The organism is Paramagnetospirillum sp. (assembly GCF_058402745.1).
On sequence record NZ_JBZVFI010000018.1, the window covers coordinates 1 to 55,473 of the forward strand.

Below are 55,473 nucleotides of genomic sequence, written 5' to 3' on the forward strand. Positions count from 1 at the left end.
GTGGGCTTCATGGCGCTGGAGAACGGGCTGATCCTGGCCGCCGTCTCGGCCAAGGGCATGCCGCTGGTGGTGGAGATTTCCGTGGCGTTCTCGGTGCTGGTGGCCATGACCCTGTTCGGCATCTTCTTCTTCCGTATCCGCGAGCGCTTCGACACCCTGGATCTGGTCGAGCTGGAAACCCACCGGGGAGACCGCCAATGATCGGAGGCTTCACCCTGCTGCCCGGCCTGGACAATCCGCTGCTGTGGATTCTGGGGGTGCCGCTGGGCTCGGCCGGCTTCCTGGCGGTGCTGAGGGACTGGCGGGTGGCCACCTGGACCAACGTGCTGGCCTCGGCCGCTACCTTCGCCTCGTCGCTGTTGCTGATCACCGTGCGGCCCGAGCCGACCCGGCTGCTGTTCATCGACGATTTCAACGTCTATCTGGTGGCGCTGACCGCCTTCGTCGGCCTGACCACCTCCATCTTCTCGGCCGCCTACATCGCGCGTGAATCCGAGGCACAGCGGCTTTCCGACCTGCATCTGCGCTTCTACCACTCCATGTACCAGGCCTTCCTGTTCACCACGCTGCTGGCGCTCACCGCCAACAACACCGGGGTGATGTGGGTTGCGGTGGAGGCGGCGACCCTGACCACCGTGCTGATGGTCAGCCTCTACCGCACGCGCGAGGCCATCGAGGCGGCTTGGAAGTACTTCATCCTGTGCTCGGTGGGCATCGGGCTGGCGCTGTTCGGCACCACCCTGGTCTACCTCGCCGCCCAGCCGGTGATGGGCGACGGCGCCGACGCCATGGCCTGGACCCTGATGATCAAGCAGGCCCACCGGTTCCAGCCCGACCTGCTCAATCTGGCCTTCGTCTTCGTGCTGGTGGGCTATGGCACCAAGGTGGGCCTGGCGCCGCTGCACGCCTGGCTGCCCGACGCCCATGCCGAGGGTCCCACCCCCATCTCGGCGGTGCTCTCGGGCCTGCTGCTCAACGTGGCGCTCTACGCCCTGCTGCGCTTCAAGATGGTGATCGCCGCCAACGGCCAGACCCTGACGCTGGGGCCGCTGCTGATCGTCATGGGGCTGTCGAGCCTGTTCCTGTCGGCCTTCATGCTGTACCGCCGGGGCGACATCAAGCGGCTGTTCGCCTATTCCTCCATCGAGCACATGGGGGCGATCACCTTCGCCTTCGGCATGGGCGGCGCGGGTGGCCAATTTCGCCGGCCTGCTGCACATGACCATGCATTCGCTGACCAAGTCCGCCATCTTCTTCGCCGTCGGCATCATCAGCCAGAACCTGGGCACCAAGCGCATCGCCGCCATCGGGGCCACCTCCTCCACCGTGCCGTGGGCGTGGGCGTGGGGCGGCGGCTCGCCGAAGGCCATGCTTTGCAGCCGCGCCACCAGGGCGCCGAAGGCCAGCAGCAGGCCGATGGCCAGCGGAATGGCCAGCAGCGGCTGGCGGGCGAAGGTGGAGCTCAGCACCAGGAACTCGCTCATGAACACCCCCATGGGGGGCAGGCCGGCGATGGCGAGGACCGCCAGCACGAAGCCCCAGCCCAGCACGGGATGGGAGGAGGTGAGGCCCCGGATGGCGGCGATGCGCTTGGTGCCCAGGTTCTGGCTGATGATGCCGACGGCGAAGAAGATGGCGGACTTGGTCAGCGAATGCATGGTCATGTGCAGCAGGCCGGCGAAATTGGCCACCGCGCCGCCCATGCCGAAGGCGAAGGTGATCACCCCCATGTGCTCGATGGAGGAATAGGCGAACAGCCGCTTGATGTCGCCCCGGCGGTACAGCATGAAGGCCGACAGGAACAGGCTCGACAGCCCCATGACGATCAGCAGCGGCCCCGGCGTCAGGGTCTGGCCGTTGGCGGCGATCACCATCTTGAAGCGCAGCAGGGCGTAGAGCGCCACGTTGAGCAGCAGGCCCGAGAGCACCGCCGAGATGGGGGTGGGACCCTCGGCATGGGCGTCGGGCAGCCAGGCGTGCAGCGGCGCCAGGCCCACCTTGGTGCCATAGCCCACCAGCACGAAGACGAAGGCCAGATTGAGCAGGTCGGGCTGGAACCGGTGGGCCTGCTTGATCATCAGGGTCCAGGCCATGGCGTCGGCGCCGTCGCCCATCACCGGCTGGGCGGCGAGGTAGACCAGGGTGGTGCCGAACAGCGCCAGCCCGATGCCCACCGAGCACAGGATGAAGTACTTCCAAGCCGCCTCGATGGCCTCGCGCGTGCGGTAGAGGCTGACCATCAGCACGGTGGTCAGGGTCGCCGCCTCCACCGCAACCCACATCACCCCGGTGTTGTTGGCGGTGAGCGCCAGCAGCATGGTGAACAGGAAGGCCTGGTACATGGAGTGGTAGAAGCGCAGATGCAGGTCGGAAAGCCGCTGTGCCTCGGATTCACGCGCGATGTAGGCGGCCGAGAAGATGGAGGTGGTCAGGCCGACGAAGGCGGTCAGCACCACCAGATAGACGTTGAAATCGTCGATGAACAGCAGCCGGGTCGGCTCGGGCCGCACGGTGATCAGCAACAGCGACGAGGCGAAGGTGGCGGCCGAGGCCAGCACGTTGATCCAGGTGGCCACCCGCCAGTCCCTCAGCACCGCCAGGAAGCCGGCCGAGCCCAGCGGCACCCCCAGAATCCACAGCAGCGGATTGTCCAGGCCGGGCAGCAGGGTGAAGCCTCCGATCATTGGCGGTCTCCCCGGTGGGTTTCCAGCTCGACCAGATCCAGGGTGTCGAAGCGCTCGCGGATACGGAAGAAGAAGATGCCGAACAGGGTCATGGCCACCAGCACCGAGAACGCCACGGAAATCTCCACCACCAGCGGCATGCCCTTGGCCGAGACGGCGGCCAGGATCAGCCCGTTCTCCAGCGCCATGAAGCCCACCACCTGGGTCACCGCGTTGCGCCTTGTGATCATCATCAGCAGGCCCAGCAGCACCACGCTCATGGCCAGCGCCAGGCTTTCGCGGGTCAGCGCCGTGGCGTTGGCGGTGACGGGCAGCACCAGCAGGATGGACAGCGCCACCAGCGCCACCCCGGCGATCATGGTCCAGCCGATGGACATGGCGGTCTCGACGTTCCGGTGGATGCCCAGCTGCTCCACCAGCCAGTGAAGCGCGATGGGCACGATCACCGCCTTGAAGATCAGGGCGATGGCGGCGGTGACGTAGAGGTGGGGGGCGTGCTGGATGTGGGCCTGCCACGCCGCCGCCGCCGCCAGGGCCAGGGCCTGGAAGGCGAAGGTGTTCAACACCGCGAACAGGCGGCGCTGATAGAGCAGCGAGAAGCCGGCCATCAGCACGGTGGCGCCGATCAGGTGGGCGATGTCGTAGGAAAGCTGCGCCCCCATCACACCGCCTCCGAGACGTAGAGGAAGATGGTGGCCAGCAGGCCGAGCAGCAGGGCGCCGCCGAGGAAGTCGGCGTAGCGGAACACCCGCATCTTGGCGATGGAGGTCTCGAACACCCCCAAGGCCGTGGCCAGGATGAAGCACTTGGCGAGGAAGGCCCCCAGCCCGACCATCACGGCCAGCGCGCCGTCGCCCGGCTGGGCCATGCCCCAGGGCGCGAACAGGCCGCCGATCAGCGCCATGAACAGGGTGAGGCGCACCATGCCCGCCCCTTCCATCAGGGCCAGATGGCGGCCGGAATATTCCAGCACCATGGCCTCGTGCACCATGGTCAGTTCCAGATGGGTGGCGGGGTTGTCGATGGGGATGCGGCCGTTCTCGGCGATGGCGACCATCACCAGGGCGGCCAGCGCCAGACCCAGCGACACCTCGATGCCGACGCCGCCTCCCAGGATGAAGGCGATGATCTGGGCCGGCGCCGTGGTGCCCGAGATCAGCGACAGCGAGAAGGTGACCATCAGCATGGCGGGCTCGGCCAGCGACGCGATCATCATCTCGCGCGACGCGCCCAGGCCGCCGAAGCTGGTGCCGATATCCATGCCGGCCAGCGCCGTCCAGAACCGCGCCACGCCCAGCAGCGCCACCAGGGCGATCAGATCGGCCGCCTGGGCCAGGAACAGGTTGGTGGTGAAGGCCGGCACGATCGACGCGGCCAGCCACACCGCGCCGAAGGTGACGTAGGGCGCGGCGCGGAACACCCAGGAGGCGGAATGGGCGACCACCGCCTCCTTCTGCAACAGGCGGTAGACGTCGCGATAGGGCTGGAAGGGCGAGGCGCCGATGCGGCCGTTGAGGCGCGACTTGACCAGACGCACCCAGCCGGTGATCAGCGGGCTGATGGCCACCACCAGGACGATCTGCAGCGCCTGCCAGAGAACGGCGGTCATGGGGCGCCCCTCCTCGCCTTGTCACCCTGAGCCTTTGGCGAAGGGTCTTTCAGGCAAAGCCGGGACCTGAAAGATCCTTCACTTCGTTCAGGATGACAGCTGGGTTCGCTCGCCCCGATCATGGCCGCTCGCGCGCTCATTGGTTCTGCCTCACCGCGACCACCAGCAGCATCAGCACCAGGGTGGTGAACATCATCAGCAGGTAGCGCCGCACCGTCATGTACTGGATGCGGTTGACCAGATCGGCGATGAAATCCACCACTCGGCCGATGCCGGCGTAAAGGCCTACCCAGATGGGATCGATCACCCGCACCTTCAGTTCCGCCGGGCGGTTGTCGCCGGGATCGGGCATGTCCACGCTTTCCCTGGCGGCGAAGATGGAGGCGCAGAACACCCGGCGCAGCGGCTGCGAGAAGCTTTGGCCGGTATACTGGCTTTCGGGGATGTTCTCGCGGTGGCCGCAATCCCAGGCATCGGCGCGGCGCAGGCGCGAGGTGCCGAGCAGGCGGGCCAGCAGCAGGGTGACGGCGCACAAGGCCAATCCGGTCATCACCAGCACCGTGCCGGAATAGGAGCCCCGCGTCGAACTGACGGGCGACAGCCACGGCCAGCCCAGATCGGCCGAGACGGCGAACTGCACCCCGGTCAGCGGCGTCACCACGTGGGACAGCGCGTCGGTGACGGTTACCGGGATGGCACCGAGCACCACGCACATCACCGCCAGGAAGGCCACGGTAAGCCGCATGGAGGCCGGCACCTGATGAGCCTTGGCGGCGGCTTCCGAGCGGGGGCGCCCCAGGAAGGCGATGCCGTAGGCGCGCACGAAGCAGGCGGCGGCCAAAGCGGCGGCCAGGGCCAGCATGGCCCCCACCACGGGCACGCCGAACTTCATGGCCCAATGGGGCAGGCTCGGCCCCTTGAACAGCGACTGGAAGATCAGCCATTCCGACACGAAGCCGTTCAAGGGCGGCAGGGCCGAGATGGCGATGGCGCCCACCAGGGCGGCGACGCCGTTCCACGGCATGCGCTTGGCGAGCCCCCCCAGCTTGCCCAGGTCGCGCTCTCCCGTCGCGGTGATCACCGCGCCCGCCGACAGGAACCACAGGGTCTTGAAGATGGAATGGTTGACGATGTGATAAAGCCCGGCCACCAGGGCCAGGGCGGCCAGGGTCTTCTCGCCGCTGCCCTTGAAGGCGATGGCGAGGCCCAGGCCGATCACCACCACCCCGATGTTCTCCACCGTGGAATAGGCCAGCAGCTTCTTCAGGTCGTCCTGCAGGATGGCGTAAAGCACGCCCAGCACGGCGGTGACGCCGCCCACCACCATCAGCACCGCGCCCCAGGCCCAGTTCACCTCGCCGTGCAGGTCGAACAGGATGCGGATCAGGCCGTACAGCGCCACCTTGGTCATCACGCCGCTCATCAGGGCGGAGACGTGGCTGGGCGCCGCCGGATGGGCGAGCGGCAGCCAGGCGTGCAGCGGCACCAGACCGGCCTTGGACCCCGCCCCCAGCAGGGCCAGCAGCACCACCAGGAAGCCGGAAACGCCGTCCAGCCTGGCGGCGCGCATGGCGGGGAAGGAATAGGCCCCCTCGCCCCCGGCCATCAGGCCGAAGCAGGTCAAGAGGCAGAAGGTGCCGAAGCAGGCCATCACCAGATAGACGAAGGCGGCCCGGCGGTTCTCGGCGTTCCTGTGGTCGGCCAGCACCAGAAGCCAGGACGACAGCGACATGAACTCCCAGGCCACCAGGAACATGAAGGCGTCGTCGGCGATCAGCACGGCGTTCATGCCGAACAGGAACAGGGGATAGAACGGCGTCACCCGCCGGGGTTCGGGCAGATGGGAGCAATAGCCGATGCCGTAGGCCGAAGCGGCGGCCGAGGCCAGGCTGACCACCACCATGAACAGGGCGGACAGGTTGTCGAGGCGGAAATGGGCGGACATCCACGGCAGGCCGATGGGCAGCACGATGGCCGGGCCGGTGCCCGGCGTCTGTCCCAGATGCTTGAGCCCGCCGGCCAGCAGGGCCAGCGAGGCAATCATGCAGCAAAAATAGACCAATCGATGCCGCCACATTTCCGCGCCGGCCAGCACGCCGAGCACGGCGAGGGCCAAAAAAGCGGAGAGGGCGGCCGCGATCAGCATAGGCTGCGCGACCCCGCCAATACTCTGTCGCAGGACATGACAAGCGTCTCCCGTGAATCCCCTGACAGCGGGGCCGGTTGTTCCGACCCTCTTCATCTCGTCTTATGGCGAGGAGACGGGAATCATACCCACCCGTGGGGGCGGGCGCAAGGCCCCCCGACACCGTCTTTCCGCAAGTGAGCTAAACGTCCAGCCGACCCTGGGGATCTTCGGGAGGAAGAGGCAAGCTCCAGCTATTAATGACCTCGATCCCCGCAGCCTTCGCCAGCCGGGCAACATCCATGTCATCGGCAAAAATAGTAGTGGCGCGCTCCATAACTCCGATAGCCGTAATCTGACGATCAATCTTTACCTTTTGCCACGGAGATAAAATTCCTGATTTCTTATCTCCTGTCGCAATAGCAGCTGCAGACATTGCAGCAACTTCAATGGCTGCGCGGAGGTCGAATGGCAGAATACGGAACTTACTGCTATTACCGATAACAGCCAGATAGGCCTGGCCTGCCGCCCCCGCATGCACGAGCACTTCGGCAATGACCGGGGTGGGAATTCCAATAGTTTCTCGCTGTTGAGAAAGGATGGAAATCAGATGCTCAACGCGGTCCTTCGCTCTGGTCAGCGGTTGTCCCGATACCGGGTCCGTTGGGATATCCACGTCGGGGTCAAGGAGCAGAAGCAGGAAATTTGCGTCGAAAATAACCATCAGTGGACACTGTCCTCGCCGTTGCGAAGGTCTTTTAGTGTCGCTAGCGGATGCTCAATCTCGCTCCACTGACTGCCCCTGATCTGCCTCAAACGAGCGACCACTGTGTCCAAGGGGGTATCGTCCAACACTTCAAAATCATTGATGACAAAACGTAAGAGCATCCATGTGCCTGTGGCCTCTCTCCGCCATCGCCCTGCACCATGGACCCGGATTGGAGTATCAAAAAGGTGGGCTGCGATGGCACGGGCAATCTCCCGACTGCCGACGCAATTATGGACTAATGCGGTGGGGCCTAATTCCTGCAAATGAATCGGAACCATGTCGGCTAGGCCGCCAATCTTGACGGGAACACCGTCAAAGCTTCCCTGCTGCGTGAATGCACCATAATCAACAGGTTTTTGGCGCGTTCTTCCCGGAAACTGAATGATGACGGCTTCACGCCCTAGCAACAATGCGCCTGTTGCATTGTCGCTAGCGAGCATGTCATCAAGGCGTTTGTATGCCTTAATCGCGTCAGCGGGACCATCCCCATTGCGAAGTGCGCCAAGGCGAGCATCGACCTTTGGCTGATCCTCGACATCAACACTGTGAACGACTTCGACACTGCCGGGGTCCAGGCGCAGAAAATGAACGCTTCTCTCGTTGCCGAGCAGCGATGCCAATTGCGCCATGTATTCAGCCAAACGGGCCATGGGGATGGTGCTTGGCTGGAACGCATCGATCTTAAACCGAAGTTCGTCCACGTCTGCCTCCAGTCCTAAATGATTATATGGGAGGCTGCTGTACGTCTACCATGAACTGCAAGCCGACTCGCGGCTTAAGTGTACTTGTGCAGCCTACCCCCTCGCCAGGGCCCGCCAGGCGATGTCGCGGCGGCAGAAGCCGCCCGGCCAGTCCAGGGCGTCCACGGCCTTGTAGGCGCGCTCGCGCGCCTCGGCGACGGTCTTGCCCTTGGCGGTGATTCCCAGCACACGGCCGCCGGTGGCGACCACGTGGCCGTCCTTCATGGCGGTGCCGGCGTGCAGCACGGTGACGCCGTCCACCTTGGCGGCGCTTTCCAGCCCACCGATGACGGTGTTCTTCTCGTAAGCGCCGGGATAGCCCTTGGCGGCCATCACCACCACCAGGGCGACGTCGTCGGACCATTTCAGCTCGACGCCCGCCAGCTTGCCCTCGGCGCCGGCCATCAGCACCGGCAGCAGGTCGGAGTCGAGGCGCGCCATCAGGACCTGACACTCGGGATCGCCGAAGCGGACGTTGTATTCCAGCAGCTTCGGGCCGGACTTGGTGACCATGATCCCGGCGAACAGCACGCCGGTATAGGGCTTGCCCATCTCGGCCATGGTCTTGACCAGCGGCAGGATGGAACGCTCCATGATCTCGGCCTGGACCGCATCGGTGACCACCGGGGCGGGGGAATAGGCGCCCATGCCGCCGGTGTTGGGGCCGGTGTCGCCGTCGCCCACCCGCTTGTGGTCCTGGGCGGCCACCAGGGGCAAGGCGGTCTTGCCGTCGCACAGCGCGAAGAACGAGCATTCCTCGCCGTCGAGGAATTCCTCGATCACCAGCTCGTTGCCGGCGTCGCCGAAAACCTTGTCGCCCATCATCATATCGACGGCGCCAAGCGCTTCCTCGAGCGTCATGGCCACCACCACGCCCTTGCCGGCGGCCAGCCCATCGGTCTTGACCACGATGGGGGCGCCCTTCTCGCGGATGAAGGCCTTGGCCTTCTCCATGTCGGTGAAGCGGCCGTACCAGGCGGTGGGGATGCCGGCCTTGGCGGCCACGTCCTTCATGAAGCCCTTGGAGCCCTCAAGCTCGGCCGCCGCCGCCGAGGGGCCGAACACCCTGATGCCGGCGTCGCGGCACTTGTCGGCGAGGCCGAGGACCAGCGGCGCCTCGGGCCCCACCACCACCAGATCGACGGCGTTGGACCTGGCGAAGTCCACCAGCTCATCCACCTTCTCGGCTCCGATGGCGACGCATTCGGCGGAATCGGCGATCCCCGCGTTGCCCGGCGCGCACCACAGCCTGGTGAGCAGGGGCGAGGATTTCAGCTTCCAGCACAGCGCATGCTCGCGCCCGCCCGAACCGACCACCAGAACCTTCATGTCCGCCTCCCGGAGTTCCACCTGTCATCCCGAGCGCAAGCGAGGGATCTCCGCTTGGCGCAGCGGTGCCGATGCTGGTCCGACGGAGCAGGATGAGATCCCTCCTCCCGTCGGTCGTCGGGATGACAAAGGGTCGTTTATCACTTCCGTCCGCGTTTGCAAATCACCGGCTCTTGCGCCACCATCCGCCCATGAACGACGAAGCCCGCCCCACCCCCTCCAACGTCCCGGAATATTCGGTCTCGGAACTGTCCGCCGGTCTGCGGCGCACGGTGGAGGACGCCTTTTCCTTCGTCCGCGTCCGGGGCGAGATATCGGGCTTCAAGCGTCATTCCTCGGGCCACCTCTATTTCGCCCTGAAAGACGCCGAGGCGGTGCTGGACGCGGTGTGCTGGCGGGGTTCGGCGTCCAAGCTGGCCATCGGGCCGGAGGACGGCATGGAGGTGGTGGCCACCGGGCGGCTGACCACCTATCCCGGGCGTTCCAAGTACCAGATGGTGGTCGAGCGCATGGAGCTGGCCGGCCAGGGCGCGCTCTTGAAGATGCTGGAGGACCGCAAGAAGCGGCTGATGGCCGAGGGACTGTTCGACCCCAGCCGCAAGCGCCCCATTCCCTTCCTGCCGGACGTCATCGGCGTGGTGACCTCGCCCACCGGGGCGGTGATCCGGGACATCCTGCACCGTCTGGCCGAGCGCTTCCCCCGCCGGGTGCTGCTGTGGCCGGTCGCCGTCCAGGGCGAAGGCGCGGCGGCTCAGGTGGCGGCGGCCATCCGGGGCTTCAACGCCTTGGAGCCGGGCGGCCGGGTGCCGCGCCCCGACGTGCTGATCGTGGCCAGGGGCGGCGGCTCGCTGGAAGACCTGATGGCCTTCAACGAGGAAATCGTGGTCCGGGCAGCGGCCGAATCCGAGATTCCGCTGATCTCGGCGGTGGGGCACGAGACCGACACCACGCTGATCGACTTCGCCTCCGATTTGCGCGCCCCCACCCCCACGGCGGCGGCCGAGAAGGCGGTGCCGGTGCGCGCCGAGCTGATCGCCACCATGGCCGACATGGGCGCGCGCATGGTGGGCGCCATGCAGCGCGGGCTGGAGGAGCGGCGCAACCGCCTTTCCCACACCTTCCGCGCCCTGCCCCATCCCCGCCGGGTGATGGAGGATTGCGCAAGGCGTCTGGACGAGCGGGCCGAGCGCCTTGCCAACGCGCCGCGCATCCTGCTGGAACGCCGCCGGGCCGAACTGGACCGCCTGGGCGCCCGCCTGCGCCACCCGCGCGAACAGCTGGCCGAGGCCGGGCACCGGCTGGCGGCGCTTTCCACCCGCCTCGACCACGCCATCAGGACGGCGAGCGCGACCGAGCGCGCCGCCAACGAGCGCCGCGCCCTCCAGCTGGAGCAATCGGCCGCCCGCCTGATCCAGGTCCTGCCCCGCCTGCTCGACGAAAAGGCCCGGCGGGTCGCCCATGCCGGCCAGCTGCTGGAAAGTTTCTCCTACCGCAAGGTGCTGGAGCGCGGCTTCGCCGTGGTCAGGGACGAGCACGGCACGCCCGTCACCTCGGTCGCCGGCGCCGGCCCCGGTGCCGTCCTGGCGGTGGAGTTCGCCGACGGCAAGGCGGGGGTACGGGTCGAGGGAGCCGCCGCCCCGCCCGTGCCCAAGCCCCATCGCAAGCCGATCACGCCCGATGGGCGGCAGGGATCGCTGCTGTAACCTCCGGCTGTCCCGGCACTATCACCCGCCGCAGGTGCCGCAGCAGGTGTCGCTGTCGTAGGTCAGCCGCGCCACCAGATGCCGCTGGCCGTCGCGGGCCGGGAAGAACTGCAGGAACACCATGGTCAGCCCCTTGGGCAGCGCCGCCTTCAGCCCGGTCATGCGGGCCGAGCGCGAGGTGTTGTACTGATAGTCGTCGGATTCGTCGCACAGGCTGAACGCGGCGGGCAAGAGGTCGGCGCAGCGGGCCAGCGGCATCTCGCGGCTCGCCACCACCGTGCCGGTGGCCAGGACCTCGACCACCGCCAACTCGCCGGCGACGCGCACCTGCACCACGTTGGCATGGGCGGCGACGGCGTGTTCCAGCAGGGTCAGCATCTCGGCCTGGGGCTCAGGGGCGATCATGTTCATGGGGCGGGCTCCGATTGAGAAGCCTCACAAAAACAGCATCGGCGCGCCGACCTCCTTGAGCCCGGTCAAGCATCCCCCTTCCGAGCGGGGCGAGGCCGTGGTTATATATTCCCATGGAGGGCCGAGAGATGACGGGCGAGGTCACCGTTCGCGTGCTGATCGAAGGCCGGGTCCAGGGCGTCTGGTTCCGCGGCTGGACGGTGGAGCAGGCCCTGGCCCGCAAGCTGTCGGGCTGGGTGCGCAATCTGGTGGACGGACGGGTCGAGGCCCTGTTCCACGGCCCCTCCCACATGGTCCGCGACATGGTCGAGGCCTGCCACCGGGGACCCACCGCCGCCCTGGTCACAAGGGTGGAGACCGAGAATTCGTCCGAGGTGCCGCCCTCGGGCTTCCACCAGCGCCCCACGGCCTGATCATGAAATTCACCCGCCGCCAAATCCTAGCCGGAGCCGCCGCCATGACCGTCGCCAAAGCCGCCGAATCCGCCCCTCAGGGAGCGCGCCAGTTCCCCAAGGATTTCTTCTGGGGGGCATCGACCGCCGCCTACCAGATCGAGGGCGCCTACGACACCGACGGGCGCGGCATGACCATCTGGGACAAGTTCACCGCCGACGGCAGGATCATGGACGGCAGCAGCGCCAAGGTGGCCTGCGACCACTATCACCGCTATCCCGAGGACATCGCCCTGATGAAGGCGGCGGGCTTCCAGGCCTACCGCTTCTCGCTGGCCTGGCCGCGCATCGTTCCGGCCGGCACCGGCGCCATCAACGAGAAGGGCCTCGATTTCTACGACCGGCTGGTGGACAAGATCCTGGAAGCCGGCATCAAGCCCATGGCCTGTCTCTACCACTGGGACCTGCCCCAGCCGCTGGAGGACAAGGGCGGCTGGCAGGGGCGCGACATCGTCGGCCCCTTCGCCGAATACGCCCGCATCGCGACGGCGCGCCTGGGCGACCGGGTCAAGGACTGGTACATGCTGAACGAGCCGAACGTGGTGGCCATCATCGGCTACGGCATCGGCGAGCACGCGCCCGGCTACAAGCTGGGCGAGGACGGCATCCTCAAGGCGCTGCACCACCAGAACCTGGCCCAGGGCACCGCGCTGCGCGCCATCCGGGCCGAGCATTCCGACGCGGTGCTGGGCACGGTGATCAACCTGCAGCCCTGCCGCTCCCAGGATGACGATCCGAAGAACCGCGCCGCCGCCATCCGCTGGGACGCGGTGTGGAACCGGGTGCCGCTGGACGGCGTCATGCGCGGCGCCATTCCCGACGTGCTGGCCGAGAAAATGGCCCATATCGTCAAGCCCGGCGACCTGGAGACCATCAAGTTCCCCATCGACATGCTGGGCATCAACTACTATTCCCGCATGACCATGAAGCACGAGGAGGGGCATCCCTTCGACGTGTTCTGGGGCGACGCCCATTGCGACCGCTGGACCGCCATGGCCTGGCCGGTGCAGCCCGACGGGCTCTACGACCTGCTGCGCGAGTTCAAGGAGCTGTACGGCAACCCCGCCGTCTTCATCGCCGAGAACGGCGCCGCCTATGACGACGTGGTCACCCCCGACGGCCAGATCCACGATGCCGAGCGCGTCGCCTTCCTCAAGGACCACGTCTCCGAGGTGGCCCGCGCGGTGGCGGACGGCTGCAACGTCAAGGGCTACCTGGTGTGGTCGTTGCTGGACAATTTCGAGTGGGCCTACGGCCTGTCCAAGCGCTTCGGCATCATCCGGGTGGATTACGACACGCTCAAGCGCACCCCCAAGGACAGCTACAAGTGGTTCGCCGAGGTGATCCGGACCGGTCGGGTGGGGTAAGCCGGCCGTCATTTGTATTGACGTGTCATCCCGACGACCGCAGGGAGGAAGGATCTTTCAGCCTGAGGCAGCCGCCGCAATCGCCTGAAAGATCCTTCGCCAAGGCTCAGGATGACGCGGAACGTCGGTTCACTCCCCCCGCCTCACGCCGGGGCGTATTCGGCCATGCAATTGGGGGTTTCCCATACCCTGACCGCCACCAGGCGGGCGGTGGCGTCCGAGCGCTTGCGCACGGGGGCCACCAGCACCTCGAACCAGTGCTTGGCCAGGCATTCGGCGGTGGGCTGGAAGGGCACCACGTAGAGCTTGGTGCCCATGCGCGTGTCGGTGGTCAGCGCCGCGCCCTGGGCGGCGACCGTGTCGCGGATGGCCTGGACCCAGGCCTCGCCGCCGCCGGCGGGGGCGAACAGGGCCAGCAATTCGGAATCGGCAGAAGCGGCGATGAAGCCGTGATCGCAAGGCGCGTCGATCAGGCGCATCATCTCGTCCTTGAGAAAGCCGAAATCCACCACCATGTCGGTCTGCTCGCCGCTGGGATGCAGGTGGCTGGCCTCGCACTCCACCTCGACCACATAGCGGTGGCCGTGCAGGTTCCGGCACTTGGAGCCGTGGGTCATGATGCGGTGGCCGGCATCGATCTCGATGCGGCGGCGGACGCGGAAGGTGGACATCAGGGAATTCCCAGCAATTTGTGGGTCTGCAAGCTGAGCCGCCAGCGCGGATGAGTCAAGCAATGCCGGATGGCGGCTTGCGTATTGGCCTCGCGGTCCGGCCCGTCCATGGGCTGCAGCAGGACATGGTCGAAGTCCAGGGACTCGAAATCCTTTGGCGCCGCGCCCTCTTGCGGGAAAACCAGCTTCAGCTCGTCGCCCCTTGTGACCTTGAGCCGGGTTCCGGCCTTGGGGCTGACGCACACCCAGTCGATGCCGTCGGGCAGGTCCACCGTGCCGTTGGTCTCGATGGCGATCTCGAATCCCCTGGCGTGCAGCGCCCGGATCAGCGCCGTATCCAGCTGCAATCCAGGCTCGCCGCCGGTCACCACCACGTAGCGGGTGTCGCCGCCCGCCGCCAGCACCGCGTCGGCCAAGGTGCCGGCATCGGCGTATTTCTCGCCGCCGATGAAATCCGTGTCGCAGAAGCGGCACACCGCCTGGGCGCGGTCGGCCTCGCGTCCGCTCCACAGATTGCAGCCGGCAAAGCGCAGGAAGACCGCCGGGCGGCCCGCCTGTACGCCTTCCCCCTGCAGGGTATGGAAGATTTCGCGGACGGCGTAGCTCATGGCGTCATCAGTGATCCGAACCGTGCAGGATCTGGTCGGTGATGCCGGTCTCGTAGTCCAGGCCGGCGGGGGTGAGCGTCACCGCCATGGGGAAACTGGCGCGGATCAGGCCCTTGCGTTCCAGCGCCACCCACACCGCGCCGTTGGAAAGGCCGCTGGCGTCCTTGCTCATCACCACCTTGCGGCCCACGTGGAAGTGGTTGCCGTGGGGATGGGGCAGCGCCGACAGGAACACCTCGCCGCTGTCCATGCGCGTCGAGGTCTCGGGGTGGCGGGCCAGTTCCTGGAACAGCACCAGGGTCTTCAATTGCAGCGGATTGAGCTTCAAGGGATTGGCGCGGGGCGGCATGGGCGTCGGAACCTCAAGGAAACGGGGCGGCATCATGGCACCAGCCGCCCCCGGATTCCAAGACTCATGCCGACGATTGAGGCTGGACGGACCGCCGGTCCGGCCTTATCCGTAGACGGGTGGAGAACACGGCGGATGAGAGGTGGGCATTTCCCATGGATGTGAGCCAGACCATCAAGGGGCTGTTCCATAGTGCGGTCGATGCCATCTGCGCCCATCGCGACGGCACCATCGTCGTGGCCAATCCCGCCTTCGCCCGCCTGTTCGGCTATGAGTCCGCCGAGGATATGGCCGGCACCCGGGTCCTCGACACCCTGGCCCCGGAGGAACGCGAGCGGATCAGCGAGTTCATCCGCCGCCGCTCCACCGGGATCGACGCACCCTCCATCTACGTCGCCACCGGCCAGCGCCGCGACGGCAGCCGGTTCGAGATGGAAGTCGGCGCCTCCATGTTCCAGGGCGATGGGGAAAGCGTCTGCGTCGCGGTGCTGCGCGACATCTCCGACGCGGTGGCCGCCAAGCGCCACCTGGTGGAGAGCGAGGAGCGCTTCCGCAATCTGTTCAAGCTGTCGCCCGACCCCACCTGGATCATCCAGGACAACCGCTTCGTGGAGTGCAACCGGGCGGCGGTCAGCATGCTGGGCTATCCCGACGAGGACTCGCTGAAGAACGTCCACCCGTCGGAGCTGTCGCCCGAGTTCCAGCCCGACGGAGAATCCTCATTCACCAAGGCCGAGCGCATGATGGGCCTGGCCATGGCCAACGGGCTGCACCGCTTCGAATGGACGCACAGGCGCCGCGACGGCAGCGTCTTTCCCGCCGAGGTCACCCTGTCGGCCACCCTGCTGCTGGGCAAGCCCTCCATCTATTGCTCCTGGCGCGACATCAGCGAACGCCATCAGGCCGAGGCGCAGATGCGGCTTGCCGCCGGCGTGTTCGATTCCACCCAGGAAGGAATCGTCGTCACCGACATCGACGGCACCATTCTGTCGGTGAACCCCGCCTTCACCCGCATCACCGGCTATGCCGGCTGCGAGGTGATCGGCAAGACCCCGGCCATCCTCAAATCCCATCACCAGGACCAGAATTTCTATCGCGCCATGTGGGCCGACCTGCGGGCCAAGGGGGAGTGGCGGGGCGAATTGTGGAACCGGCGCAAGGACGGCGAGGCCTATCTGGAATGGCTGACCATCAGCGCCGTGAACGGCCCCGACGGCAAGCCGGCCCGCTTCGTGGCGGTGTTCTCCGACGTCACCGAATTGCGGCGCAAGGACGACCAGATCCGCCATCAGGCCTATCACGACGCCCTGACCGGCCTGCCAAACCGCTTCCTGCTGGGCGACCGCCTGGACCACGCCCTGGAGATGGCGCGGCGCACCCAGGCCCAGGTGGCGGTGCTGTTCCTCGACCTCGACCGCTTCAAGGTGATCAACGACAGCCTGGGCCACCACGAGGGTGACAAGCTGCTGGTGGAGGTGGCCCGGCGCATCGGCCAGACGGTGCGCAAGAGCGACACGGTCTCGCGCCTGGGCGGCGACGAGTTCGTGGTGGTGCTGGGCACCTTCAGCGACAGCACCGAGGTGGCCCTGGTGGCCGAGAAGATCATCGCCACCCTGAGCAAGCCCCTGCGGCTGGCCGGCAAGGCGGTGCATACCGGCACCAGCATCGGCATCGCCGTCTTTCCCCAGGACGGCGAGGACGCCACCTCGCTGCTGAAGAACGCCGACACCGCCATGTATCAGGCCAAGGCGGCGGGCCGCAGCTGCTTCCGCTTCTTCGACCGCTCCATGAACGAGCTGGCGGTGCGCCGCCTGGAACTGGAAGCCCAGCTGCGCCAGGCCATGGAAACGGGCCAGCTGGAACTGCACTACCAGCCCAAGGTGATGGTGAAGACCGGCGCCCTGGCCGGGCTCGAGGCGCTGTTGCGCTGGAACCATCCCGAGCAGGGCCGCATCCCTCCCATGGAGTTCATCCCCCTGGCCGAGGAAACCGGCCTGATCATCCCTCTCAGCTATTGGGTGATCGAGGAGGCGTGCCGCCATCTGGCCCAGTGGCGCGAGGCGGGACTCGAGGTCAAGGTCGCCATCAACCTGTCGGCGCGGCAATTCCTCGACGACAAGCTGCCCCAGCGGATCGAGGCCATCCTCCAGCGCTGCGCAATCCCGGGCGACGCCATCGAAATCGAGCTGACGGAAGGGGCGGTGATGGACGAGCCCCGCCGGGCCATCGTCATCCTGCAGCGGCTGCGCGCGCTGGGCCTGCGCATCTCGCTCGACGATTTCGGCACCGGCTATTCCAGCCTGGCCTATCTGAAGCGCTTCCCCATCAGCACCGTGAAGATCGACCGCTCGTTCGTCATGGACCTGCCCGACGATTCCGAGGACGCCGCCATCGTCCGGGCCATCCTCGACCTGGCCCGCGGCCTCAACCTGGACGTGGTGGCCGAAGGGGTGGAAACCGCCGAGCAGTTGGAGTTCCTGCGCCAGGCCGGCTGCGGACAGATTCAGGGGTTCTACTTCAGCCCGCCGCTGCCGGCCGTGGAGCTGGGCGAGTGGCTCAGGAAAGCGCCCGAGGCGGACACGCCCAGTCGCCGCTGAGGGCCTGCACCACCGCCAGGGCGGCGATGGCCGCCGTCTCGGCCCGCAGAATGCGCGGCCCCAGCCCCACGGCGCGGGCGAAGGGCCTGGCGGCGATCATCCGGCGTTCCTCCGCGTCGAAGCCGCCTTCCGGCCCCACCAGCAGGGCCAGCGGCCCCGGCGGCAGGCCGTTCAGCACCTGGGCCAGGGGCGGACCGCCGCCGCCCTCGTCCAGGAACAGCAGCACCCGATCGGCGGGCCACGACGCCAGCACCTTGTCCAGCGGCGCGGGCTCGGCCAGTTGGGGGATCGTGAGGCGCTCGCACTGCTCGGCGGCCTCCACCAGATGGGCGCGCAGCCGCTCGGCGTTGACACGGCCCGCATTGGTGCGCCGGGTAAACACCGGCCAAAGGCGCGAGACGCCCAGCTCGGCCGCCTTCTCCACCACCAGATCGGTGCGGTCCTTCTTCAGGGGCGCGGCCAGCAGCCACAAATCGGGCTCGGGCGCCTGGGGCCGGGTCTGGCGCTCCGGCACCAGGGCGGCCCCAGCCTTGGCCAGCGCGGCGATGCGGGCCAGCCACTCGCCGTCACGGCCGTTGAACAGCAGCGCCGTCTCGCCCACTTCGGCCCGCATCACCGAGGCCAGGTAATGGGTCTGGTCGCGGGAAAGCGCCACGGCGGTACCCGCCACAAGGGGGGCATCCACGAACAGGCGGAAACGGGGGCGGGGGGCGGTCTCGGTCATGGTTTCCTTCTACGCCGGATGACGCTCGCGGGGAAGCGTGCTTGACCTCGCCCGCGACCGGGCCTATGTCGGACGGAAGAGAGTCCATCGAAGGTTCCACCATGGCCGTGCTGCCCATCCTGACCGCGCCCGATCCGGTGCTGAAGTCCAAGTCCAAGCCTGTCGCCGCCGTGGACGACCGCGTCCGCGCCCTGATGGACGACATGCTGGAGACCATGTACCACGCGCCGGGAATCGGGCTGGCGGCGCCGCAGATCGGCGTGCTGGAACGGGTCATCGTCATGGATATCGGCCGCAAGGAGGAGGACCGCGCCCCCATCCGCATGGCCAATCCCGAGATCGTCTGGGCCTCGGACGAGGACAACACCTACGAGGAGGGCTGCCTGTCGGTGCCCGAGCACTATTCCAACGTGGTGCGCCCGGCCTCGGTCAAGGTCCGCTATCTCGACGAGACCGGCGCCAGGCAGGAGATCCTCGCCGACGGCCTGCTGGCCACCGTGGTGCAGCACGAGATGGACCATCTGGACGGCATCCTGTTCATCGACCACCTGTCGTCGCTCAAGCGCAACATGATCCTGCGCAAGCTGCTCAAGGCGCGGAAGGACGCGCAATGAAGCTGGTGTTCATGGGGACTCCGGACTTCTCGGTCCCCATCCTCGACTCGCTGATCGAGGCCGGGCATCAGGTGGTCTGCGTCTATTCCCAGCCGCCCCGCCCCGCCGGACGCGGCCACAAGGAGCAGCCCACCCCGGTCCACGCCTTCGCCCGGGAACGGGGCATTCCGGTGCGTACCCCCAAGAGCCTGAAATCCCCCGAGGCCCAGGCCGAGTTCGCCGCGCTGGAGGCCGACGTGGCGGTGGTAGCCGCCTATGGCCTGATCCTGCCCCAGGCGGTGCTGGACGCGCCGCGCCTGGGGTGCCTCAACGTCCACGCCTCGCTGCTGCCGCGCTGGCGCGGCGCCGCCCCCATCCAGCGGGCCATCCTGGCCGGCGATGCCGAAACGGGCGTCACCATCATGCAGATGGATGCGGGACTGGATACCGGGGCCATGCTGGCCAAGGAAAGCATCCTGCTGCTGCCCGACGCCACGGCCTCCTGGCTGCACGACATGCTGGCCGCCATGGGGGCGCGCATGATCGTCGACGTGCTGGGCAAGATGGAGGACGAGGAGCCCCTGCCCGCCACGCCGCAGCCGGCCGATGGCGTCACCTACGCCCACAAGCTGGCCAAGGAGGAAGGCCTGCTGGACTGGAGCCGCCCGGCGGTGGAACTGGACCGCAAGGTCCGCGCCCTCAACCCTTGGCCCGGCGTGTGGTTCGAGATGGCGGGCGAGCGGGTCAAGGTCATGGAGGCGGCGGTGGCGCCCGGTTCCGGCGCGCCCGGCACGGTGCTCGACGACCAGCTGACCATCGCCTGCGGCAAGTTCGCGCTGCGTCCCCTCAAGGTGCAGCGGGCCGGCAAGGCGGCCATGAGCGCCGCCGAAATGCTGCGCGGCCATGCCATCCCCAAGGGCACGGTGCTGGGCTGACCGCAAATCCATTGTCATCCCGAATGCAGTGAGGGATCTTTCAGGCACCTTCGGCGGATGAAAGATCCTTCGCTGCCGCTCAGGATGACACCGAACGTCGAGACCCCCCATGCCCCGTTACCGCCTGCTCATCGAATACGACGGCGCGCCCTTCGTCGGCTGGCAGCGCCAGGACCGGGGTATGTCGGTGCAGGGCGTGCTGGAAGCGGCGGCGGCGAAGCTCTGCGGCGAGCCCTGCATCCTGCACGCCGCCGGGCGCACCGACGCCGGGGTGCACGCCAGCGGCCAGGTGGCCCATGTGGACCTGCCCCGCGACTATCCCGCCGACACGGTCCGGGACGCGCTGAACTACCACATGAAGCCCAAGCCGGTGGCGGTGGTCGCCGCCGAGCAGGTCGGCGAAGATTTCCACGCCCGCTTTTCGGCGGTGGGCCGCGCCTATCTCTACCGCATCGTCAACCGCCGCGCGCCTTTGGCGCTGGACCAGAACCGCGCCTGGTGGGTGCCCGTCCCCCTGGACGCCGAGGCCATGGCCGAAGGCGCGCGCCGCCTGCTGGGCCATCACGACTTCACCACCTTCCGCGCCAGCGAGTGCCAGGCCAAGAGCCCCATGAAGACGCTGGACGTGCTGGACGTGACCCGCCATGGCGAGGAGATCCGCATCGTCGCCGAGGCCCGCTCCTTCCTGCACCATCAGGTGCGCAACATGGTCGGCACGCTGAAGCTGGTGGGCGAGGGCAAGTGGAGCCCCGACGACATGGCAAAGGCGCTGGAGGCCAGGGACCGCGCCAAGGGCGGCCCCACCGCGCCGGCCGCCGGGCTGGTGCTGACCGGAGTCAGCTATGACCTTTCGGCCGATAGAAGCGGCCCGACAGGCTGACCCGGTCCAGCACGTATTCCTCGCGCAGCACCGTGAACACCTCGTCCTGGAAATCCATCCAGCGGGGCGGCGGCACCAGGGCGCCCGGGTTGTCGTCTTCCGTGTGCTTGGGCGGGTCGAGGATTTCCACCACGGCGATCTCGTGGCGCTTCAGCATGCCGGTCAGGGTGTCGGCGGGCAGGCGGCCCATGGTCATGGCCTGCAACATGTTGATGGGGTCGTAGAAGGCCGGCTTTCCCGCCCTGAGGCACAGCAGGTGCGACTGGCACAGCGCAGGGCCGTCGATAGCCTTCAGATAGGCCACGTCGTCGCGGAACAGTTCCGTGCGATGGGCCAGTTCCCCCAGCAGCTCGACTCCCATGCGTCCCAGCGCCGCCGGAGCATAGGCCAGGACGCCCGCGTTGATCACCAGGGCCAGGACCGGACGAAACTTGGGGAACGGCGCGAGATGCATGACCAGCCCCGCACCGATGGACAAGGCGACGAAGGCGCCGAAAAACACGTTGAGGTCGGTGCCGGCGCCGCCCAGGAAGAAGGCGCCGACCGCCATGGACAGCAGGAGATAGGCCAGGATCAGGCTGGCCGGGCGCGTGCGCCGCACCACCACCAGGCCCAGTCCCACCAGAATCAGCGGAGCCTGGAACTGGCCCATGATCTCCACCGTGAACAGGAAGGCCCGCGTGATGTCCCAGGTGCGCGACGCCAGCAATTGCTGGAAGAAGATGGGGCCGGCCAGCCACAGGATCACTCCTCCGGACAGGGCCGCCATGAGGGTGCCGGTGGCGAAATAGGCGATGCGGGCACCCATCTCGCCACGGCGCAGGACATCGACGGCGATCACCAGCGGCAAGGCGATCAGGCTGTGCTTGACCAGGATACCCGCCGAGAACAGCAGGGCGGTGAGAACGGCGCGCCGGGTCGGCCGGCCATGGCCGAGATAGGTGGCGAGGCCTGCGGCCATCAGGGCCTGGGCCAGCATCTGGGGATTGTTCTTGCCCACGTGGTCTGTCAGCAGGCAGGCGAAGAACAGGGCGCAGGTGGTGGCGGCGAACAGCGAATCCAGGCGCGAGCCGCCGCTGGACCGCACGATGGCCGCCACCGAGGCGCACAGGGAGAGGGTGGCGGTAAACGAGATCAGGCGTCCCGCCAGATTGACGTCGCCCACCAGCTTGGACAGGGCTCCGACCAGATAGAACGACAGCGGCGGATAGTTGTTGAAGAAATAGGGGGAGCCGGTGTCGTAGAGGGGCAGGCCGCCGATGGCGCGCAATTGCAGGAAGGCGTTCCAGCCCTCGGTGTTGTCGATCTCGAAATCCCAGAACAGCCGCGCCAGGGGATAGGCCAGCAGCACCAGGGCAAGCCCCGTCAAGGCCCATACAGTCAACCTGTAGGGACGCCTGGAATCACCCGTCAGAAACCTGACCCGCTGCAAACCGCTCCTCCGCTCCCGACGGATTCGCCCTCGGGAGCGGAAGTGCCATAGAAGCTTCGCCCATGCAAGCGGGATGCGGGCGGGACGCCCGCGCTCCGAATCACGGGGCGTGGAGCGCGGGCGTCCCGCCCGCATCCCGTCATCCGCCCAATACCACCAGCAGATCCTTGGCCTCCACCTGGGTGCCGGGGGTGACGGCGACCGAGGCGATGGTGCCCGCCCGTTCGGCGCGCACCGCCGTCTCCATCTTCATGGCCTCGATGGACACCAGCAGGTCACCCTTTTCCACCGCCTGCCCGGCATGGATCGCGACGGAAACCACCAGGCCGGGCATGGGCGCGCCCACGTGGTCGGCATTGCCGGCCTCCGCCTTGGGCCGTGCCATGCGGGCGGGCGCCACCTTGCGGTCGAAGACGCGCACGGTGCGCGGCTGGCCGTTCAGCTCGAAGAACACCTTGCGCGAGCCGTCCTCCTCGGCCTCCGCCGTGGCGAGGTAGCGGACGATCAGGCTCTTGCCCTTTTCCAGGTCGATGCTGATCTCCTGGCCGGGCGACATGCCCCAGAAGAACACCTCGGTGGGCAGCGCCGAGACGTCGCCGAACTGCCGCTGGTGGGCGGCGAACTCGGCGAAGACCTTGGGATACATCAGCCACGAGGCCAGTTCGGCGTCCGACAGCTTGCGCCCCGCCTTCTTTTCCGCCTCCTCGCGCACCGCGTCGAGATCGGCCGGCGGCAGCACCGCGCCGGGACGGACCGAAATGGGCTTGGCCGAGCCCAGCACCTTCTTCTGCAAGGCCGCCGGGAAGCCGCCGGCGGGCTGGCCCAGATCGCCCTTGAAGAACGACACCACGGATTCGGGGAAGGCGATCTCCTTGTCGGGGTCCAGCACGTCGTCGGGGGTCAGGTTGCTGGTCACCATCATCAGGGCCATGTCGCCCACCACCTTGCTGGTGGGGGTGACCTTGACCACGTCGCCGAACATGGAATTGACGTCGGCATAGGCCTTGGCCACCCAGTCCCAGTGCTGCTCGACGCCCAGCGACCTCGCCTGAGCCCGCAGGTTGGTGTACTGGCCGCCCGGCATCTCGTGGAGGTAGACCTCGGCGGTGCCGGACTTGATGTCGGCCTCGAAGGGGGCGTAGAGGGTGCGCACGCCTTCCCAGTAGCGCGACAGGCCGTTGAGCGCGCCCTGATCCAGGCCGGGGTCGCGTTCATGGCCCTTGAGCGCGGCGCAGATGGAGCCCAGGGGCGGCTGGCTGGTCAGCCCGCTCATGGAATCCATGGCCGCATCCACCGCGTCCACCCCGGCTTCCACCGCCGCCAGAACGCTGGCCGCCGACAGGCCGGAGGTGTCGTGGGTGTGGAAGTGGATGGGCAGGCCCACCTCCTGCTTCAGCGCGCTGACCAGGGCCGCGATGGCGCGCGGCCGGGCCAGGCCCGCCATGTCCTTGATGCCGAGGATGTGGGCGCCGGCCTTCTCCAGCGCCTTGGCCATGGTCACGTAGTATTTGAGGTCGTATTTGGGCCGGGCGGCGTCGAAGATGTCGCCGGTGTAGCAGATGGCCGCCTCGCACACCTTGCCCGAATCCCGCACCGCCTCGATGGCCACGTGCATGTTGTCGACCCAGTTCAGCGAGTCGAAGACGCGGAAGACATCGACGCCGTTCTCCGCCGCCTGGGCGACGAAGTGACGAACCACGTTGTCGGGATAGTTGGTGTAGCCCACCGCGTTGGCCGAGCGCAGCAGCATCTGCAACAGCAGGTTGGGCATGGTGGCGCGGAAGGCCCTGAGACGCTCCCACGGGTCTTCGCGCAGGAAGCGCATGGCGACGTCGAAGGTGGCCCCCCCCCAGCATTCCACCGAGAACAGGCCGGGCAGCAGCCGGGCATAGGCCGGGGCCGCCGCCAGCATGTCGTGGGTGCGCATGCGGGTGGCGAACAGCGACTGGTGGGCGTCGCGCATGGTGGTGTCGGTGACCAGCACCCTCTTCTGCCCAAGCATCCACTTGGCCAGCCCCTCGGCCCCCAGCCGGTCGAGCAGCTGCCTGGTGCCCTCGGGCGGCTCGCCCGCCGGAACGGGCGGCAGGTCGGGACGGTGGCCGAGAACCGGGCGCTTCATGCCCGCCACGTCCGGGTTGCCGTTGACCATGACGTCGCCGACGAAGGACAGCACCTTGGTGGCGCGGTCGCGGCGGTCCTGGCGGGCGAACAGCTCCGGCGTCTCGTCGATGAAACGGGTGGTATAGGCGCAGCCCACGAACTTGGGATGCTCGATCACCGCTTCCAGGAAGGTCAGGTTGGTGGCCACGCCCCGGATGCGGAACTCGCGCAGCGCCCGGTCCATCCGCGCGATGGCTTCCTCGGGGGTCGGCGCCCAGGCGGTGACCTTCTCCAGGAGCGAATCATAGAACCGGGTGATCAGCGCGCCGGAAAAGGCGGTGCCGCCGTCCAGACGGATGCCGAAGCCGTTGGCGCCGCGATAGGCGGTGATGCGGCCGTAATCGGGGATGAAGTTGTTGGCCGGGTCCTCGGTGGTGATGCGGCACTGGATGGCGTGGCCGTTGAGCGGAATGTCCGCCTGCCGGGGCACGTCCGAACCCGGGGCGCCGATGGGCGCGCCGCCGGCGATCCTGATCTGCGCCTTGACGATGTCGATGCCGGTGACCACCTCGGTGACCGTGTGCTCCACCTGGACGCGCGGATTGACCTCGATGAAGTAGAAAGAGCCCGTCTCCATGTCCATCAGGAACTCGACGGTGCCGGCATTCTCGTACCCCGCCGCCCGGGCCAGACGCACCGCCGTCTCGCACAATTCGGCCCGCTGGCGGCCGTCGAGATAGGGGGCGGGGGCACGCTCGACCACCTTCTGGTTGCGGCGCTGCACCGAGCAGTCGCGCTCGTAGAGATGCACCAGATTGCCGTGGGAATCGCCCAGGATCTGCACCTCCACGTGCCGCGCCCGCCGCACCAGCTTCTCCAGGTAGACCTCGTCGTTGCCGAAGGCGGCCTTGGCCTCGCGCCGCGCCACCGCCAGCAAGTCCTCCAACTCGCTCTCGGCCTCGATCACCCGCATGCCGCGCCCGCCGCCGCCCCAGCTGGCCTTCAGCATCAGGGGATAGCCGACGGCGGCCGCCAGCCGCTTGCACTCAGGCAGATCAACCGGCAGCGGCCCCGTCGCCGGCATCACCGGTACCCCGGCCTTCTCCGCCAGGGCGCGCGCCGCCACCTTGTTGCCCAGCAGGCGCATGACGTCGGACGAGGGGCCGACGAAGGCCATGCCCGCCGCCCGCACCGCGTCGGCGAAATCCGGATTCTCAGACAGGAAGCCATACCCGGGGTGCACGGCGTCGCAGCCCGCCTCCTTGCCCACCCGAATCATCTCGTCGATGGAAAGATAGGCCTCGATGGGCCCGCTTCCCTTGCCGATCAGATAGCTCTCATCCGCCTTGAAGCGGTGCAGGGCGAAGCGGTCCTCGGTGGAGTAGACCGCCACCGTGCCCAGCCCCAATTCGGTGGCGGCGCGGCAGATGCGGATGGCGATCTCGCCGCGATTGGCGACCAGAAGCTTGCGAAAGGGAGGCTTGCCCGAGGCGGAGGGGATCATGGTTCACCCTGTTGATCGTTGACGAGGCGCTGGATAAATCTTTTTACCAGCCTTGTAAACAGGAGCTTTGAGCTTACCATTAATCAGAGGCGGCTTTACATGAGCGGAAGGTGAAGGTAGACAAAACCATCACACAGAGGGCAGCACATGACGGAACCGATCAGGCCGGCCAAGCTGGCCGATACCATCGCCGACCATTTGGAACAGCTTATCCTCGAAGGCAGCCTGCGGCCAGGGGAACGCCTGCTGGCCGAACGCGAGCTGGCCCAGCGCTTCGACGTGTCGCGCCCCAGCTTGCGCGAGGCGCTGGAGAAGCTGGAAAAGCGCGGCCTGCTGAAATCGGGACGCGGCGGCGCCACCTACGTCGCCCCCCTGCTGGGCGAGGGCTTCACCGAGCCTTTGTATTCCGCCCTGGCGTCCAGGCCGGAGACCACCTTCGACTATCTGGAATTCCGCCGCTTCGTCGAGGGCTCGGCCGCCTATTTCGCGGCGCTGCGCGGCACCGACGTGGACCGCGACCTGCTCCGCGAGTGCTTCGAGAAGATGGAGGCCGCCCACGGCCAGGACGATTCCACCGACGAGGCCGAGGCCGACGCCGACTTCCACCTGGCGGTCTACGAGGCGTCGCACAATCTGGTGATGCTGCACATCATGCGCTCGCTGTCGGACATGCTGCGCAAGGACGTGTTCTACAACCGCGCCAAGCTGTACCAGCGCCAGGGCGTGCGGGAATTGCTGCTGGAACAGCACCGCGCCGTCTACCTGACGGTGATGGCCGGCGACCCCGACGCCGCCAAGGCGGCCGCCGAGGCCCATATCGACTTCACCCGCGACGCCCTGATGGAGATCGCCAAGGCCGACGCCCGGCTGGAAGTGTCCCTGCGCCGCATCGCCAAGACCGATCTGGTGGCGGCCAAGCGCTGATGGCCGGGTTCATGGCCCTGGCCCTGGCCGAGGCCGAAGCCGCCGGCGAGCGCGGCGAGGTGCCGGTGGGCGCGGTGGTGGTCCGGGACGGAACCGTGATCGCCCGGGCCGGCAACCGGGTCGAGGAACTGGGCGATCCCACCGCCCACGCCGAGATGCTGGCGCTGCGCGCCGCCACCGCCTTCCTGGGGGAAAAGCGCCTGGAGGAGTGCGACCTCTACGTCACCCTGGAGCCCTGCCCCATGTGCGCGGCGGCCATTTCCCTGGCCCGGGTGCGGCGGCTGTATTTCGGCGCCTACGACCCCAAGAGCGGCGGAGTGGAGCACGGCGCCAAGGTCTTCGACCACGCCACCTGCCACCACCGCCCGGAGGTCTATGGCGGGCTGGAGGAAAGCCGCTCGGCGGAGTTGCTCAAGGGCTTCTTCGCCGAGCGACGCTGAACGAGAGTCTGGACGAGTTAAATTGAAGCGCCTCTTTATCTCGTCATGGCCGGGCTTGACCCGGCCATCCATGGGCCCCCGGGTCAAGCCCGGGGGTGATGGGAACGGAGAACCGATTCCACTTAAATCCGACAGACCCTATCCGCAGGACGGCCGCCCCGCCTCGATCCGCTCGATCGTCCCGTCGGCCAGCAATTCGGCGGCGGTGACCGTGGTGCGGAATTGCGGCGCGCCACCCTTCTGGTCGAACCACGGCGCCGCCTTGCCCGACCAGGCCACCAGAGGCCTGACCACGCGATAGCTGGCATAGGGCGCGGCGGAACAGACATAGGGCAGCGCCCGCGACGCATAGGCGACGCCCTGCGGGCTGAACTGCTTTCCCGTGTCGCAGCCGAAGCGGTCGATCACCATGCCCGGCGGCAGAATCACCGTGACGGTGATCTCGGTGCTCCATTCCTGGGTGGGCCAGCGCAGGTTGCCCTGGCCGTCCTTCCAGCGGCTGGAAATGTCGGGGCGAATGGCCCCCTCGCTACACTCGGCATGGGCCGAGCCGGCAGAAAGCGGCTGCCCCAGCATGACGAGTCCGGCCGCCGCCAGAAGTAACCGCACGCGCATGGCACATCTCTCCCCCCGGCCCATTCCCGGGAGGAACTATGACCTGAATGGCGATCGGCGTCACCGCGCATACAACCATATAATGTAGCGACTTGTCAGAACTTGTGTCGCCACGCCCAACCGGCGACGGGGGCTATTTGCCGCAAGCCGGCCGGGCGGCGGCAACCGTCTCGATCACCCCGTCGGCCAGAAGCTGCGCCACGCTGGCGTCGGTCTGGAACTGGGTGGCGCCGCCCTTCTGGTCGAACCATGGCGCCGCCTTGGCGGTCCAGGCCAGCAGCGGACGCGCCACCCGGTAGGTGAAGTAAGGTGCGGTGGCGCAGACATAGGGCAGCGCGCGGGCGGCGAAGGCGGCGCCCCTGGGGCTGAAGTAATTGCCGCCCTCGCAGCCGAAGCGGTCGATGACCATGCCGGGGGCCAGCACCACGGGCGTGATGGCTCCGGCCGCCCCGTCATTGGGCGGCCATACCAGATTGCCGTTGCCGTCCTTCCACTTGGCGGCGATATCGGAACGGACTTCCGGCGAGGTGCAATCGGCCCAGGCCGGGCCGGCCAGCAGCACAAAAGCGGCGAACACCGCCAGGAACGACAGACGACGCATGAAACCATTCTCCCCTGTTGACGGGAGACATCATGAATCAAATGGCGATATGTGTCACGCACTTACAACCAATTCACATTATGCGCGAAAAGAAACTCACCGCCAGATAGGCTTCCCGCTGCCCGGCAGGCCGTACTCCGCCCAGCGCCGGCTGACCCGCTCCACCACCTCGGACTCCATGTGCAGCTTGACGCCCCATTCGCGGTGGGTTTCCGGCGGCCATTTGTTGGTGGCGTCCAGGCCCAGCTTGCCGCCGAGGCCCGATTCCGGGCTGGCGAAGTCCAGGTAGTCGATGGGGGTGCCCTCCACCACCGTGATGTCGCGGGCGGGGTCCATGCGGGTCGAGATGGCCCACATGACGTCCTTCCAGTCGCGGGCGTTGATGTCGTCGTCGACCACGATGACGAACTTGGTGTACATGAACTGCTTGAGGAAGCTCCACACCCCGAACATCACCCGCTTGGCGTGGCCGGGATAGGCCTTCTTGATGCTGACCACGGCGATGCGGTAGGAGCAGCCCTCGGGCGGCAGCCAGAAATCGACGATTTCCGGGAATTGCTGCGCCAGCAAGGGAATGAACACCTCGTTCAGGGCCTCGCCCAGCACGCTGGGCTCGTCCGGCGGCCGTCCGGTGAAGGTGGAGAGGTAGATGGGGTCCTTGCGCATGGTGATGGCCGAGACGCGGAAGACCGGGAAGTCCTCCACCGAGTTGTAATAGCCGGTGTGGTCGCCATAGGGGCCTTCCGGTCCCGTCTCGTCGGGCATGACGTGGCCTTCCAGCACGATTTCGGCCTCGGCCGGGACCTTCAGGGGCACCGTCTTGCAATCGACCAGTTCCAGCTTTTTGCCGCGCAGCAGCCCGGCGAACTGGTACTCGGACAAGGTCTCGGGCACCGGGGTGACGGCGGCGATGATGGTGCCGGGATCGGCGCCGATCACGATGGCCGCCGGCATGGGGCCCTTGCCTTCCTTGCACCAGCGGTGGAAGTGCTGGGCTCCGCCCCGGTGCTTCAGCCAGCGCATCAGGGTGGTGTTCCGCCCCGTCACCTGCATGCGGTAGATGCCCAGGTTGAAGTGGTCGCGCTTGTCCTCGGCCGGGTTGGGGCCTTGCGTCACCACCAGCGGCCAGGTGATCAGCGGCGCCGGCTCGCCCGGCCAGCAGCCCTGAACGGGAAGCTGGGAGAGGTCCACGTCGTCGCCCTTCAGCACCACCTGCTGGCAAGGCGCCGACGACACGGTCTTGGGCCGCATGGACATCACCGTCCTGGCCAGCGGCAGCAGTTCCAGGGCTTCCCGCCAGCCGCCGGGCGGTTCCGGCTGCTTCAGGAAGGCCAGGGTCTCGCCCACCTCGCGCAGCTGGTGCGGCTCGCGGTCCATGCCCCAGGCGACGCGCTCCACCGTGCCGAACAGGTTGACCAGCACCGGCATGGAATATTTCGAGCCGTCGGCCCTGACCACGTTCTCGAACAGCACCGCCGGGCCGCCCTCGGCCAGCAGGCGGGTCTGAATCTCGGTCATTTCCAGATGGGGCGACACCGGCGCGCTCACCCGCCTCAGCCGTCCGGCCTTTTCCAGGCGGGCGATGAAGTCGCGCAGGGATTCGTAGGGCATGGGGCTCTCCTTCCGTCCGGCCCACAGGGGAGTACGATCCCGTCTTGCCGTCAAGGGGCACATCACCCAGATAAGACAACGACATATATGTGACGTATTGTAGTGTTCTCACCCGACTTCACGGCACGCTGGAATCGGCGTAGTCTGATCTAGGGTTATCACTCGATCTACCCTAAGGGGATAGACGCCTATGGCTTCGGTACATAAGAAGGAAGAGCGTTACCGGACACTGATCGAGCTGGGCATCGCGCTCTCGGCCGAACGCAATCACAACCGCCTGATGGAGAAGATCCTTCAGGGGGCCAAGAGCATGTGCAACGCCGATGGCGGCACCCTCTACCTGATGACCGAAGCCAAGGATGGCCTGCGCTTCGAGATCATGCTCAACGACACGCTGAACATCGCCATGGGCGGCACCACGGGAAAGCCCATCCCGTTTCCGCCGCTCAGGCTCTATGACGACGAAGGCAACGCCAACCACAAGAACGTCTCCAGCTCGTGCGCGATCACCGGCCAGACGGTCAACATCGCCGACGCCTACGACGTGGACAGGTACGATTTCAGCGGCACCAAGGCCTTCGACGCCAAGACCGGCTATCGCTCCAAGTCGTTCCTCACCGTGCCCTTGAAGAACTACGAGGGCGAGGTGATCGGCGTGCTGCAGCTGATCAACGCCCGCGACGGCCGTAACCGCATCGTCGAGTTCGGCCCCGACATCACGCCGCTGATCGAGGCCCTGGCCTCCCAGGCGGCGGTGGCGCTGGACAACCAGCGCCTGATCGAGGCCCAGAAGAACCTGTTCAAGAGCTTCATCCAGGTGATCGCCGGCTCCATCGACGCCAAGAGCCCCTATACCGGCGGCCACTGCCACCGGGTGCCGGCCATCACCTTCATGCTGGCCGAGAAGGCCTGCGAGCAGACCGAAGGCCCCTTCGCCGATTTCTCGCTCTCCGAGGACGAGTGGTACGAGCTGGAGGTGGCCGCCGGGCTGCACGATTGCGGCAAGGTGACCACGCCGGAATACATCGTCGACAAGGCCACCAAGCTGGAGACCATCTACAACCGCATCCACGAGGTGCGCATGCGCTTCGAGGTGGCCAAGCGCGACGCGGTGATCACCTACCTGGAGGGCCTGGTGGCCGGCGAGGAGAAGGCCGAGACGCTGAAGGCCCGCATGGACGAGGACCTGGCCCGGCTGGATGCCGACTTCGCCTTCGTGGCCGAGTGCAACGTGGGCGGCGAATTCATGGCCCCCGACAAGGTCGAGCGCCTGAACGCCATCGCCGAGCGCACCTGGGTGCGGACGCTCGACGACACAATGGGCCTGTCCATCGACGAGATGCGGCGCAGGACCGGCGAGGAGCCCAAGCCGCCGGTGGTCGAGAAGATGCTGGCCGACAAGGACTGGCACGTCATTCCCCACGAGATCAACGTGGACACCGCCCGCTACGATGCCGAGGGCTTCAAGATGAAGCCGCTGGAGAACCGCTACAATCTGGGCGAGCTCTACAACCTGGCCATCGGCCGCGGCACGCTGACGGCCGAGGACCGCTTCAAGATCAACGATCACATCGTCCAGACCATCTTCATGCTGAAGGCCCTGCCCTTCCCCAAGAATCTGGCCCGCGTCGCCGAATGGGCCGGCGGCCACCATGAAAAGATGGACGGCACCGGCTATCCCAAGGGCCTGAGGCGGGAAGAGATGTCGCTGCCCGCCCGCATGATGGCGGTGGCCGACATCTTCGAGGCCTTGACCGCCGCCGACCGCCCCTACAAGAAGCCCAAGACCCTGTCGGAATCCCTCAAGATCATGTCGTTCATGGTCAAGGACCAGCACATCGACAAGGAATTGTGGGAGCTGTTCCTGACGTCGGGCGTCTGGAAGGACTACGCCGAGAAGTATCTGCGGCCCGAGCAGGTGGACCAGGTGGACGTCGCCAATTACCTGCCCAAGGCGGCCGAATAGGGGATGCCCCTTCACTCCGCGAACATCGGTTTCCGCGCCTACATCGCCGCCAGCCTGGACGGCTACATCGCCGATTCCGATGGCTCCATCGCCTGGCTGAAGCCCTTCGACGCCATCGATTACGGCTTCGACGAGTTCATGGAGCACATCGGCACGGTGGTGATGGGCCGCACCACCTACGAGCACCTGCACGCCATGGGGCACTGGCCGCATTCGGACAAGCGCTGCATCGTGGTGACGTCGCGGTCCATGGAGACCGCCCCCGACAACGTCGAGCCCTGGGTCGGTGATCTCGCCCAGCTGGTGGCCGAGTTGAAGGAGACGTCCGCCGGCGACGTCTGGGTGGCGGGCGGGGCCAAGGCGCTCCGGGCCTTTCTCGACCTGGGCGCCATCGACCATTTCGACCTGTTCGTCATGCCCACCCTGCTGGGCCGGGGCCGGCGGCTGTTCGAGCCCAGCGACCATACCGGCCGCATGACCCTGCTGGGGGCCAAGACCTATATCAACGGCGTGGTGCGCCTCAGCTACGTGGTGGGCAAGTCTGTCTGATTTAAGCTGAAGCACTTTCTCTCGTCGTCCCGGGCTCGACCCGGGACCCAGGAATCGCCCAGGATGACGTTTGAGGTTACCCCCCTGGCCCCCGGCTCAAGGCCGGGGTGACGGACGAGGAAGCGGCATCGATTCTGCCAAACTCGGACAAACCTCTAGCTCAACGTGCGCCGGGCCGCCGCCACCGCGTCGCGGGCCGCGTCATAGGCGAGGCGGAAGCCTTCCAGGCCGCGCGGCGAGATGGCGCCGTCGGCCAGTCCCGACAGCACGCCGTCCAGAATCGCCTCGATCTCCGCCTCGACGGCGTCCAGTTCCCCCCCGTCGCGGGCGGCCCGCGCCCGCTCGCGCAGCGCCGCCAGGGCATGGGCGCGGCTGCCGGCATGGACGGGGGGACGGCGAAACACCATGCCGTAAAGGGCGGCGGCGCCCGACCCCACGATGCCGGCGGCGTAGAGCCCGATGAAGACCACGTCGGCATAGCGGTCGAACAGGGTCTGGACCTCGCCGCTGACATATTGCTGGGCGCCGGGATGAATGGCGATGAGCGCCACCTTCTCGGTGGAGGGCGGCTCGATGCGGGTGGCGAAGGTCTGCTCCACCACCAGCTGGCGCCCGTTCTCGAACAGGGCGCGCATCAGCTCCACCACGTGTTGCTCGGGTAGCTTGGCGCGGGCCACCAGCAGGCGCTGCACCGCCACGGTGTCCAGATCCTCCTCGGGAATGCGCGGCGAGCCCGACAGCAACCCGGCCTCGATGATCTCGGCGTAGAGCCCGGGAATCTTGCGCTCCAGCGCCTTGGCGTCGGAGATGGCGTGGACGGCATAGCCCTTGAGGTCGCGTTCCAGGGTGGCGAAGCCTTCCGCCCCGGTCAGCCGCGACAGCGGCAGGAGCAGGATGGCGGCGTCGGCCCCGCCGCCCGGCCCCAGCAACGGCGCCAGCGGCGTTCCCGGCGGCACCGCCGTGACGGCGGCGGCGCGGCCGTCATGGCGGTACTGCTCCATCAGGCGGCGGAACAGGGCCTCGTTGCGGCCATCACGGTCCATCACCACGGTCCGCCGCTTTTCCAGATCGGCCAGCGACCGGACCTTGCTCTTGGCGGGGGTGATCAGCAGCAGGACCTGCTCTTCCAGGACGGCGACGGAACGGGCCATGGGCGGAACGCGGCGGTCGTCGCTGCGCACCAGGGCGAGGTCCACCCCGCCCTGGGCCAGCCGGGACATGCCCTGCTGGCCGCCTTCGGCGGGCACCAGTTCCAGCCGGATGGACGAGCGGTTCTGGGCCAGCACCTCGGCCAGCTTGCGGGCGAAGCTGTACTCGGGCGACGGCTCGGGGGAAACCGCCATGGTGACCACGGTGGGCTTGACGTACCAGTAGGCGGCGACACCCGCCGCCGCCGCCGACAGCGCCACGGTCGCCAGGGAGAGGAGCAGGATGGTCGTGCGGTTGCGCATGGTCCCTGCTCCTGACCCTGTCCTACGGCAGCTCGCGATAGAAGATCAGCAGCAGCCCGACCATGGAGAAGCAAAGCGGCCAAAGCTGGCCGGCGATGCGCTTCGCCCTGCCGTCACCCCTGATCTCCAGCCAGCGCAGCCAGCCCGACATGACGCCGAACAGGCCCATGGGAATGTGGCTGAACTCGATCAGGAAGCGCTCCTTGACGTCGGTCAGGGTATGGTTGTGGACCAGCAGCAACCCGGCCCCCACCGCGCAGAGGATGGGGAAGACCAGGGCGGCGCGCTCGCTCTTCAGGCGGCCGGTGCGCACCCCCCATTCGAACAGGCCGAAGGGGAACAGCAGCAGCCCCACCACCCGGTGCTGGAACACCTCGGGGTCCTCCAGCGCCTCGAAGAAGCCCTTGGGGCCGATGGGCCAGCTTTCCGGGTCCGAACGGATGATGATCGCCGCGCCGAGCACCAGGAACAGCAGCGGCCAGTGCCGCGCGGCCCGCATTCCCATGCTGTTGGCGATGGCGCCCAGGCCCATGGCCAGGACGAAGATGCCGGCCCAGTTGTGGTTGAACTCGGACCACATCTTGTCGGCGATCTCGGTGGCCTGGGACTTCTCCATGCCCACCTGGGTCAGCGTCGAGGAATCCGGGCTGACCAGACGCGGCGCCCGGGTGGGGGCCATGCGCTCGACGATCTCCATGACCGTCGCCTGATGCTGGGTCTGGTCGGCGGCGGGCGGCTGCGAGGCCATGGAGGCGGCGATCATCAGCACGGTGATGCCGATGCCGATCTCCACCTCGGCGAAGCGGCGCAGGCGGAACTGGCCCTTGTCCTCGGCTTCCGAGCGGGTGGACTTGCGGTTCATGGCCGCCAGGAACAGCAGCACCGCCAGCAGGGTGATCTTGGCCCCGGTCATGATGCCGTAGGCGGTGCCGATCAGGGCGCCCGGCGTGGCGATGTAGCCCCAGGCCAGCATGGCGGCGCCCAGCAGCAGCAGCCCCACCGCCCCGGTGAACAGGTGCGAGAAACGGATGCCCACCATCAGGCGGTCCTTGGAGGCGGTCACATGGGCGAGCGCCAGCAGCATGAAGGGAATGCCGCCGATCCACAGCGAGGCGCCGGCCTGGTGCAGGGCGCCGGCCAGGATGTAGTACTCCCGCTCCTCCACCCGGGCGAAGGCGTGGCTGGACATCACCGAGGCGCCCAGCACCATCAGCGCCAGCAGGGCCAGCGACGGAGCCTGGGCGGGATTGGCCCCCATGCGCGCCGTCACCGCCAGGGCGAGGGCGGTCATCGCCATGATGGCGTACCACTGGACGAAATCCGCCCCCATGGCGTCGGCCAGCTGAATCTCCAGCCCGGCCACCAACTGGGCGAGATTGGCGAAGATGGAAAGGCCGGCCACCACCGCCAGGGCGAGACCGCTCCGGGCGGTCCAGGCCAGGCCGGTGCGCTCCATGGCGAGGGCGCGGCCGCCCAGCCTTGGAGCCAGCGGGCGGGTGAAGCCCAGCAGGAACAGCACGCCGCCGAAAATGACCGACTGGGCGGTCAGATGGAGGCCGCGCAGGATGACGGCGAAGAAGGCGAGAATGTCGGGAGGCAGGGTGGTCAGCATGGCGGCGCGCCCTTAAGGAGCGATGGTCAGGAAGGCAACCTGGCCGCGGCTGACGTGACCGTCCACCGACAGAACGTCCCAGAACAGGATGTAGCGGCCGGGGGCCAGCCCCTCGGCGCGGGCGACCAGCTCGGCCTCGTTGGCGCCCTGGACCGGCGGCAGAATCCGCGAGCCGCCGGGCCCCTTGAGCGACAGGCGCGACCGCCGGGCGTCGATACGGCTGTTGTAGCGCAGATGGAACTCCACCTTGGCCCCCACCACCTCGGCATCGGCCGGCGGGGTGGAGTCCACCAGGACGGCATGGGCGTGGGCATCGCTGGCGGTCAGCACCCCCACGGCCAGCAACAGGGCAAACAGCACGGATCGGATCATCGGACGAAGGTCCCGGAACGGTCGAAAGTATCGGCCGGACCGTGCCATGGACAAGCGCTTCAGGCAAGTGGGCAGCATAGTATTCGCCTGCAAAGCTGCGTTGCTCCTTTGTCTCCATGGTGACATGCTTGGAGAAACGACCTTGCCGGACGGATGCCCATGACCGCGAATGCGCGACCGATTTCGCCCCCCACCCTGTCGGTGGTCATTCCCTGCTACAACGAGGGGGAGAACGTCGCCCTGCTGTTCGCCCGGCTGCTTCCGGTGCTCGAGGGTCTGGGCGTGCCCTTCGAGGTGATCTGCGTCAACGACGGTTCGAAGGACGACACCCTGGACCGCCTGCTCGACGTGCAGAAGGGCGAGGCCCGCCTTCGGGTCATCGACCTGTCGCGCAATTTCGGCAAGGAGAAGGCGCTGTCGGCCGGCCTGTTCCATTCCAGGGGCCTGGCGGTGGTGCCCATGGACGCCGACCTGCAGCACCCGCCCGAGGCCATCGCCGACATGCTGGCCAAGTGGCGCGACGGTTTCGAGGTGGTGTTCGCGCGGCGCGACGCCCGTACCGGCCAAAGCGTTTCGGAAAAGCTGTTCGCCAAGGGCTTCTACTGGGTGTTCGACCACCTGTCCGACGTGCGCCTGCCGCGCGAGGTGGGCGATTTCCGCCTGATGGACCGCAAGGTGGTGGAGACCATCAACCGCATGCCCGAACGCTCGCGCTTCATGAAGGGCATCTTCGCCTGGGTGGGCTACCGCCAGACCGAGATCGTCTACAAGCAGGGCGAGCGGGCGGCGGGGACCACCAAGTTCAATTCATGGAAACTGCTGCGCTTCGCCTTCGACGGCCTGACCTCGTTCTCCAACTTCCCGCTCAAGGTTTGGAGCTGGGTGGGCGCCGCGATCTCGTCGCTGGCCTTCCTCTACATCGTCTTCCGCCTGATCCGCACCATGATCTGGGGCATCGACGTGCCCGGCTACGAATCCATCCTGATGTCGGTGCTGTTCCTGGGCGGCATCCAGCTACTGACGCTGGGCATCATCGGCGACTATCTCGGCCGGGTCTTCGACGAGGTCAAGGGCCGCCCGCTGTTCATCGTCCGCCAGCTCTACGAGCCGGACGGACAGGGCTGATCACCGCGTCCTCGACCAGCACGACATGCCCCTGGCGGCGGCGCTGCCGCAGAAGGCCTCGATGGCCTCGGCCGGCCCCACCGCCACCAGGCGGTACCAGCGCCCCTGCCCCTCGACCTTGTTGGCGATGATCTCGGGAGTCAGCCCCTTGAGCCGCAGGCGTTTCCAGTCCTGCTCGGCCGCCGCCTTGGTGCGGTAGGAACCGATCTGCATGCGCGTCGGAGCGGGAGCGGGAACAGCCGCCGCCACCGCCGGAGGAGAGGGAGGCGCCTCGACGGCTGGCGGTTCCGGCGCCGGCAGCGCCGCCAGGCGGTCGATCTCGGCCCTGGCCGGGATATAGCCGGCGGCGGCCGCCTTGCCCAGCCGCGCCATGCCCTGTTCCTTGTCCACCGGCAGGCCCGGCCCGCCCCGCAGATAGAGCATGCCCAGATTGTACTCGGCGCTGATCACCCCGGCATCGGCGGCCACCTGATACCAGGCGGCGGCGATGTGGCCGTCCGCCTCCACCCCCAGGCCCTGGCGGTAGAGGTGGCCCAGGTTGCGGGCCGCCTCGCCGTCGCCCAGCTCGGCGGCGCGCTGCCACTGGCGGGCGGCCTCGGCATGCATGTCCTCGTGGAACGCCGCCAGTCCGCCGTAGAAATAGTGGTCGCGGACGGTCTGCATGGGCTCGGGCGCCGGAGAGCAGGCCGCCAGCAGGGCCAGGATCGCGATCGCCGCAAGACGTCGAAAATTTTCGCCTTTTGCGTAGGAGTTCACAGAGCGCATCCGTTCAAACTGGGTAATCTGCATCAGGCAATCACCGTTTTGGTTCAATTTCCATGGACGACACGATCCGCATCGACCTTACCGACTGGGCCACGCTGTTGGAAGTTCTCGACGGCGCCCGGGCACCCTTCGCCGCCCTCTCGTCGCTGACCGCCGCCTGGATCGCCGCCGCCGCCCGCCGCCGCCCGTCTCCGCCGGCCTCGCCCTCTCCCGCCGAGGGGGTCACCTGGCGGCTGGTTCCGTGATGCCCCGGTCCCAATAGGGTTCCGGCCCGAACGTGCCGGCCAGATGATCGACGAAGGCGCGGACCTTGGGCGACAGGTGGCGGCCGTGGGGATAGACGGCGTTGAGCGAGGAATCCAGCGGCACGTGCCGTTCCAGCAGCGGCACCAGCGTTCCGGCGCGGATGGCGTCGCCGAGAAAGAAGCTGGGCAGCAGCACGACCCCCAGCCCGGCCAGCGCCATGTCCCGCAGCACGTCGCCGTTGTCGGCGTGGAAGCGCCCCTTGACCTCCACCTGCATGGCCTTGCCGTCATCGCCGACGAAGCGCCATTCCGCATGCACCGCGTTGCCGTGGGTCAGGCAGTCGTGACCGGCCAGGTCCTCGGGACGGGCGGGAGTGCCGCGCCGCGCCAGATAGGCCGGCGAGGCCGCCGCAAGCCGGCGGACCGGCGCGAGGCGCCGCACGATCAGCGAGGAATCGGCCAGCCGCCCGATGCGCACCGCCACGTCCCAGCCTTCCTCCACCAGATCCACGTGGCGGTCGGTGAAGCCCATCTCCAGCTCGATCTCGGGATAGCGCTCCAGGAAGCCGGGCAGGCAGGCGGACAGGTGCCCGATGCCGAAGGACAAAGGCGCGCTGACCCGGAGCCGGCCGCGCGGCACCGCCTGCAGGTGGCTGACCAGCAGGTTGGCCTCGTCCAGGTCGGCCAGGATGCGCTGGCAGCGTTCCAGATAGGCGCGCCCCGCCTCGGTGGGCGACAGCGAACGGGTGGTCCGGTGCAAAAGCCGCACCCCCAGATCGGCCTCCAGCGCAGAGACCTGGCGGCTGATCATGGATTTCGACAGGCCGACGCGCCGCGCCGCCTCGGAGAAGCTGCCGGTTTCCGCCACCCGGACGAAGGCGAGGATGGTTTCGAAGCGGGGCGTCATCGATGCCTCATGGACAACAATATGTTTAAATCATCCTGCATTGTTGCCGAGAGGGCGAAAAGCTTATTCTTTCCCCATCGGAGGAAAGATCATGGACTTCACCACCCTGTTCCTGTCCCACGGCTCGCCCATGATGGTGCTGGAGGACACCCCCACCCGCCGCTTCCTCATGGATCTGGGGCGGACCAGCCCCAAGCCGCCGGCGGTCATCGCCGTCTCGGCCCACTGGCAGACGCCCGAACCGGTGGTCGGCTTCGCCGCCTGGCCGGACAAGGTCAACGACATCCACGGCTTTCCGCCGGAGCTGTACCAGCTGGACTACGCGCCCCCCGGCGCCCCGGCGGTGGCGGCGCGGGCCGCCGACCGGCTGGGTCCGTCCTGCCGCCGTGATCCCGGCGCCGGCATCGACCATTCCATCTGGTCGGTGATGAGCCTGATGTGGCCCGAGGCCGACGTGCCGGTGGTGCCGCTGTCGGTGCAGCCCCGGGCGGGAGCGGCGCATCATTACTTCCTGGGGCGCCGTCTGGCGCCGCTGGCGGCCGAGGGGGTGCTGGTGATCGGCTCGGGCGCCGCCACCCACAATCTGGAAGACTACTACCGGCGCAAGGTGGAGGCGGAGATCGAGCCCGAGGTGGCGGAGTTCACCGGCTGGCTGGCCGAAACGGCGGAGCGGGGCGACGTGGCCGCCCTGCTGGATTACCGCGCCCGCGCCCCCCACGCTGAACGCAACCATCCCACCGAGGAACACATCCTGCCGTTCTTCGTCGCCCTGGGCGCCGCCGCCCATGGCGAGGCCCGCCGCCTGCACCGGGACGTGGATTCCGGCGTGCTGGCCATGGACGCCTATGGATTCCGCTAGCCGCCTCCCCCATGTTAGACTTGATCAAAGTTAAACGGGGGAGCGGCATGGCCTATCTGCAATGGACGGAGAACTTGAGCGTCGGCGTCGCCCGCATGGACCAGCACCACAAGAAGCTGGTGGAGCTGATCAACCAGGTGTTCGACGCCATGAGCGGCGACGCCACCAGCGCCGTCGATGGCGTCCTGGCCGATCTGCTGGACTACACCCGCTATCACTTCGCCGAGGAGGAGAAGCTGCTGGCGGCCTGCGCCTATCCCGACCTGGAGGAGCATCAGGCGGTGCACCACGCCATGGTCAAGGAGGTGCTGGAGATGCGCGCCCGCCATCTCGACAACCCGGCCTCGGTGACCGCGTCGGAGACCCTGGACTTCCTGTCCAAATGGCTGATGCGCCACATCATCGGCAAGGATCTGCGCTACCGCCCCTTCGCCGAGAACCACCCGGCGGGGTGATACGAACCGACCTGTCATCGCGAGGCGCGAGCGGTCTGAACGCCCGTTGCCTTGGTCAGAACAGGGCGTACTGGTTGACCGGCCCACCCGCCTTGCCCCGGCGGACGGCGGGCGCCGGGGAGGCGCCGGCGCGCCGGGGTGACGGCTCGGCCCGAACCACCGGCGCCGGAACCGGGGGAACCGCCGCCGGCAGAGGCGGCGGCAGGGGATGGCTCTGGTCGGCGATGCGCTCGTCCAGTTCCGCCTTCAGCGCGGCGGCCACCAGGCCGAGGCGGCGGTTCTCCGCCTCGAGGCGGTCGGCGCGGCCCTTCAGGGCGTCGAATTGAGCGGAAAGGCGCCCGGCCAGTTCCATGGCCTGGGCAAGATCGGCCCGCAGGGCGCATTCGGCCGCCTGGGCGGCATCGGCGCGGTGCTTCTCGGCCCCCAGGGTCTCGCGCAATGCGTCCAGTTCCGCCTTGAGGCGGATGGCCTGCGCCACGTCCTGGGCGGCGGCGGCCAGCCCGCCCCCACCCCCGGCTCCGGCCGGACCGCCCTGGCGCAGCTTCTCGTTCTCGGAGCGCAGATGGCGGACTTCGTTGCGCAGGTCGAAGACCGTGTCTTCCAAATCCTCCAGCCGGGTGGCGCTGACCACCGGCCCGCCGTCCGCCAGCCGGGAGGCCAGGGCGACGAAGTCCAGCCCGGCCGCTTCCAGCAGCCGCCCGGCGGTGCGCAGGGCGTGCAGGGCCTCGGCATCGTTATCCGAGGCGGCAAGCGCCAGCACCTTGGCGAGTCTCTGAACGTCCATGAACCCCTACCCCGCAGGAATGGGGGATTCTGTCAAATGCCGAGTCCGGGGGCAAACCATATTTTGTGGGTTGCGCCCCGTCATCTCCACCACGATCAGATCCACCCCCTTGGTGACTTAGTCACAAGACATTCCGGCGGGTGTTTCATATACTGCGCGCCTAATATAAATTCCGGAGAGCCCCGCCATGGACGCCAAGCCTGCCGTACCGGCCTTGCCGCTGCACAAGGGCGAGGTGCCGCTCTACATGGAGACAGGCAAGGCCCAGCCCCGCGCGGTCAGCGGCACCTTCCGCTCGCTGAAATGGTGGGCCATGGTGCTGACGCTGGCGTGGTGGCATCTGGGGCCGTTCCTGCGCTGGGACCGGGGGCCGGGGGCGCCCGATCAGGCCATCCTGATCGACATGCCGGGCCGGCGGGCCTACATGCTGTTCATCGAGATCTGGCCGCAGGAGATCTATTACCTGACCGGCATCCTGCTGCTGTCGGCCATCCTGCTGTTCCTGATGAGCGCGGTGGCCGGGCGGGTATGGTGCGGCTTCATCTGCTGGCAGACCGTCTACACCGACCTGTTCGTCACCGTCGAACGCCTGGTGATCGGCGACCGCAGCCAGCGCATCGCCTTCGAGCGCCAGCCCATGTCGGGGGCCAAGCTGGCGAGGAAGGCGGTGATCAACCTGATCTGGATCGCCATCTCGGCGGCCTGCGGCATCGGCTTCACCCTGTGGTTCGGCGACGCCTTCGAGATGCTGAGGGACATCTTCACCGGCAACGCCAGCCCGCCGGTCTACGCCTTCATCGCCATCCTGGGCGGCTTCTGCTTCCTGCTGGCCGGCTACGCGCGCGAACGGGTCTGCGTCTATCTCTGCCCCTATTCCCGCTTCCAGTCGGCCATGTTCGACGAGCATTCGCTGATCGTCACCTACGAGGCCTGGCGGGGCGAGCCGGGCGGCCCGGCGCGCAAGGGCCAGAGCTTCGAAGGGCGCGGCCATTGCGTCGATTGCCGCTCGTGCGTCCAGGCCTGCCCCACCGGCATCGACATCCGCAAGGGCAACCAGCTGGCCTGCATCGGCTGCGCGCTGTGCATCGACGCCTGCAATCAGGTCATGGACCGCTATGGGCTGCCCCGGGGCCTGATCTCCTACGATTCCACCCACAACATCGAATCGCGCAGCTGCGGCAAGGCGGGAAGCTTCCGCATCGTCCGGCCGCGCACCCTGATCTATGGCGGTATCATGGCGGTGGTGCTGGCGGTGATGCTGTTCCGCCTTTCCACCCGCCCCGACGTGGACGTCAACGTGCTGCACGAGCGCTCGCCGCTGTTCGTGCAGATGTCGGACGGCGCCATCCGCAACGGCTACGCCTACAAGGTGCTGAACATGAAGGCCGAGGAGCGCACCTTCACCGTGCGCCTGGACGGCGTTCCCGAAGCCACCATCTCGGTGGTGGGCGGGGTGAGCAACGCCGCCGCCGCCGAATTGCGCGTGCCGCGCGACTCGGTGGGCGACTTCCGCCTCTACGTCACCATTCCGGCGGACAAGGCGGCGTCCAAGAGCATGCCGGTGACCTTCGTGCTGAGCGGATCGAGCCGCGAGGTGCGGACCAACACCATCTTCGCCGGGCCGGAGAAGTAGGGGGGAGGGCCGCGTCTTCATCCGTCACCCCGGCCTTGAGCCGGGGTCCAGCGGGAGCAACCTCGAACGTCATCGTCGGCGGCTCCCGGGTCCCGGGTCGGGCCCGGGATGACGAGACGAAGGGCTTTGACCCAAGCCGAGTTCAGAACACGTCCTTGCGCCGCCGCAGCTCGGCGAAGACCCGCGCCGGATCGGTTCCCGGCTCCATGCCGACCGCCTTGGCGACCGACGCGGTGTCGGCGCGCAGGAAGGGATTGGCGGCCCGTTCGTCGGCGAGGCGGACCGGCACGGTCGGCCGGTTCTGGGCGCGCAGGCGGTCCACCTCGTCCAGGCGGGCCTTCAGCGCCTGATTGTCGCGCTCCACCAGCCGGGCGAAGCGGCCGTTGGACGCCGTGTATTCATGGGCGGGACAGGCGATGGTGTCGGGGGGCAGGTCGCGCAGCTTCTTCAAGCTGGCCCACATCTCCTCGGCCGTCCCCTCGAACAGCCGGCCACAACCCAGCGAGAACAGGGTGTCGCCGCAGAACAGCACATGGCTGTCGGCGAACCAGAAGGCGATATGGCCCGAGGTGTGGCCCGGCACCTCCAGAACGGTGACGGCGGCGTGGCCCAGCATGAAGGTCTCGCCCTCGGACACCTCCTGGGTGATGCCGGGGATGCGCTCGGAATCGCGGGCGGCGCCCACGATGGCGCAGCCGGTGCGCCGCGCCAGATCCAGGTTGGCCCCGGTATGGTCGCCGTGATGATGGGTGTTGAGGATATGGGTGAGCGTCCAGCCCTTTTCCGCCAGCCGCTCCAGCACCGGCTCGGCCACCGCCGGATCGATGGCCGCCGTGGCCCCGCCCAGCGGCTCGTGCGCCAGATAGACGTAATTGTCCGCCAGCACCGGAATCTGCTCGACGACGATCTTGACCATGGTTGTCTCGCCCTTGCTGATGCTCCGGTTGTAGCACCAACCGGCCAAAACGCCTATCCTCGAGCCATGAGCGGAGACCTCTCCTATCCCGCCATGTGGACCGACGTGGTCGACCTGCGCGATTTCTACGGCGACAGCCTGGGCCAAAGCGCCCAGCGGCTGATCCGCAAGCAGCTGCGCGCGCTGTGGCCCGACGTCGCCGGCCAGCGGGTGCTGGGCCTGGGTTTCGCCACCCCTTACCTGCGCATCTTCCTGGCCGAGGCCGAGCGGGTGATCGCCGCCATGCCGGCCAGCCAGGGCGTGCTGCCCTGGCCGCCGGAAGGCCCCGGCCTCACCACCCTGGTGGACGAGACCGACCTGCCGCTGCCCGACCGCTCCATCGACCGGCTGCTGCTGGTCCACGCCCTGGAATCCACCGAGCAGGTGCGCGCCATGATGCGCGAGGCCTGGCGGGTGCTGGCCGATGGCGGACGGCTGCTGGTGGTGGCGCCCAACCGGCGCGGCATCTGGGCGCGCCTCGAGCGCACCCCCTTCGGCAACGGGCGGCCCTACACCATGGGCCAGCTGAACCGGCTGCTGCGCGACAACATGTTCACCCCCATCCACAGCGCCTCGGCCCTGTTCCTGCCGCCGACCACGTCGCGCATGCTGCTGCGCTCGGCCCCGGCGGTGGAGCGCATCGGCCAGCGCTGGTTCGAGACCTTCGGCGGCGTGATCATCGTCGAGGCCGCCAAGCAGATCTACGCCGGCTCGGCGGTGCGCGAAGCCAAGGGCAAGCGCCGCTCCTACCTGCCGGTGGCGGAGGGCTTCTCGCGGGTGATGGAGTGATCCGCCGAAATTGTCATGCTGAGCGCCAGCGAAGCATCTTTCAGCCTGAATACGGCAGCCGCTTTCGCGTGAAAGATCCTTCGCCCTGCTCAGGATGACATGGTCTGCTCAGTGCTGCTCGCGCGTGGCGGTGAAGCGGATCTTCTCGAAATCCTGCTGGGCGCGGCCCAGCTGCCAGGAATTGCGGGCGAGGTAGACCAGGGCGCCGTCGCGGTCCTCGGCCATGTTGGTCTTGTTGGCATTCATGAAGCGCTTCAGTTCCGCCTCGTCGTCGCAGGCGATCCAGCGCGCCGTGACGAAGCCGCCATCCTCGAACCCGGCCTTGATGCCGTATTCCGACTGGATGCGGGTGGTCAGCACGTCGAACTGCAGCGGGCCGACCACGCCGACGATCCAGGTGGAGCCGTCCAGCGGCTTGAACACCTGGCTGACGCCTTCCTCGGCCAGATCCTCCAGCGCCTTCTTCAGCTGCTTGGCCTTCATGGGATCGTCGAGGCGGACGCGCTGCAGCACTTCCGGCGCGAAGGTGGGAATCCCGAGGAAGTTGAAGTCCTCGGACTCGGAGAGCGTGTCGCCGATGCGCAACTGGCCGTGGTTGGGGATGCCCATGATGTCGCCGGGAAAGGCCTCTTCCGCCAGCTCGCGGTCGCGGGCCAGGAAGAACACCGGGTTGACCAGGGCCATCACCTTGCCGGAGCGCACGTGCTTGACCTTCATGCCGCGCTTGAAGCGGCCCGAGCAGATGCGGAAGAAGGCGATGCGGTCGCGGTGGTTGGGGTCCATGTTGGCCTGGACCTTGAAGACGAAGCCGCTGACCTTGGGCTCGTCGGGCTCCACCACCCTTTTGTCGGTGGGCCGCGCCACCGGCGGCGGCGCCAGTTGGCCGATGCCCTTCAAGAGCTCGGCCACGCCGAAGGTCTTCAAGGCGCTGCCGAAGAACACCGGGGTCAGGTGACCGGCGCGGAAGGATTCCAGGTCGAATTCGGGATAGCCGCCCCGGACCAGTTCCACCTCTTCGCGCAGGCGGTCGGCGGCGGCCTGCCCGAGGGCCTCGTCCAGCTTGGGGGAGTCCAGCGGCGCGTCCACACTGACCTCGGCGATGTGGTCGCCCCGGCCGGGGTCGAACATGATGACCCGGTCGTTGACCAGATCGTAGACGCCCTTCAGGTCGCGGCCCATGCCGATGGGCCAGGTGACGGGGCAGACGTCCAGCGCCAGGGTCTTCTCCACCTCGTGCAGCAGGTCGAAGGTCTCGCGGCCCTCGCGGTCCACCTTGTTGACGAAGGTGATGATGGGCACGTCGCGCAGACGGCAGACCTCGAACAGCTTGAGCGTCTGGGTCTCGATGCCCTTGGCGGCGTCCAGCACCATGACGGCCGAATCCACGGCGGTGAGCGTGCGGTAGGTGTCCTCGGAAAAGTCCTCGTGGCCGGGGGTGTCCAGCAGGTTGAAGGACAGGCCGGAATACTCGAAGCTCATCACCGAGGCCGACACCGAGATGCCGCGCTCCTTCTCGATGGCCATCCAGTCGGACCGGGTGCGGCGCTGCTCGCCGCGCGCCCGCACCGCGCCGGCCATCTGAATGGCGCCGCCGAACATCAGCAGCTTTTCCGTCAGCGTGGTCTTGCCGGCGTCGGGGTGGGAGATGATGGCGAAGGTGCGCCGCAGGGCGATGGCTTGGTCGAGAGTGCTCATGGGGCTGGGTTTTCGCCCTAAGCGGTGCAAGAATCAAGGGGTTTGCGGATCACGCCGTGTCATGCTGAGCGAAGCGAAGCATCTTTCAGCCTGAAGCGGTCGCCATCCGCGCCTGAAAGGCCCTTCACTTCGTTCAGGGTGACAAGACCCATGCGCATCGATCTCGACCCCGATCTGGCCTCCCGTCTTTACACCGCCGCCCGCCAGCTGGGCCGCGACCCGGCGGAATGCGCGCGGACCGCCATCCTGGCCTTCGTCACCGATTGCGAGGAGGCCGCCCGCATGCGCGCCCAACTGGGCGGGGGCGATTGGATCAGGACGGAGACTCTGCCGGATTGAGATGCCCATAGGCCGGAGCCGTGGCGATCCTCGCATCCTCCACCGCGCCGCCCACCGTGAAGTGGTAGAGCGACTGCCACTTCCCGCCCCCCGGCGGCAGGCCCAGCAGGTCGTGGACCTCGTCGTCGTGATAGCAGCCGATGCCGGTGCCCGACAACCCGGCGGCGGCGGCTTCCAGATAGAGCACCTGGCCGATCATCCCCGCCTCCCAGAACAGGCGGCGATAGGCCCATGGACCGTCTTCCGCCAGGGTGCGGTCGAAATCGGCGAGCATGCCCAGGGAGAAGGCGCCACGCCCGGCGATGTTCTGGGTGCAGGAAATCTGAGTGGCGTCCCAGGTGAGGTCGCCCTGAGCCAGGAGGTAGAGCGGCACCGCCTCCGCCGCCTTTTCCCAGGCGAATCGGGGGTTGCAATCGGCCCGCAGGCGCTCCAGCGCCTGCCCGTCGCGCACCAGGGCGTAAAGGCCGGGGCTCAAGCCCTCCACCCGGTGGACGAACAGCATCAGGCTGATCCGCGCCGGCCACGGCCAGGAACTCCACGGCACCTTTTCCTGGTCGGGCAATGTGGCGGCCAGCAGGCGGACAAAGGCGTCCCGGCCCATGCCGGTGACCCCGTCCATGGCCTGGGCGCTGCGCCGCCGCCGGATGATGGCGGCGGCGGGTTCAAGGCTGGCCGGCAGGGGCGGCATGGCGAGGGAGGGCGGGGCGGGCAGAGGCGCGGTGGGCGGCTTTTCCGTCAGGGCCAGGGCGCGGCCGATCACCTCCCACACCACGTGGTCGGGAGAAAGGGCATTGGCCTCGCCCGCCCACTCGCCCGTCACCGGCCTCAGGACGGGCTCGGGCAGCGGAGCGGGCGAGACCAATGCGATCAGGTCGGGATGCTCGGGCTCGAAGCGGCGGCAGGAATCCGGCCGGTCAAGGCCCAGCAGCGCCGCCAGCTCCTCGTCGCCCGGCGCGGTCAGGGCGCGGAGATGCCAGCCCAGGCAGGCCGCCGCATAGGAGGCGGCGGCCAGGGCATGGCCGCAATCGTGCTGGCAATAGCGGAAGCCCCGCTCGCCGTACTTCCATGATTCCCGCCAGGGAATGGACGACAGGGCGAACAGGAAGGCGCCCGCCGGCAGGTCGGCGGGCAGGGAGTCCAGGCGGCGGCGCTCCTCCAGACCGTGATGGAAGGGGGCGTAGTGATAAACCCCGGGACCCGCGCCGATGCCGTCGAGCGGCGGCAGGATCACCCAGCCCTCGGTGGGATGGAGGTTGCCGCTGCTGGGATTGTTGCGCAAAGCCCAGCGCGCCTCACCCACCTCCTTCCAGGCCGACAGGCCCAGCGCCAGTTCCAGGAACAGGCCAAGTCCTTCGGCATCGAGCGGCGCGGGGGCGTGCCCCTCCAGCCGGCCGAAGGGCGGCGTCGGCGCGCCAAGGCACAGCGGCAGGGCGATCCGCCGCGTCCCGGCGAAGGAGCGGAACGGATCGGGCTGGGTCTCCCAGTCGAGGAAGCCGGGGCCACGGGCGTAGCGCCGGCTGAAATGCTTGGTGCGCTCATGGTAGGCGGCGATGTGGTCCAAAGGTTCTTCCATCCCCGTCTTTCCCCGTTGCCTCGCGCACCATATATTGGAATCGAGGCTGGCCGCATCACCCCCCAAGGCACCGAAGACGTCCATGACCACATCCCGTCCCACCGACCTCGCCGGCGAACGGCTGGTGCGCAAGACGCCCAACCACATCCTGCCGCTGGACCAGAGCGATCAGGACTACATCCGCGCCGGACTGGAAGCGGTGCAGGAGGCGTTCGGCATTTCCGCCCTGCCCGACGTGCCCATCGCCCTGATGCCGGGCCGCACCCTGATGCGGCTGCTGGTTGATCTGCGCGCCAGGCTGCGCCCCCGCACGCCGGAGCAGACCGCCGCCTGGGGGCGCCTGGCCGGGGCCATCCTGGTGCTCGATACCGCCGGCGAGTTCGTCACCCAGCATTCCCAGGCAGAAGCCCGCCGCCATACCCTGGAGCGGGACGACCTGGAGGATTAGCGGGCGAGACGCCCGCGCTCCATGGTTTGGAGAATCGAGGCCGGAGCGCGGGCGTCTCGCCCGCATTCAGGGGCAGATGAGATCGACGGTCTGCTCGGCGATGGAGATCTCGGCGGGCAGGCGGGCGACGATGTCGCCGTCGCCCTGCACCGGAGCGCCGCGCGGGCCGGTGATCAGGATGTTGCGGGCCGACACCACCCGAACCTCGGGCAGGCCCGGCAGCTTGCCCAGAGGCAGGGCCAGCCCGTAGCGCAGCATGCCCGCCATGCCCGGATTGGGCAGGATGCACAGTTCCAGCATGGGCGAGGCCAGATCGGCGTCGGGGGCGGCGATGAACGGCCCGCCATAGAAGCGCCCCTTGCAGGCCACCACCATGCGGGCCTCGTATTCCACCCCGTCGGCGCGGACGGTCAGCTTGGGAAAATCATAGCCCACCGCCTGACGCAGGCTTTCCACCACATAGGCCAGTTTGCCCGCCCGACGCTTGAGCGCGGCGCTCACCCCCTCGACCACATGGGCGTCGAGGCCCGCCCCGGCCATCAGCAGGAAGCGCCGCCGGTTGGCCAGCCCCACATGAATGCGCCGGGCCGGGCCGAAGGCGACGGTGCGCGCCACCTGTTCAACATCGTCGGGATCAAGACCGATCTCGCAGGCCAGCACATTGGCGGTGCCGAGCGGGATGACCCCCAGCGCCAGACCGCTCGGACCGGCTCCCAGGCCGTTCAGAACCTCGTTGACGGTGCCGTCGCCCCCCGCCGCGATCACCGCGTCGAAATCGTCGGGGCTGGCCAGGGCGGCGAAATCCTCGGCGTCGCCGCGCCGCGCCGTCTCGCGACAGGTCACCCGCCCCCCCAGCGTGTTGATGGCGCTCACCACCAGTTCCAGCTGGCGGCGGCGGCGGCGGCCGGCGGTGGGATTATGAATCACCAGCACCCGACGCGCCGCCACGGCGGTCTGCGTCTCGGGAACGGTCAGGCAGGCGGCTTGATCGACTGTCATGGGCGCCGTGTATAGCGCGAAGCCGGAAAAACCATGATGAATTATTTATTACGGATAGACTTCATTTTGATGAAATGAATAAACCGTAACGACAATGAGTGTGAACATTAAAAATATTTGAGCTATGACAGGCACCAATATCGTTCTGAATTGATATCGGATGCTTGCCCGATGAACGCCAGTCTCGACACCAAGAGGCGTTACAGGACCATCTGGATTTCCGACATTCATCTGGGCACCCGTGGCTGCAAGGCCGACGACCTGCTGGACTTCCTGAAAGCCACCGAGTGCGAGACCCTGTATCTGGTCGGCGACATCATCGACGGCTGGCGGCTGCGACGCTCGTGGTACTGGCCGCAAAGCCACAACGACGTGGTGCAGAAGCTGCTGCGCAAGGCGCGCAAGGGTACCCGCGTGGTGTTCGTTCCCGGCAACCACGACGAATTCGCCCGCGACTATCACGGCCTGCTGTTCGGCGACATTCAGGTGGCGACCACCATCCTGCACAGAACCGCCGACGGGCGGCAGCTGCTGGTGCTGCACGGCGACGCCTTCGACGGGGTGGTCAAGCACGCCAAGTGGCTGGCCCATCTGGGCGACAGCGCCTACACCATGGCGCTGTCGCTCAACCACTGGCTCAACGTGGCGCGGCGCGCCCTGGGCTTCCCCTACTGGTCGCTGTCGGCCTACCTGAAGCACAAGGTCAAGAACGCGGTGCAGTACATCGCCAGCTTCGAGGACGCCATGGCCGAGGAAGCGCGGCGCTTCGGCGCCGATGGGGTGGTGTGCGGCCACATCCACCACGCCGAGAAGCGCGACGTCAACGGCATCCTCTACTGCAACGACGGCGACTGGGTCGAAAGCTGCACCGCCCTGGTGGAAGGCTTCGATGGCACTCTGGAAATCATCCGCTGGCTGGAGGTCGAGGGAAACACATGCGCATACTCGTCGTCACGGATGCCTGGCTCCCTCAGGTCAACGGCGTCGTCCGCACCCTCGACACCCTGAGGCAGGAGCTGGAGCGGGACGGCCACGAGGTGGTGATGGTCACCCCCGACAAGTTCCGCACCGTTGCCTGCCCCACCTATCCCGAGATCCGCCTGGCCCTGAAGCCCGGCCGCAAGCTGGGAAAGATGATCGAGGCGGCGCAGCCCTGCGCCATCCACGTGGCCACCGAAGGCCCGCTGGGCTGGGCGGCCAGGCGCTGGTGCCGGCGCAAGGGCGTGCCCTTCACCACCGCCTACCACACCAAGTTCCCGGAATACATCAAGGCGCGGTTCGGCGTGCCGCTGCCGCTGTCCTACGCGGTGATGCGCCGCTTCCACGATTCCTCGTCACGCATCATGGTAGCGACCCAGGGCATCGAGGATGAACTGGCGGCGCGCGGCTTCAGGAATATCGGCCGCTGGTCCCGGGGCGTGGACACCGGGCTGTTCCGCCCCCGCCCCGAGGCCAGGGGCGAGGACGGCCCCTTCGCCCATCTGGCCCGCCCCGTCTTCCTCTATGTCGGGCGGGTGGCGGTGGAGAAGAACATCGAGGCCTTCCTGACGCTGGACCTGCCCGGCTCCAAGGTGGTGGTGGGCGACGGGCCGCAATCCGACGAGATGCGCCGCCGCTTCCCGGACGTCCACTTCGCCGGCGCCCGCTTCGGCGAGGATCTGGCCCGGCATTACGCCGCCGCCGACGTCTTCGTCTTCCCGAGCCGCACCGACACCTTCGGGCTGGTGCTGCTGGAGGCGCTGGCCTCGGGCCTGCCGGTGGCGGCCTATCCGGTGCCCGGCCCCAACGACGTGATCGGCGCCTCGCCCGCCGGCGTGCTGGACGAGAATCTGGAACACGCGGCAAGAAGGGCCATGTCCATCGACCCCGCCTTGTGCCGCGCCCACGCCCTGGACTTCTCGTGGGAGGCCTGCACCCGGCAGTTCCTCGACAACCTGCGACCCTTCGAGACGGGAGTGTGGCGGGCGGCGGCGGAATAGCACGCCCCTTGACCCAATGGGCCGCTTCGGCGTTTGATGCCGGGTCCTTAAAAGTCTGCACGGATCGCCCCATCGTGGAACGACTGACCGGCGGTATCCGCCCCTATCTCCTGCTGTCGCTGCTGTCGCTGTTCCTCTATCTGCCGGGTCTGGTGGCGCTTCCGCCCATGGACCGCGACGAATCGCGCTTCATCCAGGCCACCCGCCAGATGCTGGAGACCGGCGATTACGTCCGCATCCAGTTCCAGCAGGAAATGCGCGCCAAGAAGCCGGTGGGGGCCTACTGGCTGCAGGCCGCCTCGGTCAGCCTGTTCTCGGACAAGGCCAGCACGGCGGTGTGGCCCTACCGCCTGCCGTCGGCCCTGTCGGCCTGGGCGGCGGTGCTGATGACCTTCGCCTTCGGGCAATACCTGTTCGGCCGCCAGGTGGCGCTGCTGGGCGCCGCCCTGCTGGCCACCTCGCTGATCCTGGTGTCCGAGGCCCATCAGGCCAAGACCGACGCCATCATGCTGGCAACGGCCGTGGCGGCGCAAGGCGCCCTGGCCCGCGTCTATCTCGGCGCCAAGGGACAGGCGGCGGTGCCCGGGCCCCTGGTGGCGCTGGTGTTCTGGGTGGCCATCGGCGCCTCGATCCTGGTCAAGGGGCCGGTGATTCCGGCCATCTCCATCCTGACCATCCTGGCGCTCGGCTTCGCCGACAGGCAATGGGCGTGGCTGGTGGGTCTCAGACCCTTCACCGGACTGATCGTCGCGGCCTCCATCGCCGCGCCCTGGTTCGTGGCCATCTCCAACGCCACCGGCGGCGCCTTCGTCGGTGAGGCGGTGAAGGGCGACCTGCTGCCCAAGCTGCTGGGCGCCCAGGAAAGCCACGGCGGCCTGCCCGGCACCTACCTCGCCCTGGCGGCGGTGATCCTGTGGCCGGGCTCGCTGTTGCTGTGGCCCGCGCTCACGGCGGCCTGGAAGGTGCGCCTGCGCCCCGAGATCCGCTTCTGCCTCGCCTGGATCATCCCCGCCTGGGTGATGTTCGAGATCGTGCCCACCAAGCTGCCCCATTACGTGCTGCCCACCTTCCCCGCCCTGACCCTGCTGATGGCGGTGGCGGTGGTGGGACGCGCGCCCGATCTGCTGACCAGGCCCGCCAAGGTCTGGTACGGGCTGTGGTGCCTGATCGGGCTGGTGCTGGCGGCCGCCGTGGTGGTCGCGCCGCACCAGTTCGCGCCGGCCTTGCCGGTGATGAGCATTCCGTCCGCCCTGCTGGTGGCCGGCACCGCCCTGGCCGCCGGCTGGCTGGCCTTCCGGGAGCGCCTGCGCCCGGCGATCATGGCGCTGGTGCTGACGGCGGTCACCAGCTTCCAGGTGGTGTTCGAAGGGGTGCTGCCCGGCCTCGACTATCTGTTCGTCAGCCGCCAGGCCGCGGCGCTGGTGGCCGAGCGCCCCCATCGCGGCGCGGTGGTGGTGGCCGGCTATGCCGAGCCCAGCCTGGTGTTCTATCTCGGCACCGACACGGTGCTCACCAGCGGCGAGAACGCCGCCCAGCACCTGACCAACGGCCCGGCGGCGCTGACCCTGGTGGCCGACCGCGAGGAGGAGAAGTTCTTCGCCGCCGCCGCCCGCATCGGCGTCAAGCCGGTGGTGGTGGGCATGGTCAAGGGCTTCAACTACTCGCGCGGCAAGAAGGTGACGCTGACCGCCTATGCCGTGGAAGGCAAGGCGCCATGAGGCTGCTCGACCTCGCCGTCCGCCAGTGGGAAAAGGGTGGCGACCGAATCGCCCTGGTCTGGGAGGAGCTGGCCGGCTTCCGCTCGTTCACCGCCGGCCAGTGGGAACGCACGCTGCGGCACCCCCGCGCCTGGGGCACCATCTACTGCGCCCTGCTGGTGGTGATCGGCTATGTCATCGTCGACCGCCCGCTGGCCCGTTTCCTCAAGGCCCATGTGAGCGGCGAGTTCGAGGGCTTCTGGAAGACCATCACCCATCTGGGGCTGGCCGGGGTATGGATGATTCCCGCCGGGCTGCTGACGCTGGGCCTGATCCTGTCGGCCCTGGCGGCACGGACGGAGGAGAAGCGCGACCGCCTGCGCCGGGCCGCTCTCGTGCCGGGCTTCCTGTTCCTGTCCATGGCGATTTCGGGCATCGCCGGCAACATCGTCAAGATGCTGATCGGCCGCACCCGCCCCGCCGCCCTGTTCGACGGCAACATCTACGGCTTCGAGCCGCTGACCCGGGGCTATCTCACCAATTCCTTCCCCTCGGGCCACACCCAGGCCATCTTCGCCGCCATGACGGCGCTGGCCCTGATCTTCCCGCGCTACGACCTGGCCTTCCTGACCGTGGCCCTGCTGGTCGGCCTGAGCCGGGTGCTGACCACCGTCCACTTCCTGTCCGACGCGGTGGCCGGGGCCTGGCTGGGTGTCATGGTCACCCTGGCCCTGCATTCCCTGCTGACCCGGCGCGGCATGGATGTCCGCCTGAGGTTCGAGCGGGACAGGCGGCTTCTGGAGTAGGGGCCGGCCGTCATTTGAATCGGCTTGTCATCCTGACGACCGCAGGGAGGAGGAATCTTTCCGCGGCAAGCGGCTGACGCCATCGTGTGAAAGATCCCTCGCCAAGGCTCGGGATGACATGAAGAGTCAGTCCCATGGGCGGACGGTATAAGGCCGGAAAGCAAAACGACGGCCCCAGGGGAGCCGTCGCCTTGATCCTTCACCGCTAGAGCATCGGACCTGAAATCTGAATCGCAGGGGATTCCCTTGTAGGCGAAAAAGTGATTCAACCTCATTGGAGGTGGATCATGGGCAAATGGCTATCATCAGATCTTCGGGTCCGTGTTTACGGTAAGATCGAACACGGCGAATCGCGGCGAGCGGCGGCTCGGCATTTTGGAGTGAGCGCCGCGACCAGCGTCCGTCTTGCACAACGGATGGCGGCGACGGGTTCGTTGGAGCCCTTGCGGCAAGGCCGTCCGCCGGGCGGTGGTAAGCTGGCGGCCTTTGCCGCTCTTCTGACCGGCTGGGTGGAGGCGCAAGGCGACATCACGATGCCGGAACTGGCGGCCAAGCTGAAGGCCGAATGCGGCGTCACGGCCCACCCGGCGTCACTCTCGCGGTTTCTGATCGGGCAAGGCTTCAGCGTCAAAAAAAACGCTGCTGGCCACCGAAGCCGGTCGCGATGATGTGGTGGCGGAGCGCCGGACCTGGCTGAGCCACCGCCAGCCCCGGATGTGCCAGGAGCCTCACCGGCTGGCGTTCATCGACGAGACCGCCACCACCACCAAGATGACCCGGTTGCGGGGACGGGCACCGCGAGGGCAACGGTTCAAGGCCCGCGCGCCATTCGGCCACTGGGGAACCCAAACCTTCATCGCCGCCTTGCGCTGTGACGGTCTGACGGCACCCTGGATCATAAACGGCCCCATGAACCGACAAACCTTCGAGGTCTACGTCGAGACCCAACTGGCCCCGACGCTCCAGCCGGGCGACGTCGTCATCCTCGACAACCTCTCCAGCCATAAAAGCGAGAAGGCCAAGGCCATCCTCAAGGAGAGAGGCGCCTGGTTCCTGTTCCTACCCCCATACAGCCCAGACCTAAACCCAATCGAGATGGCCTTTGCCAAACTCAAGGCTCATCTCCGACGGATCGGCGCGCGCACCATCGACGACCTCTGGAAGGCCGTCGGCAATATCTGCGATCTCTACACCCCAGACGAATGCTGGAACTACCTCAGGGAAGCCGGGTATGTTTCAGATTAAACGCACGCCGCTCTAACGAACGATCAGACGTTCAGCTTGTCCAGCTCGCGGACCACGGCCTCGCCCATGACGGTGGTGGAAACCTTGGCCTTGCCGGGCTGCATGATGTCGGCGGTCCTGAGGCCGCCCTTCAGCACGTTCTTGACGGCGGTCTCGATCAGGTCGGCCTCGGAATCCATGTCGAACGAGTAGCGCAGGCACATGGCGAAGGACATGATGGTGGCCAGCGGGTTGGCGACATCCTTGCCGGCGATGTCGGGGGCCGAGCCGTGGACCGGCTCGTAGAGGGCCTTGCGCTTGCCGTTGGCGTCGGCCTCGCCCAGCGAGGCGGACGGCAGCATGCCGAGCGAGCCGGTCAGCATGGCGGCGCAGTCGGACAGGATGTCGCCGAACATGTTCTCGGTGACCATGACGTCGAACTGCTTGGGGTTGCGGACCAGCTGCATGGCGGC

At 67.6% G+C, this 55,473-nt stretch carries 51 protein-coding genes and 2 pseudogenes (1 of these 53 only partly in view); 25 read left to right on the plus strand and 28 right to left on the minus strand.

The annotated features are described in order from the left end of the window. Positions 1–197: 197 nt before the first annotated feature. Positions 198–1,142: pseudogene (locus ACV4UZ_RS15970) on the plus strand (hydrogenase 4 subunit F); the annotation flags it as partial. Positions 1,143–1,349: 207 nt separating this feature from the next. On the opposite strand, the pseudogene ACV4UZ_RS15975 reads toward ACV4UZ_RS15970, so the two are convergent. From ACV4UZ_RS15975 to purD, 7 genes and pseudogenes are all read right to left on the minus strand, one after another. Next, positions 1,350–2,684: pseudogene (locus ACV4UZ_RS15975) on the minus strand (hydrogenase 4 subunit F); the annotation flags it as partial. After that, positions 2,681–3,346 (minus strand): hydrogenase-4 component E, encoded by a 666-nt coding sequence (locus tag ACV4UZ_RS15980; RefSeq protein WP_491601780.1) that lies wholly within the window; start codon positions 3,344–3,346, stop codon positions 2,681–2,683. The pseudogene ACV4UZ_RS15975 and the gene ACV4UZ_RS15980, both read right to left, overlap by 4 nt. Then, positions 3,346–4,293: a respiratory chain complex I subunit 1 family protein gene (locus tag ACV4UZ_RS15985; RefSeq protein WP_491601781.1), complete on the minus strand. Its 948-nt coding sequence runs from the start codon at positions 4,291–4,293 to the stop codon at positions 3,346–3,348. The genes ACV4UZ_RS15980 and ACV4UZ_RS15985 overlap by 1 nt, the downstream gene beginning before the upstream one ends. 136 nt (positions 4,294–4,429) lie before the next feature. After that, positions 4,430–6,439 (minus strand): hydrogenase 4 subunit B, encoded by a 2,010-nt coding sequence (hyfB, locus tag ACV4UZ_RS15990; protein ID WP_491601782.1) that lies wholly within the window; start codon positions 6,437–6,439, stop codon positions 4,430–4,432. Between the two features lie 181 nt (positions 6,440–6,620). Next, on the minus strand, positions 6,621–7,142 hold the full coding sequence (locus ACV4UZ_RS15995; RefSeq protein ID WP_491601783.1) for a hypothetical protein: 522 nt from the start codon (positions 7,140–7,142) through the stop codon (positions 6,621–6,623). After that, positions 7,142–7,888: a hypothetical protein gene (locus ACV4UZ_RS16000; RefSeq protein ID WP_491601784.1), complete on the minus strand. Its 747-nt coding sequence runs from the start codon at positions 7,886–7,888 to the stop codon at positions 7,142–7,144. The genes ACV4UZ_RS15995 and ACV4UZ_RS16000 overlap by 1 nt, the downstream gene beginning before the upstream one ends. 93 nt (positions 7,889–7,981) lie before the next feature. Further along, positions 7,982–9,256 (minus strand): phosphoribosylamine--glycine ligase, encoded by a 1,275-nt coding sequence (gene purD, locus ACV4UZ_RS16005; protein ID WP_491601785.1) that lies wholly within the window; start codon positions 9,254–9,256, stop codon positions 7,982–7,984. Positions 9,257–9,447: 191 nt separating this feature from the next. Here purD and xseA point away from each other — a divergent pair, with 191 nt between their 5' ends. Beyond that, positions 9,448–10,959, plus strand: coding sequence for an exodeoxyribonuclease VII large subunit (gene xseA, locus ACV4UZ_RS16010; protein ID WP_491601786.1), 1,512 nt, complete (start codon positions 9,448–9,450; stop codon positions 10,957–10,959). Positions 10,960–10,980: 21 nt separating this feature from the next. Here the strand turns inward: xseA and ACV4UZ_RS16015 are convergent, their stop codons facing one another. Further along, positions 10,981–11,370 carry a hypothetical protein gene (locus ACV4UZ_RS16015; RefSeq protein WP_491601787.1) on the minus strand — a complete coding sequence of 130 codons (390 nt, stop codon included), beginning with the start codon at positions 11,368–11,370 and terminating at the stop codon, positions 10,981–10,983. Between the two features lie 128 nt (positions 11,371–11,498). Between ACV4UZ_RS16015 and ACV4UZ_RS16020 the strand changes: the two genes are divergently transcribed. Both ACV4UZ_RS16020 and ACV4UZ_RS16025 read left to right on the plus strand, forming a co-directional pair. Then, the gene (locus tag ACV4UZ_RS16020; protein WP_491601788.1) at positions 11,499–11,783 is read left to right on the plus strand and encodes an acylphosphatase; all 285 of its coding nucleotides are present in this window, start codon (positions 11,499–11,501) and stop codon (positions 11,781–11,783) included. Positions 11,784–11,827: 44 nt separating this feature from the next. Beyond that, positions 11,828–13,189, plus strand: a complete 1,362-nt coding sequence (locus tag ACV4UZ_RS16025; protein ID WP_491601789.1) for a GH1 family beta-glucosidase — start codon at positions 11,828–11,830, stop codon at positions 13,187–13,189. Positions 13,190–13,332: 143 nt separating this feature from the next. On the opposite strand, the gene ACV4UZ_RS16030 is transcribed toward ACV4UZ_RS16025, so the two are convergent. From ACV4UZ_RS16030 to ACV4UZ_RS16040, 3 genes are read right to left on the minus strand one after another with little or no spacing between them, the layout of a single operon-like run. Continuing rightward, on the minus strand, positions 13,333–13,860 hold the full coding sequence (locus ACV4UZ_RS16030; RefSeq protein ID WP_491601790.1) for a 6-pyruvoyl trahydropterin synthase family protein: 528 nt from the start codon (positions 13,858–13,860) through the stop codon (positions 13,333–13,335). Further along, positions 13,860–14,468, minus strand: coding sequence for a 7-carboxy-7-deazaguanine synthase (gene queE / locus ACV4UZ_RS16035; RefSeq protein WP_491601791.1), 609 nt, complete (start codon positions 14,466–14,468; stop codon positions 13,860–13,862). Before queE ends, ACV4UZ_RS16030 begins: the two co-directional genes overlap by 1 nt. A 7-nt stretch (positions 14,469–14,475) precedes the next feature. Beyond that, positions 14,476–14,817, minus strand: coding sequence for a hypothetical protein (locus ACV4UZ_RS16040; RefSeq protein WP_491602430.1), 342 nt, complete (start codon positions 14,815–14,817; stop codon positions 14,476–14,478). Positions 14,818–14,972: 155 nt separating this feature from the next. On the opposite strand from ACV4UZ_RS16040, the gene ACV4UZ_RS16045 reads away from it, so the two are divergent. Beyond that, positions 14,973–17,414, plus strand: a complete 2,442-nt coding sequence (locus ACV4UZ_RS16045) for a sensor domain-containing protein (protein WP_491601792.1) — start codon at positions 14,973–14,975, stop codon at positions 17,412–17,414. On the opposite strand, the gene ACV4UZ_RS16050 is transcribed toward ACV4UZ_RS16045, so the two are convergent. Continuing rightward, positions 17,374–18,138 carry a 16S rRNA (uracil(1498)-N(3))-methyltransferase gene (locus ACV4UZ_RS16050; RefSeq protein ID WP_491601793.1) on the minus strand — a complete coding sequence of 255 codons (765 nt, stop codon included), beginning with the start codon at positions 18,136–18,138 and terminating at the stop codon, positions 17,374–17,376. The genes ACV4UZ_RS16045 and ACV4UZ_RS16050 overlap by 41 nt on opposite strands. A 101-nt stretch (positions 18,139–18,239) precedes the next feature. On the opposite strand from ACV4UZ_RS16050, the gene def reads away from it, so the two are divergent. The 3 genes from def (at position 18,240) to truA (ending at position 20,546) form a co-directional block, all read left to right on the plus strand. Then, entirely contained in the window at positions 18,240–18,752 is a 513-nt protein-coding gene (gene def / locus ACV4UZ_RS16055; protein WP_491601794.1) for a peptide deformylase, read from the plus strand. Continuing rightward, a complete protein-coding gene (gene fmt, locus ACV4UZ_RS16060) occupies positions 18,749–19,666 on the plus strand; it encodes a methionyl-tRNA formyltransferase (protein ID WP_491601795.1) in 918 nt (305 codons plus the stop codon). The genes def and fmt overlap by 4 nt, the downstream gene beginning before the upstream one ends. A gap of 109 nt (positions 19,667–19,775) precedes the next feature. Next, a complete protein-coding gene (gene truA / locus ACV4UZ_RS16065; RefSeq protein WP_491601796.1) occupies positions 19,776–20,546 on the plus strand; it encodes a tRNA pseudouridine(38-40) synthase TruA in 771 nt (256 codons plus the stop codon). On the opposite strand, the gene ACV4UZ_RS16070 is transcribed toward truA, so the two are convergent. Next, positions 20,503–21,915, minus strand: a complete 1,413-nt coding sequence (locus tag ACV4UZ_RS16070; RefSeq protein ID WP_491601797.1) for an ArnT family glycosyltransferase — start codon at positions 21,913–21,915, stop codon at positions 20,503–20,505. The two genes, truA and ACV4UZ_RS16070, sit on opposite strands and share 44 nt — an antisense overlap. A gap of 202 nt (positions 21,916–22,117) precedes the next feature. Beyond that, positions 22,118–25,582, minus strand: coding sequence for a pyruvate carboxylase (locus tag ACV4UZ_RS16075; protein ID WP_491601798.1), 3,465 nt, complete (start codon positions 25,580–25,582; stop codon positions 22,118–22,120). Between the two features lie 147 nt (positions 25,583–25,729). Between ACV4UZ_RS16075 and ACV4UZ_RS16080 the strand changes: the two genes are divergently transcribed. Then, positions 25,730–26,506 (plus strand): FCD domain-containing protein, encoded by a 777-nt coding sequence (locus ACV4UZ_RS16080; protein WP_491601799.1) that lies wholly within the window; start codon positions 25,730–25,732, stop codon positions 26,504–26,506. Further along, the gene (locus ACV4UZ_RS16085; protein WP_491601800.1) at positions 26,506–26,946 is read left to right on the plus strand and encodes a nucleoside deaminase; all 441 of its coding nucleotides are present in this window, start codon (positions 26,506–26,508) and stop codon (positions 26,944–26,946) included. The genes ACV4UZ_RS16080 and ACV4UZ_RS16085 overlap by 1 nt, the downstream gene beginning before the upstream one ends. Before the next feature lie 138 nt (positions 26,947–27,084). Here the strand turns inward: ACV4UZ_RS16085 and ACV4UZ_RS16090 are convergent, their stop codons facing one another. The 3 genes from ACV4UZ_RS16090 to ACV4UZ_RS16100 all read right to left on the minus strand — a co-directional run bounded on the left by ACV4UZ_RS16090 (position 27,085) and on the right by ACV4UZ_RS16100 (position 29,773). Further along, positions 27,085–27,561: a TNT domain-containing protein gene (locus tag ACV4UZ_RS16090; protein ID WP_491601801.1), complete on the minus strand. Its 477-nt coding sequence runs from the start codon at positions 27,559–27,561 to the stop codon at positions 27,085–27,087. Positions 27,562–27,694: 133 nt separating this feature from the next. After that, positions 27,695–28,162, minus strand: a complete 468-nt coding sequence (locus ACV4UZ_RS16095; RefSeq protein WP_491601802.1) for a TNT domain-containing protein — start codon at positions 28,160–28,162, stop codon at positions 27,695–27,697. Positions 28,163–28,258: 96 nt separating this feature from the next. Continuing rightward, positions 28,259–29,773, minus strand: a complete 1,515-nt coding sequence (locus ACV4UZ_RS16100; protein WP_491601803.1) for a UbiD family decarboxylase — start codon at positions 29,771–29,773, stop codon at positions 28,259–28,261. A gap of 190 nt (positions 29,774–29,963) precedes the next feature. Here ACV4UZ_RS16100 and ACV4UZ_RS16105 point away from each other — a divergent pair, with 190 nt between their 5' ends. After that, the gene (locus tag ACV4UZ_RS16105) at positions 29,964–31,739 is read left to right on the plus strand and encodes an HD domain-containing phosphohydrolase (protein ID WP_491601804.1); all 1,776 of its coding nucleotides are present in this window, start codon (positions 29,964–29,966) and stop codon (positions 31,737–31,739) included. A gap of 3 nt (positions 31,740–31,742) precedes the next feature. Continuing rightward, positions 31,743–32,288 carry a dihydrofolate reductase family protein gene (locus ACV4UZ_RS16110; protein WP_491601805.1) on the plus strand — a complete coding sequence of 182 codons (546 nt, stop codon included), beginning with the start codon at positions 31,743–31,745 and terminating at the stop codon, positions 32,286–32,288. A gap of 155 nt (positions 32,289–32,443) precedes the next feature. On the opposite strand, the gene ACV4UZ_RS16115 is transcribed toward ACV4UZ_RS16110, so the two are convergent. The 3 genes from ACV4UZ_RS16115 to ACV4UZ_RS16125 are packed head-to-tail and all read right to left on the minus strand — an operon-like array spanning position 32,444 to position 35,723. Beyond that, positions 32,444–33,739, minus strand: coding sequence for a TAXI family TRAP transporter solute-binding subunit (locus ACV4UZ_RS16115; RefSeq protein ID WP_491601806.1), 1,296 nt, complete (start codon positions 33,737–33,739; stop codon positions 32,444–32,446). A gap of 22 nt (positions 33,740–33,761) precedes the next feature. Then, positions 33,762–35,351 (minus strand): copper resistance D family protein, encoded by a 1,590-nt coding sequence (locus tag ACV4UZ_RS16120; protein WP_491601807.1) that lies wholly within the window; start codon positions 35,349–35,351, stop codon positions 33,762–33,764. Between the two features lie 12 nt (positions 35,352–35,363). Then, positions 35,364–35,723, minus strand: coding sequence for a copper resistance CopC family protein (locus tag ACV4UZ_RS16125; RefSeq protein ID WP_491601808.1), 360 nt, complete (start codon positions 35,721–35,723; stop codon positions 35,364–35,366). Between the two features lie 159 nt (positions 35,724–35,882). Here ACV4UZ_RS16125 and ACV4UZ_RS16130 point away from each other — a divergent pair, with 159 nt between their 5' ends. Next, entirely contained in the window at positions 35,883–36,848 is a 966-nt protein-coding gene (locus ACV4UZ_RS16130; RefSeq protein ID WP_491601809.1) for a glycosyltransferase family 2 protein, read from the plus strand. Here the strand turns inward: ACV4UZ_RS16130 and ACV4UZ_RS16135 are convergent, their stop codons facing one another. Continuing rightward, the gene (locus ACV4UZ_RS16135) at positions 36,849–37,613 is read right to left on the minus strand and encodes an SPOR domain-containing protein (RefSeq protein WP_491602431.1); all 765 of its coding nucleotides are present in this window, start codon (positions 37,611–37,613) and stop codon (positions 36,849–36,851) included. It lies immediately after the preceding gene. 53 nt (positions 37,614–37,666) lie between these two features. Here ACV4UZ_RS16135 and ACV4UZ_RS16140 point away from each other — a divergent pair, with 53 nt between their 5' ends. Then, positions 37,667–37,858, plus strand: a complete 192-nt coding sequence (locus ACV4UZ_RS16140) for a hypothetical protein (RefSeq protein ID WP_491601810.1) — start codon at positions 37,667–37,669, stop codon at positions 37,856–37,858. Here the strand turns inward: ACV4UZ_RS16140 and ACV4UZ_RS16145 are convergent. After that, the gene (locus tag ACV4UZ_RS16145; protein WP_491601811.1) at positions 37,836–38,765 is read right to left on the minus strand and encodes a LysR family transcriptional regulator; all 930 of its coding nucleotides are present in this window, start codon (positions 38,763–38,765) and stop codon (positions 37,836–37,838) included. The genes ACV4UZ_RS16140 and ACV4UZ_RS16145 overlap by 23 nt on opposite strands. Before the next feature lie 91 nt (positions 38,766–38,856). Between ACV4UZ_RS16145 and ACV4UZ_RS16150 the strand changes: the two genes are divergently transcribed. Then, the gene (locus ACV4UZ_RS16150) at positions 38,857–39,624 is read left to right on the plus strand and encodes a DODA-type extradiol aromatic ring-opening family dioxygenase (RefSeq protein ID WP_491601812.1); all 768 of its coding nucleotides are present in this window, start codon (positions 38,857–38,859) and stop codon (positions 39,622–39,624) included. A 47-nt stretch (positions 39,625–39,671) separates the two neighbouring features. Next, positions 39,672–40,079 (plus strand): bacteriohemerythrin, encoded by a 408-nt coding sequence (locus tag ACV4UZ_RS16155; protein WP_491601813.1) that lies wholly within the window; start codon positions 39,672–39,674, stop codon positions 40,077–40,079. Between the two features lie 55 nt (positions 40,080–40,134). Here the strand turns inward: ACV4UZ_RS16155 and ACV4UZ_RS16160 are convergent, their stop codons facing one another. Further along, positions 40,135–40,863 carry a metalloendopeptidase gene (locus ACV4UZ_RS16160; protein WP_491601814.1) on the minus strand — a complete coding sequence of 243 codons (729 nt, stop codon included), beginning with the start codon at positions 40,861–40,863 and terminating at the stop codon, positions 40,135–40,137. A gap of 187 nt (positions 40,864–41,050) precedes the next feature. Between ACV4UZ_RS16160 and ccoG the strand changes: the two genes are divergently transcribed. Further along, positions 41,051–42,496 (plus strand): cytochrome c oxidase accessory protein CcoG, encoded by a 1,446-nt coding sequence (gene ccoG / locus ACV4UZ_RS16165; protein ID WP_491601815.1) that lies wholly within the window; start codon positions 41,051–41,053, stop codon positions 42,494–42,496. 142 nt (positions 42,497–42,638) lie between these two features. Here the strand turns inward: ccoG and gloB are convergent, their stop codons facing one another. Next, entirely contained in the window at positions 42,639–43,412 is a 774-nt protein-coding gene (gene gloB / locus ACV4UZ_RS16170; RefSeq protein ID WP_491601816.1) for a hydroxyacylglutathione hydrolase, read from the minus strand. A 93-nt stretch (positions 43,413–43,505) separates the two neighbouring features. On the opposite strand from gloB, the gene ACV4UZ_RS16175 reads away from it, so the two are divergent. Further along, positions 43,506–44,240 (plus strand): class I SAM-dependent methyltransferase, encoded by a 735-nt coding sequence (locus tag ACV4UZ_RS16175; RefSeq protein WP_491602432.1) that lies wholly within the window; start codon positions 43,506–43,508, stop codon positions 44,238–44,240. Positions 44,241–44,348: 108 nt separating this feature from the next. Here ACV4UZ_RS16175 and ACV4UZ_RS16180 read toward each other — a convergent pair whose 3' ends face one another. Continuing rightward, positions 44,349–45,935: a peptide chain release factor 3 gene (locus ACV4UZ_RS16180; protein WP_491601817.1), complete on the minus strand. Its 1,587-nt coding sequence runs from the start codon at positions 45,933–45,935 to the stop codon at positions 44,349–44,351. A 150-nt stretch (positions 45,936–46,085) separates the two neighbouring features. On the opposite strand from ACV4UZ_RS16180, the gene ACV4UZ_RS16185 reads away from it, so the two are divergent. Next, complete coding sequence (locus tag ACV4UZ_RS16185) at positions 46,086–46,274, plus strand: hypothetical protein (RefSeq protein WP_491601818.1); 189 nt, start codon at positions 46,086–46,088, stop codon at positions 46,272–46,274. On the opposite strand, the gene ACV4UZ_RS16190 is transcribed toward ACV4UZ_RS16185, so the two are convergent. Continuing rightward, positions 46,249–47,847 carry a SagB/ThcOx family dehydrogenase gene (locus ACV4UZ_RS16190; RefSeq protein ID WP_491601819.1) on the minus strand — a complete coding sequence of 533 codons (1,599 nt, stop codon included), beginning with the start codon at positions 47,845–47,847 and terminating at the stop codon, positions 46,249–46,251. The two genes, ACV4UZ_RS16185 and ACV4UZ_RS16190, sit on opposite strands and share 26 nt — an antisense overlap. An 82-nt stretch (positions 47,848–47,929) precedes the next feature. Here ACV4UZ_RS16190 and ACV4UZ_RS16195 point away from each other — a divergent pair, with 82 nt between their 5' ends. Continuing rightward, complete coding sequence (locus ACV4UZ_RS16195; RefSeq protein WP_491601820.1) at positions 47,930–48,295, plus strand: hypothetical protein; 366 nt, start codon at positions 47,930–47,932, stop codon at positions 48,293–48,295. 66 nt (positions 48,296–48,361) lie between these two features. Here the strand turns inward: ACV4UZ_RS16195 and ACV4UZ_RS16200 are convergent, their stop codons facing one another. Continuing rightward, positions 48,362–49,294, minus strand: coding sequence for a diacylglycerol/lipid kinase family protein (locus ACV4UZ_RS16200; RefSeq protein WP_491601821.1), 933 nt, complete (start codon positions 49,292–49,294; stop codon positions 48,362–48,364). 171 nt (positions 49,295–49,465) lie between these two features. Between ACV4UZ_RS16200 and ACV4UZ_RS16205 the strand changes: the two genes are divergently transcribed. The 5 genes from ACV4UZ_RS16205 to ACV4UZ_RS16225 all read left to right on the plus strand — a co-directional run bounded on the left by ACV4UZ_RS16205 (position 49,466) and on the right by ACV4UZ_RS16225 (position 55,021). After that, positions 49,466–50,302 (plus strand): UDP-2,3-diacylglucosamine diphosphatase, encoded by an 837-nt coding sequence (locus ACV4UZ_RS16205; RefSeq protein ID WP_491601822.1) that lies wholly within the window; start codon positions 49,466–49,468, stop codon positions 50,300–50,302. After that, entirely contained in the window at positions 50,230–51,273 is a 1,044-nt protein-coding gene (locus tag ACV4UZ_RS16210) for a glycosyltransferase family 4 protein (RefSeq protein ID WP_491601823.1), read from the plus strand. Before ACV4UZ_RS16205 ends, ACV4UZ_RS16210 begins: the two co-directional genes overlap by 73 nt. 74 nt (positions 51,274–51,347) lie before the next feature. Beyond that, positions 51,348–52,991 carry an ArnT family glycosyltransferase gene (locus tag ACV4UZ_RS16215; RefSeq protein WP_491601824.1) on the plus strand — a complete coding sequence of 548 codons (1,644 nt, stop codon included), beginning with the start codon at positions 51,348–51,350 and terminating at the stop codon, positions 52,989–52,991. Beyond that, positions 52,988–53,776: a phosphatase PAP2 family protein gene (locus ACV4UZ_RS16220; RefSeq protein ID WP_491601825.1), complete on the plus strand. Its 789-nt coding sequence runs from the start codon at positions 52,988–52,990 to the stop codon at positions 53,774–53,776. The genes ACV4UZ_RS16215 and ACV4UZ_RS16220 overlap by 4 nt, the downstream gene beginning before the upstream one ends. 287 nt (positions 53,777–54,063) lie before the next feature. After that, positions 54,064–55,021, plus strand: a protein-coding gene (locus ACV4UZ_RS16225) for an IS630 family transposase (RefSeq protein WP_491599710.1) whose coding sequence is annotated in 2 segments (ribosomal slippage) — positions 54,064–54,395 and positions 54,394–55,021 — 960 coding nt in all. Because the reading frame shifts where the segments join, the coding sequence is not laid out codon by codon here. Between the two features lie 23 nt (positions 55,022–55,044). Here ACV4UZ_RS16225 and leuB read toward each other — a convergent pair. Further along, positions 55,045–55,473, minus strand: partial view of a 3-isopropylmalate dehydrogenase gene (gene leuB, locus ACV4UZ_RS16230; protein WP_491601826.1) — the end only. The gene runs 681 nt beyond the window's last position; the window shows 429 of its 1,110 coding nt (coding positions 682–1,110); its start codon lies off the right edge, out of view; its stop codon occupies positions 55,045–55,047.

Coding starts and splice junctions, on each gene's coding strand:
- ACV4UZ_RS16110 (WP_491601805.1), top strand. CDS start 31,743: ATGCCCCTTCACTCCGCGAACATCGGTTTCCGCGCCTACATCGCCGCC.
- ACV4UZ_RS16135 (WP_491602431.1), bottom strand. CDS start 37,613: ATGCGCTCTGTGAACTCCTACGCAAAAGGCGAAAATTTTCGACGTCTT.
- ACV4UZ_RS15995 (WP_491601783.1), bottom strand. CDS start 7,142: ATGGTTATTTTCGACGCAAATTTCCTGCTTCTGCTCCTTGACCCCGAC.
- ACV4UZ_RS16145 (WP_491601811.1), bottom strand. CDS start 38,765: ATGACGCCCCGCTTCGAAACCATCCTCGCCTTCGTCCGGGTGGCGGAA.
- ACV4UZ_RS16175 (WP_491602432.1), top strand. CDS start 43,506: ATGTGGACCGACGTGGTCGACCTGCGCGATTTCTACGGCGACAGCCTG.
- ACV4UZ_RS16195 (WP_491601820.1), top strand. CDS start 47,930: ATGACCACATCCCGTCCCACCGACCTCGCCGGCGAACGGCTGGTGCGC.
- ACV4UZ_RS15980 (WP_491601780.1), bottom strand. CDS start 3,346: ATGGGGGCGCAGCTTTCCTACGACATCGCCCACCTGATCGGCGCCACC.
- ACV4UZ_RS16185 (WP_491601818.1), top strand. CDS start 46,086: ATGCGCATCGATCTCGACCCCGATCTGGCCTCCCGTCTTTACACCGCC.
- ACV4UZ_RS16040 (WP_491602430.1), bottom strand. CDS start 14,817: ATGCCGCCCCGCGCCAATCCCTTGAAGCTCAATCCGCTGCAATTGAAG.
- xseA (WP_491601786.1), top strand. CDS start 9,448: ATGAACGACGAAGCCCGCCCCACCCCCTCCAACGTCCCGGAATATTCG.
- ACV4UZ_RS16180 (WP_491601817.1), bottom strand. CDS start 45,935: ATGAGCACTCTCGACCAAGCCATCGCCCTGCGGCGCACCTTCGCCATC.
- ACV4UZ_RS16125 (WP_491601808.1), bottom strand. CDS start 35,723: ATGATCCGATCCGTGCTGTTTGCCCTGTTGCTGGCCGTGGGGGTGCTG.
- purD (WP_491601785.1), bottom strand. CDS start 9,256: ATGAAGGTTCTGGTGGTCGGTTCGGGCGGGCGCGAGCATGCGCTGTGC.
- truA (WP_491601796.1), top strand. CDS start 19,776: ATGCCCCGTTACCGCCTGCTCATCGAATACGACGGCGCGCCCTTCGTC.
- ACV4UZ_RS16190 (WP_491601819.1), bottom strand. CDS start 47,847: ATGGAAGAACCTTTGGACCACATCGCCGCCTACCATGAGCGCACCAAG.
- ACV4UZ_RS16050 (WP_491601793.1), bottom strand. CDS start 18,138: ATGACCGAGACCGCCCCCCGCCCCCGTTTCCGCCTGTTCGTGGATGCC.
- gloB (WP_491601816.1), bottom strand. CDS start 43,412: ATGGTCAAGATCGTCGTCGAGCAGATTCCGGTGCTGGCGGACAATTAC.
- ACV4UZ_RS16140 (WP_491601810.1), top strand. CDS start 37,667: ATGGACGACACGATCCGCATCGACCTTACCGACTGGGCCACGCTGTTG.
- def (WP_491601794.1), top strand. CDS start 18,240: ATGGCCGTGCTGCCCATCCTGACCGCGCCCGATCCGGTGCTGAAGTCC.
- ACV4UZ_RS16080 (WP_491601799.1), top strand. CDS start 25,730: ATGACGGAACCGATCAGGCCGGCCAAGCTGGCCGATACCATCGCCGAC.
- ACV4UZ_RS16100 (WP_491601803.1), bottom strand. CDS start 29,773: ATGCCCTACGAATCCCTGCGCGACTTCATCGCCCGCCTGGAAAAGGCC.
- ACV4UZ_RS15985 (WP_491601781.1), bottom strand. CDS start 4,293: ATGACCGCCGTTCTCTGGCAGGCGCTGCAGATCGTCCTGGTGGTGGCC.
- ACV4UZ_RS16015 (WP_491601787.1), bottom strand. CDS start 11,370: ATGAACATGATCGCCCCTGAGCCCCAGGCCGAGATGCTGACCCTGCTG.
- ACV4UZ_RS16220 (WP_491601825.1), top strand. CDS start 52,988: ATGAGGCTGCTCGACCTCGCCGTCCGCCAGTGGGAAAAGGGTGGCGAC.
- ACV4UZ_RS16130 (WP_491601809.1), top strand. CDS start 35,883: ATGACCGCGAATGCGCGACCGATTTCGCCCCCCACCCTGTCGGTGGTC.
- ACV4UZ_RS16020 (WP_491601788.1), top strand. CDS start 11,499: ATGACGGGCGAGGTCACCGTTCGCGTGCTGATCGAAGGCCGGGTCCAG.
- ACV4UZ_RS16200 (WP_491601821.1), bottom strand. CDS start 49,294: ATGACAGTCGATCAAGCCGCCTGCCTGACCGTTCCCGAGACGCAGACC.
- ACV4UZ_RS16025 (WP_491601789.1), top strand. CDS start 11,828: ATGACCGTCGCCAAAGCCGCCGAATCCGCCCCTCAGGGAGCGCGCCAG.
- ccoG (WP_491601815.1), top strand. CDS start 41,051: ATGGACGCCAAGCCTGCCGTACCGGCCTTGCCGCTGCACAAGGGCGAG.
- ACV4UZ_RS16205 (WP_491601822.1), top strand. CDS start 49,466: ATGAACGCCAGTCTCGACACCAAGAGGCGTTACAGGACCATCTGGATT.
- ACV4UZ_RS16210 (WP_491601823.1), top strand. CDS start 50,230: ATGCGCATACTCGTCGTCACGGATGCCTGGCTCCCTCAGGTCAACGGC.
- ACV4UZ_RS16045 (WP_491601792.1), top strand. CDS start 14,973: ATGGATGTGAGCCAGACCATCAAGGGGCTGTTCCATAGTGCGGTCGAT.
- ACV4UZ_RS16115 (WP_491601806.1), bottom strand. CDS start 33,739: ATGCGCAACCGCACGACCATCCTGCTCCTCTCCCTGGCGACCGTGGCG.
- ACV4UZ_RS16160 (WP_491601814.1), bottom strand. CDS start 40,863: ATGGACGTTCAGAGACTCGCCAAGGTGCTGGCGCTTGCCGCCTCGGAT.
- ACV4UZ_RS16075 (WP_491601798.1), bottom strand. CDS start 25,582: ATGATCCCCTCCGCCTCGGGCAAGCCTCCCTTTCGCAAGCTTCTGGTC.
- ACV4UZ_RS16105 (WP_491601804.1), top strand. CDS start 29,964: ATGGCTTCGGTACATAAGAAGGAAGAGCGTTACCGGACACTGATCGAG.
- ACV4UZ_RS16085 (WP_491601800.1), top strand. CDS start 26,506: ATGGCCGGGTTCATGGCCCTGGCCCTGGCCGAGGCCGAAGCCGCCGGC.
- ACV4UZ_RS16120 (WP_491601807.1), bottom strand. CDS start 35,351: ATGCTGACCACCCTGCCTCCCGACATTCTCGCCTTCTTCGCCGTCATC.
- ACV4UZ_RS16150 (WP_491601812.1), top strand. CDS start 38,857: ATGGACTTCACCACCCTGTTCCTGTCCCACGGCTCGCCCATGATGGTG.
- ACV4UZ_RS16095 (WP_491601802.1), bottom strand. CDS start 28,162: ATGCGTCGTCTGTCGTTCCTGGCGGTGTTCGCCGCTTTTGTGCTGCTG.
- queE (WP_491601791.1), bottom strand. CDS start 14,468: ATGAGCTACGCCGTCCGCGAAATCTTCCATACCCTGCAGGGGGAAGGC.
- ACV4UZ_RS16155 (WP_491601813.1), top strand. CDS start 39,672: ATGGCCTATCTGCAATGGACGGAGAACTTGAGCGTCGGCGTCGCCCGC.
- fmt (WP_491601795.1), top strand. CDS start 18,749: ATGAAGCTGGTGTTCATGGGGACTCCGGACTTCTCGGTCCCCATCCTC.
- ACV4UZ_RS16090 (WP_491601801.1), bottom strand. CDS start 27,561: ATGCGCGTGCGGTTACTTCTGGCGGCGGCCGGACTCGTCATGCTGGGG.
- ACV4UZ_RS16030 (WP_491601790.1), bottom strand. CDS start 13,860: ATGTCCACCTTCCGCGTCCGCCGCCGCATCGAGATCGATGCCGGCCAC.
- hyfB (WP_491601782.1), bottom strand. CDS start 6,439: ATGCTGATCGCGGCCGCCCTCTCCGCTTTTTTGGCCCTCGCCGTGCTC.